At 72.7% G+C, this 57,671-nt stretch carries 35 protein-coding genes and 1 pseudogene (1 of these 36 running past the window's edge); 9 read left to right on the forward strand and 27 right to left on the reverse strand.

Translation table 11 applies throughout. The features are described from left to right. Both RBH18_RS16250 and recO read right to left on the reverse strand, forming a co-directional pair. On the reverse strand, positions 1-781 hold a 781-nt coding region (locus RBH18_RS16250; RefSeq protein ID WP_306208527.1), incomplete at its 3' end, for an isoprenyl transferase. Positions 782-1,111: 330 nt separating this feature from the next. Then, a pseudogene (gene recO / locus RBH18_RS16255) lies at positions 1,112-1,876 on the reverse strand (DNA repair protein RecO); the annotation flags it as partial. 142 nt (positions 1,877-2,018) lie between these two features. Here recO and RBH18_RS16260 point away from each other — a divergent pair. Beyond that, positions 2,019-2,822, forward strand: a complete 804-nt coding sequence (locus RBH18_RS16260; RefSeq protein WP_306208529.1) for a DUF4097 family beta strand repeat-containing protein — start codon at positions 2,019-2,021, stop codon at positions 2,820-2,822. 120 nt (positions 2,823-2,942) lie between these two features. Here RBH18_RS16260 and RBH18_RS16265 read toward each other — a convergent pair whose 3' ends face one another. From RBH18_RS16265 to RBH18_RS16290, 6 genes are all read right to left on the reverse strand, one after another. Next, the gene (locus tag RBH18_RS16265) at positions 2,943-4,016 is read right to left on the reverse strand and encodes an acyltransferase family protein (RefSeq protein WP_306208531.1); all 1,074 of its coding nucleotides are present in this window, start codon (positions 4,014-4,016) and stop codon (positions 2,943-2,945) included. 77 nt (positions 4,017-4,093) lie between these two features. Beyond that, on the reverse strand, positions 4,094-5,014 hold the full coding sequence (era, locus tag RBH18_RS16270) for a GTPase Era (protein ID WP_306208594.1): 921 nt from the start codon (positions 5,012-5,014) through the stop codon (positions 4,094-4,096). A gap of 398 nt (positions 5,015-5,412) precedes the next feature. Continuing rightward, positions 5,413-5,781: a cytidine deaminase gene (locus RBH18_RS16275; protein ID WP_306208533.1), complete on the reverse strand. Its 369-nt coding sequence runs from the start codon at positions 5,779-5,781 to the stop codon at positions 5,413-5,415. Then, entirely contained in the window at positions 5,774-7,159 is a 1,386-nt protein-coding gene (locus tag RBH18_RS16280; RefSeq protein WP_306208535.1) for a hemolysin family protein, read from the reverse strand. The genes RBH18_RS16275 and RBH18_RS16280 overlap by 8 nt, the downstream gene beginning before the upstream one ends. A 4-nt stretch (positions 7,160-7,163) precedes the next feature. Then, a complete protein-coding gene (gene ybeY / locus RBH18_RS16285) occupies positions 7,164-7,634 on the reverse strand; it encodes an rRNA maturation RNase YbeY (RefSeq protein WP_306208537.1) in 471 nt (156 codons plus the stop codon). Positions 7,635-7,895: 261 nt separating this feature from the next. After that, positions 7,896-8,957 carry a PhoH family protein gene (locus RBH18_RS16290; protein WP_306208539.1) on the reverse strand — a complete coding sequence of 354 codons (1,062 nt, stop codon included), beginning with the start codon at positions 8,955-8,957 and terminating at the stop codon, positions 7,896-7,898. A 166-nt stretch (positions 8,958-9,123) separates the two neighbouring features. On the opposite strand from RBH18_RS16290, the gene RBH18_RS16295 reads away from it, so the two are divergent. Further along, positions 9,124-10,212: a hypothetical protein gene (locus RBH18_RS16295; protein WP_306208541.1), complete on the forward strand. Its 1,089-nt coding sequence runs from the start codon at positions 9,124-9,126 to the stop codon at positions 10,210-10,212. 10 nt (positions 10,213-10,222) lie between these two features. Here the strand turns inward: RBH18_RS16295 and RBH18_RS16300 are convergent, their stop codons facing one another. After that, on the reverse strand, positions 10,223-11,614 hold the full coding sequence (locus tag RBH18_RS16300; RefSeq protein WP_306208543.1) for a serine hydrolase domain-containing protein: 1,392 nt from the start codon (positions 11,612-11,614) through the stop codon (positions 10,223-10,225). A 23-nt stretch (positions 11,615-11,637) separates the two neighbouring features. On the opposite strand from RBH18_RS16300, the gene RBH18_RS16305 reads away from it, so the two are divergent. Beyond that, positions 11,638-14,019 carry a glycoside hydrolase family 3 protein gene (locus RBH18_RS16305; protein WP_306208545.1) on the forward strand — a complete coding sequence of 794 codons (2,382 nt, stop codon included), beginning with the start codon at positions 11,638-11,640 and terminating at the stop codon, positions 14,017-14,019. Here the strand turns inward: RBH18_RS16305 and RBH18_RS16310 are convergent, their stop codons facing one another. Both RBH18_RS16310 and RBH18_RS16315 read right to left on the reverse strand, forming a co-directional pair. After that, positions 14,020-14,391 (reverse strand): hypothetical protein, encoded by a 372-nt coding sequence (locus RBH18_RS16310; RefSeq protein ID WP_306208546.1) that lies wholly within the window; start codon positions 14,389-14,391, stop codon positions 14,020-14,022. 370 nt (positions 14,392-14,761) lie between these two features. Beyond that, the gene (locus tag RBH18_RS16315) at positions 14,762-16,057 is read right to left on the reverse strand and encodes a lysine N(6)-hydroxylase/L-ornithine N(5)-oxygenase family protein (protein WP_306208548.1); all 1,296 of its coding nucleotides are present in this window, start codon (positions 16,055-16,057) and stop codon (positions 14,762-14,764) included. A gap of 91 nt (positions 16,058-16,148) precedes the next feature. Here RBH18_RS16315 and RBH18_RS16320 point away from each other — a divergent pair, with 91 nt between their 5' ends. Beyond that, complete coding sequence (locus RBH18_RS16320; protein ID WP_306208550.1) at positions 16,149-17,105, forward strand: methionyl-tRNA formyltransferase; 957 nt, start codon at positions 16,149-16,151, stop codon at positions 17,103-17,105. Positions 17,106-17,642: 537 nt separating this feature from the next. Here the strand turns inward: RBH18_RS16320 and RBH18_RS16325 are convergent. The 5 genes from RBH18_RS16325 to panD all read right to left on the reverse strand — a co-directional run bounded on the left by RBH18_RS16325 (position 17,643) and on the right by panD (position 21,275). Further along, positions 17,643-18,605, reverse strand: coding sequence for an aldo/keto reductase (locus RBH18_RS16325; RefSeq protein WP_306208552.1), 963 nt, complete (start codon positions 18,603-18,605; stop codon positions 17,643-17,645). Positions 18,606-18,735: 130 nt separating this feature from the next. Then, positions 18,736-19,668: a helix-turn-helix domain-containing protein gene (locus RBH18_RS16330; RefSeq protein ID WP_306208554.1), complete on the reverse strand. Its 933-nt coding sequence runs from the start codon at positions 19,666-19,668 to the stop codon at positions 18,736-18,738. After that, positions 19,628-20,443, reverse strand: a complete 816-nt coding sequence (locus RBH18_RS16335; protein WP_306208596.1) for an SAM-dependent methyltransferase — start codon at positions 20,441-20,443, stop codon at positions 19,628-19,630. Before RBH18_RS16335 ends, RBH18_RS16330 begins: the two co-directional genes overlap by 41 nt. An 80-nt stretch (positions 20,444-20,523) precedes the next feature. After that, a complete protein-coding gene (locus RBH18_RS16340) occupies positions 20,524-20,727 on the reverse strand; it encodes a hypothetical protein (protein ID WP_306208555.1) in 204 nt (67 codons plus the stop codon). A gap of 128 nt (positions 20,728-20,855) precedes the next feature. Beyond that, on the reverse strand, positions 20,856-21,275 hold the full coding sequence (gene panD, locus RBH18_RS16345; protein WP_306208557.1) for an aspartate 1-decarboxylase: 420 nt from the start codon (positions 21,273-21,275) through the stop codon (positions 20,856-20,858). 106 nt (positions 21,276-21,381) lie between these two features. Here panD and RBH18_RS16350 point away from each other — a divergent pair, with 106 nt between their 5' ends. Then, positions 21,382-22,389: an ABC transporter substrate-binding protein gene (locus RBH18_RS16350; protein WP_306208559.1), complete on the forward strand. Its 1,008-nt coding sequence runs from the start codon at positions 21,382-21,384 to the stop codon at positions 22,387-22,389. A 55-nt stretch (positions 22,390-22,444) separates the two neighbouring features. Here RBH18_RS16350 and RBH18_RS16355 read toward each other — a convergent pair whose 3' ends face one another. Further along, positions 22,445-23,404 carry a hypothetical protein gene (locus RBH18_RS16355; protein ID WP_306208561.1) on the reverse strand — a complete coding sequence of 320 codons (960 nt, stop codon included), beginning with the start codon at positions 23,402-23,404 and terminating at the stop codon, positions 22,445-22,447. Between the two features lie 117 nt (positions 23,405-23,521). Here RBH18_RS16355 and RBH18_RS16360 point away from each other — a divergent pair, with 117 nt between their 5' ends. Then, complete coding sequence (locus RBH18_RS16360; RefSeq protein ID WP_306208563.1) at positions 23,522-24,157, forward strand: DUF4386 domain-containing protein; 636 nt, start codon at positions 23,522-23,524, stop codon at positions 24,155-24,157. Between the two features lie 192 nt (positions 24,158-24,349). Continuing rightward, the gene (locus RBH18_RS16365; RefSeq protein WP_306208565.1) at positions 24,350-25,093 is read left to right on the forward strand and encodes a DUF6082 family protein; all 744 of its coding nucleotides are present in this window, start codon (positions 24,350-24,352) and stop codon (positions 25,091-25,093) included. On the opposite strand, the gene RBH18_RS16370 is transcribed toward RBH18_RS16365, so the two are convergent. From RBH18_RS16370 to RBH18_RS16415, 10 genes are all read right to left on the reverse strand, one after another. After that, positions 25,086-25,322: a hypothetical protein gene (locus RBH18_RS16370; RefSeq protein WP_306208567.1), complete on the reverse strand. Its 237-nt coding sequence runs from the start codon at positions 25,320-25,322 to the stop codon at positions 25,086-25,088. The genes RBH18_RS16365 and RBH18_RS16370 overlap by 8 nt on opposite strands. 535 nt (positions 25,323-25,857) lie before the next feature. Further along, positions 25,858-46,848 (reverse strand): non-ribosomal peptide synthetase, encoded by a 20,991-nt coding sequence (locus tag RBH18_RS16375; RefSeq protein WP_306208569.1) that lies wholly within the window; start codon positions 46,846-46,848, stop codon positions 25,858-25,860. 62 nt (positions 46,849-46,910) lie between these two features. Further along, on the reverse strand, positions 46,911-48,683 hold the full coding sequence (locus tag RBH18_RS16380; RefSeq protein ID WP_306208571.1) for an ABC transporter ATP-binding protein: 1,773 nt from the start codon (positions 48,681-48,683) through the stop codon (positions 46,911-46,913). Further along, positions 48,680-50,341 carry an ABC transporter transmembrane domain-containing protein gene (locus RBH18_RS16385; RefSeq protein ID WP_306208573.1) on the reverse strand — a complete coding sequence of 554 codons (1,662 nt, stop codon included), beginning with the start codon at positions 50,339-50,341 and terminating at the stop codon, positions 48,680-48,682. Before RBH18_RS16385 ends, RBH18_RS16380 begins: the two co-directional genes overlap by 4 nt. After that, on the reverse strand, positions 50,338-50,550 hold the full coding sequence (locus RBH18_RS16390; protein ID WP_306208575.1) for an MbtH family protein: 213 nt from the start codon (positions 50,548-50,550) through the stop codon (positions 50,338-50,340). The genes RBH18_RS16385 and RBH18_RS16390 overlap by 4 nt, the downstream gene beginning before the upstream one ends. Positions 50,551-50,590: 40 nt before the next feature. Then, on the reverse strand, positions 50,591-51,373 hold the full coding sequence (locus RBH18_RS16395; protein ID WP_306208577.1) for an ABC transporter ATP-binding protein: 783 nt from the start codon (positions 51,371-51,373) through the stop codon (positions 50,591-50,593). Between the two features lie 9 nt (positions 51,374-51,382). After that, positions 51,383-52,375: a FecCD family ABC transporter permease gene (locus RBH18_RS16400; protein WP_306208579.1), complete on the reverse strand. Its 993-nt coding sequence runs from the start codon at positions 52,373-52,375 to the stop codon at positions 51,383-51,385. Positions 52,376-52,413: 38 nt separating this feature from the next. Next, positions 52,414-53,460 carry a FecCD family ABC transporter permease gene (locus tag RBH18_RS16405; protein ID WP_306208581.1) on the reverse strand — a complete coding sequence of 349 codons (1,047 nt, stop codon included), beginning with the start codon at positions 53,458-53,460 and terminating at the stop codon, positions 52,414-52,416. A 32-nt stretch (positions 53,461-53,492) separates the two neighbouring features. Beyond that, the gene (locus tag RBH18_RS16410; protein WP_306208583.1) at positions 53,493-54,227 is read right to left on the reverse strand and encodes a 16S rRNA (uracil(1498)-N(3))-methyltransferase; all 735 of its coding nucleotides are present in this window, start codon (positions 54,225-54,227) and stop codon (positions 53,493-53,495) included. Between the two features lie 48 nt (positions 54,228-54,275). Beyond that, positions 54,276-54,836 (reverse strand): Uma2 family endonuclease, encoded by a 561-nt coding sequence (locus tag RBH18_RS16415; RefSeq protein ID WP_306208588.1) that lies wholly within the window; start codon positions 54,834-54,836, stop codon positions 54,276-54,278. Positions 54,837-55,014: 178 nt separating this feature from the next. On the opposite strand from RBH18_RS16415, the gene RBH18_RS16420 reads away from it, so the two are divergent. Together RBH18_RS16420 and RBH18_RS16425 are read left to right on the forward strand one after the other, a co-directional pair. Next, positions 55,015-57,615, forward strand: coding sequence for an EAL domain-containing protein (locus RBH18_RS16420; protein WP_306208590.1), 2,601 nt, complete (start codon positions 55,015-55,017; stop codon positions 57,613-57,615). Between the two features lie 10 nt (positions 57,616-57,625). Further along, positions 57,626-57,671: part of a tannase/feruloyl esterase family alpha/beta hydrolase coding region (locus RBH18_RS16425; protein ID WP_306208592.1), annotated on the forward strand (this coding region is incomplete at its 3' end). Its footprint extends 1,112 nt past the window's final position; the window shows 46 of its 1,158 annotated nt.

Raw genomic sequence — 57,671 nt, forward strand, 5'->3', positions numbered from 1 at the left:
CGGGGGCGGGGGCGACCGGGTTGGGCAGGGCTCCGCCGAAGCGGCGGTCGCGCTGGGCGTAGAGCTCGCAGGCGTACCAGAGGTGGCGGCGGTCGAAGTCGGGCCAGAGGGTGTCGAGGTAGACCATTTCGGCGTAGGCGGACTGCCACAGCAGGAAGTTGGACGTGCGCTGCTCGCCGGAGGGCCGCAGGAACATGTCCACTTCGGGGACCTCGGGGTGGTAGAGGTAGCGCTGGATCGTCTTCTCGTTGACCTTGTCGGCCTTGAGCCTGCCGGCCGCCACGTCGCGGGCGATCGCGGCGGCGGCGTCGGCGATCTCGGCCTGGCCGCCGTAGTTGACGCAGAACTGCAGGGTCAGCTTCGAGTTGCCGCGGGAGAGCTCCTCGGCGGTCTGGAGCTCACTGATCACGCTTTTCCAGAGGCGGCCCGCGCGGCCCGACCAGACGATGCGGACGCCCAGGTCGTTGAGCTCGTCCCGGCGACGGCGGATGACGTCGCGGTTGAAGCCCATCAGGAAGCGGACCTCCTCCGGCGAGCGCTTCCAGTTCTCGGTGGAGAAGGCATAGGCCGACAGGTACGGGATGCCGAGCTCGAGCGCGCCCTCGATCGTGTCGAACAGCGAGTATTCGCCCTGCTCGTGCCCCTTGGTGCGGGACAGGCCGCGCTCCTTGGCCCAGCGCCCGTTGCCGTCCATGACGATCGCGACATGCTTGGGGATCGCCTCCTTGGGCAGCGCGGGCGGCTTGGCGCCGGAGATGTGCGGAGTGGGCGGACGTGTCACTGGGAGGGCTCCCGTCACAGGATCAGAGGGGCAGGAAGGTCACGGCTGAGGACCGCGGAGGAAGTCAGGAACCGGCGGAGAATCGCCGCGGGGCCGCAAGACGGACGGCAGATCACCGAACCCGGCCGACGACCGATCAGCGGGGACGGACGGCAGATCGCCGGACCCAGCCGACGACCGATCAGCGAGGACGGACGGCAGATCAGCACGGGCGGACGGCAGATCACCGAACCCAGCCGACGACCGATCAGCGCGGGGCCGCAGGACCGGCGGCAGGTCACCGGACGCAGCCGACGAGGCATCAGCGCGGCGCAACGATCCGGACTCCCGTCGGTCGACCAGGGGCAGGGCTCGGAGGTTACGTTCCATGTGCCACTGCAGGTGGGCCGCGACCAGGCCGCTGCACTCGCGGCGCACCGAGGGGTCGGCGATGTCGGCAACCGTCCAGTCGCCGCCGAGCAGGGCGGCCATCAGGCCCAGGGTTGCGGGTGCCGGGTGAGCGGCGCCGGGTGGGCGGCAGTCGGGGCAGACCGAGCCGCCGGCCGGCACCGAGAAGGCGCCGTGGGGGCCCGCCTCGCCGCAGACCGCGCACTCGGCGATTGCCGGGGCCCAGCCGGCGAAGGCCATGCCGCGCAGCAGGTAGGCGTCGAGCACCAGGCTTGTCGCGTGCTCGCCCACGGCCAGCGCCTTGAGGGCCCCGAGGGTCAGCTGGAAGAGGCGGAGCGACGGCTCGCGCTCCACGGGCGTCAGCCGCTCGGCCGTCTCGGCGATCGCGCTCGCCGCCGTGTAGCGCGGATAGTCCTCGAGGAACTTCTTGCCGAAGAGGTTGACGCCCTCGACCTGGCTGATCGAGTGCAGGCTGCTGCCGACGCCCTCGGGCGAGCCGGCGAGCTGCAGGTCGATGTGGCCGAAGGGCTCCAGCCGGGCGCCGAAGCGGGAGTTGACCCGCCGGACGCCCCGGGCCACCGCGCGCAGCCGGCCGTGGCGGCGGGTCAGCAGCGTGATGATCCGGTCGCTCTCCCCCAGCTTCTGCACACGCAGCACCACCGCGTCGTCGCGGTAGAGCTGGCGTCGATATCCGGATCCGCTGGGCACCCCGACATTCTGCCCCCTGGGTACGACAACCTTCCCACGGCACCGGAAAGAGCGGGCCCGCCCGACCCTGAGGCGGATCTCAGGGTCGGCTCCGGGGTGAGTCCGGTGGTGTCACCCCGGGCGGGCTCATAGCGTTCTGGGCATGACCGCGAGACTGATCCGCCGGGCCGGGGCGCTCACCCTGGCCGCCGCTGCCACGGCCACCGTCCTCACCGGCTGTGGGGCGGGGGTCGGCGCGAAGCTCACCTACGACGACACGGAGAAGGCCAAGATCACCGCCATCGTGATCGACGGCAGCAGCGGGGACGTCGCGGTCTCGACCGGCGCGGCCGCCGAGACGCGGATCAAGCGGATCGTCCGCACGGACGGGCGCGACCCCGAGATCTCCTACCGGGTCGCGGGCAGCACGCTCAACGTCAACACCTCGTGCGGGGATCACTGCTCCGTCTCGTACGAGATCACCGCCCCGGCCGGGGTGAAGGTCAGCGGGCGCCTGAGCTCGGGCGACCTCACGCTGAGCCAGGTGGCGTCCGCCGACGTGCAGGTCAGCTCGGGCGACCTGCTGCTCAATCGCATCGCGGGGGACGTGACCGCCCGCGCCGAGTCCGGCTCGATCACTGCGAACGATCTCGGCGGCGCCCTCAACCTGTCCGTCTCGTCCGGTGACCTGCTGGCGCACGAGCTCGGCGGCGGCAAGCCGATCAAGGCGAACTCGTCGTCCGGCGACATCACGCTCGGGCTCACCAAGGCGGCCTCGGTGACCGCCCGGGCCAGCAGCGGCGACATCAACCTGATCGTGCCGATGGGCGACTACAAGATCGTCGGGCCGCCCCGGAGCGACGACGGCGACGGGCTGAACACGGACCTCGTCAGCAACCCGTCCGCCCCGAACGTGCTCGACCTGAAGGCCAGCAGCGGCGACGCCAACGTGGTCAGCACCCCCTGAGAGACGGCGGAGCAAACGGCCCGCGCCACGGGAAGCCGGAGGCGCCCGGCAGCGGGGCCGGAGGCAAAGGCGAGGGCCGCGAGAAAGTGAAGGGCGGCGATCGGCCGGACTCGGTACGACCTAGGGCGCCGGGGACGGACCGGCCGGCCCGGAGACCACCGCGACGGGGGCGGGAGGCAGCGCCGGCGCCGGGGACACCGGGGCGACGCGGGGCCGGCCGCCCGGGACGAGGCGCGGCGGCCGCCCGGCGGCGAAGTCCTCCACCCAGCCGAAGAGCAGCACCGCCACGGCGACGAGCCCGATGACCACGGGGATGCGCCAGCTGAAGCCGTCCCAGCCGCGTACCGGCAGGGCGTGCCTCTCCGCGAACCACATCACGCCCACGATGATCGGGACGTGCCACAGGTAGATCGTGAGCGCTCGGGCGTTGAGGATCGTGATGAGCCGGTTCGAGCGGGCCCGGGTGGCGAGCGGGGCGAAGCCCAGGGCGATCAGGATGAACGCCGCCGACCAGAGGGCGTTGCCGAGCGGGATGTCATTGAGGTCGTACCCGCGGGGTCCGGGGTGGGTCAGGAACCAGGCCGCGCCGCCCGCCGCGAGCAACCCGGCACCGCCGACGAGGATCTTGCGGTTGACCTTGCGCAGGAGGCCGTCGTGGTGCGCGAAGCCGATCAGCCACGCGCCGCCGTAGAGCGCCATGTCGTGCAGGATCGGGTGCACGGTGAAGTCGCCGAGCTCCAGGACCGCCAGTGCGACGTAGGGCACGGCGACCGCGATGCGCGGGAAGCGGCGGAAGACCGGCAGCAGCAGCGGGGAGAGAAGGACGAACCAGAGGAAGTCCCGCAGGTACCACGAGGCGTTGAGGACCATCGCTCCCCAGCCGTTGACGGGCGCGTCCTGCACCGGCATGGCCCAGAGGAAGATCCGCCAGTCCCAGTCGAGGCCGGTCAGCAGCATGATCGGGACGGCGATGCCGGCGATCGCCCACAGCGACGGCAGCAGGCGGCGCATCCGGCGCTCGACGGCCAGCGGCCCCGACTTGTCGATCGAGGCCGCCATCAGCGATCCGGCCATCGCGAACATCACCGACATCGCCGGCACCGCGATCGTCAGCACCGCCCAGCCCGTCGAGTGGTACACGACGACCCGGGCGATGGCGACCGCGCGCAGCACGTCGAGATACCGGTTCCGCATGAGTTACATGGCTATCTAAAAGCGCTTACCTGTGCAAATCGTGTGAAACGTCCCACAGATCGTGCCAAAAAACCCGATCAGAACCCCAGCCGCCGGAGCTGCTTCGGGTCCCGCTGCCACTCCTTGGCGACACGAACGTGCAGGTCAAGGTAGACCTTACGGCCCAGAAGAGCCTCGATCTCCGCCCGGGCCTTCGTACCCACTTCCTTGAGCCGGGAACCCCGCGTGCCGATGACGATGGATTTCTGGCTGTCCCGTTCGACGTACACGTTCGCGTAGATTTTGAGGAGATTTCCCTCGGGGATCATCTCCTCCACCAGCACCGCGATCGAGTGCGGCAGCTCGTCCCGGACGCCCTCCAGCGCCGCCTCGCGCACCAGCTCGCCGATGAGCACCTGCTCGGGCTCCTCGGTCAGCACGTCGTCGGGATAGAGCGGCGGCGACTCCGGCAGGTGCTTGACGATCACGTCGACCAGCGTCTCCACCTGGTGCCCGGAGACCGCGCTGACCGGGACGATCTCCGCGAATTCGTACAGCTTGCTGACCGCCAGCAGCCGCTCGGCGAGCGTGGCCGGATCGACCAGGTCGACCTTGGTCACCACGGCGATGACCGTGGCCTTGAGCTCGGCGATCTCGGTCGAGATGAAGCGGTCCCCGGCGCCGACCGGCTCGTCCGCCGGGAAGCACACGCCGATCACGTCGACCTCGCTCCACGTCTCGCGGACGAGATCGTTGAGCCGCTCGCCCAGCAGCGTGCGCGGCCGGTGCAGACCGGGGGTGTCGACCAGCACGAGCTGGGCGTTCTCCTGGTGCAGCACGCCACGGATGACGTGCCGGGTGGTCTGCGGCTTGTTCGACGTGATCGCGATCTTCTGCCCGACGATGGCGTTGGTCAGGGTCGACTTGCCGGCGTTCGGCCGCCCGACGAAGCAGGCAAAACCGGCGCGATAGACGTCGTCCCGAGCTTCCTGCCGCGAGGCCGCCTTGTGCCGGTGCACCTTTTGCTCGGTACGCCGGGAGGCCGGCCTGTCCGCGCCCGCCCCCGCCGCGTCGGCCTGCGTGGCGCGCTCGGCCGTCTCCGCCCGGCGCGCCGCGGTGTGCCGGGGCTTCCGCTCACCCGACTTTCCCGATTTATTCGACTTGCCGACCTCGGCCGCGCCCGGCGTCCGCTCGGTCTCGCCCGCAACGACGCGCCGACCGCCCGCCTCGCCGCGCCGACCGCCGGCCTCTGCTTTGCGACCGCCCGACTCGCCCGAAGGGCGCCGGGGCTGACGGGTCTCGCCCGCCGCCTGCCGCCGCTTCTCCGCCTGCCGCTCACGCCGGCGCAGCTCGTTCCGCTCGCCGGGGGTGAGACGCCGCTCGTCGGCCTCCGGTCGCCGCCGCTCGCCCGAGTCGCTCACTCCGTCACCGTGCCCCGCAGCTCGCCGTCCACGCCGACCACATGGATCGGCGCCGCCGCGCCCAGGTCACGCACCGCCGCGTGCCCGGCCCCGTCGAGCGTCTCCGCCGCCGTGGCCACCGCAGCCGCCTCAAGGCTCTGCGCCCCCGCCGCCACGGCCGACGCCACGGCCAGCTGCAGGGCGGTCACCTGCAGGCTGGGCAGGGCCACGGTCGCCGCGGCGTACGTGCGGCCGTCCTGGTCGCGTACCGATGCTCCCTCGGCCGCGCCCACCCGGGCGCGCGCGCCGCGGGCCAGCGTGACCAGCTTCGCGTCCTCGGCGCCCAGCTCGGTGGCACCGGCGTTCGGAATGGTCTTCTCAGGCATCGGCGTGCTGTCTTTCCTCGGTCTCGGGAGTGTTCTCGGTGCCGGCGGACTCCGCCGGCGCGTTCTCGGCCCGGCGCACCAGCACCGAGTCGATCCTGTTGCGGCGGCCGGTCGTGCCCTCCGCCACCAGGTGCAGGCCGCCCACGTCGACCGTGGCGCCCGGGATCGGCACCCGGCCCAGCGTCTGCGCGAGCAGGCCGCCGACCGTCTCCACCTCGTCGGCGGGCAGCTCGACCCCGAAGATCTCGCCCAGGTCCTCGATCGGCAGCCGCGCGGTCACCCGCACCGCGCCGTCGTCGAGGTGCTCGATCGGGGGGCGCTCGACGTCGTACTCATCGGTGATCTCGCCGACGATCTCCTCGAGGATGTCCTCGATGGTGACCAGGCCGGCCGTCCCACCGTACTCGTCGACGACGATCACCAGGTGCGTGCGGGCCGCCTGCATCTCCGACAGCAGGTCGTCGACCGGCTTCGACTCGGGCACGAACGTCGCCGGCCGCATCACCTCGGCCACCGGCATCGCCGACGCGGCCGGGTCGCCGTTCTGCGTGCGCCGGATCACGTCCTTGAGATAGAGCACGCCCAGCACGTCGTCGACGCTGTCCCCGATCACCGGGATGCGCGAGAAACCCGAGCGCAGGAAGAGGAAGAGCGCCTGTTCGAGGCTCTTGGGCGCCTCGATCCACACCATCTCGGTCCGCGGCACCATCACCTCCCGGGCGATCGTGTCCCCGAGCGCGAAGACCGAGTGGATCATCTCGCGCTCGCCGTGCTCCACGACGCCGCGCTGCTCGGCGAGGTCCACCAGCTCCCGCAGCTCCACCTGGCTGCCGAACGGGCCCTCCGGGAACCCCTTGCCCGGCGTCACCGCGTTACCGATGAGGATCAGCAGCGACGCGAGCGGGTTGAGCACCCGGCCGATCCAGCGCACCAGCGGGGCGGTCGCGCGGCCGACGGCGTACGCGTGCTGGCGCCCCACCGTGCGCGGCGCCACGCCGACCACGACGAAGCTCACCACGGTCATCGCCCCGGCCGTGACCAGCGCCGACCGCCAGCCCACCCCCCAGCTGTCCACCGCCACCAGCGCCACCAGCGTGGTCGCGGTCAGCTCGCACAGCAGGCGCAGGAGCAGCAGCAGGTTCAGGTGACGGACGACGTCGGCGGCCACCGCGGTCAGCGCGGCGGCTCCCCGCTGCCCCTCCCGCTCCATCTCGGCGGCCCGGGCGGGCGACACCGTGGCCAGGGCGGCGTCGGTCATCGACGCGAGCCCGGCGAGGAACACCAGGACGACAGCCGCCCCGATCAGTTGCAGATCCGGCAGCCCGGCAGGCGCGGCCGCGCTCGCCCCGTCGGCGAGCACGGCCCATGATCGCTCCATCGGGTCAGCCGGCCCGCCGCCCGGCGCGCCAGCTCTGCAGGAGCCGCGCCTGGAGCCCGAACATCTCGCGCTCCTCCTCGGGCTCGGCGTGGTCGTAGCCGAGCAGGTGCAGCACGCCGTGCACGGTCAGCAGGTGCAGCTCGTCCGCGGCGGTGTGCCCGGCCGTGACGGCCTGCTTGGCGGCCACCTCGGGCGCGAGCACGATGTCGCCCAGCAGGGCGGGCTCCCCGGTGCCGGCCTCGCCGGGCCCGTGGTCGACGCTGCCCTCGTCCATCGGGAAGGCCAGGACGTCCGTGGGGCCGTCGCTGCCCATCCACCGATGGTTGAGCTCGGTCATGTAGTCGATGTCGATGAGCAGGATCGACAGCTCGGCGAGCGGGTTGACCCCCATCTCGTCGAGCGCGTGCCGGGCCACCGCGAGAATCGCGTCGGTGTCGACCTCGACTCCCGACTCGTTGCCGATCTCGATGGACATGTGGTGCTCTACCCCAGCTTCCGGTCGGGTCCGCGCCGGTCCCCCCGGCGGCGGCGCACGTGGGCGGCCCGCGTCCGCAGGTCGCTCTCCGTGCAATTCTGACGAACGCGCCCGGACCGGGCGAGCCCCGGTCCGGGTTTTGTGACGCACGGGTCGGCAGCGAAGGCCCGGACGTGCCCGATCCCGCGCCCGGCGACACCGGCGCGGGATCGGGCTCGTCCCGCCCGGGGCCCGCCGGCCCGGGATGCTCGATCGACGGGGTCAGCGCCGCCGGTTGGGCCGGCCACCGCCCGCTCCCCGCCCGGGCACGGCATGCACGCCCTGCTGCCCGGCCTCCTCCTGATCGGCGTCGAACCGCGCATAAGCGTCGACGATCTCCGCCACCAGCCGGTGCCGCACCACGTCGGTCGACGACAGCTCGGCGAAGTGCACGTCGTCGACGTTGCGCAGGATCTCCCGCACGAGCCGCAGCCCGCTGGTCGTCCCGCCGGGCAGGTCGACCTGCGTGATGTCGCCCGTCACGACGATCTTCGCCCCGAACCCGAGCCGGGTCAGGAACATCTTCATCTGCTCGGGCGTGGTGTTCTGCGCCTCGTCCAGAATGATGAATGCATCATTCAACGTGCGGCCACGCATGTAGGCCAGGGGCGCGACCTCGATCGTGCCGGCCTGCATGAGGCGCGGGATCGTCTCCGGGTCGAGCATGTCGTGCAGCGCGTCGTAGAGCGGGCGCAGGTAGGGGTCGATCTTCTCGTTGAGCGTGCCCGGGAGGAAGCCGAGCCGCTCGCCCGCCTCGACCGCGGGGCGGGTGAGAATGATCCGGTTGACCTGCTTGGCCTGCAGCGCCTGCACGGCCTTGGCCATCGCCAGATAGGTCTTGCCCGTGCCGGCGGGGCCGATGCCGAAGACGATCGTGTTCTCGTCGATGGCGTCGACGTAGCGCTTCTGCCCCAGCGTCTTGGGGCGGATGGTGCGCCCGCGACGGGACAGGATGTTGAGGGTGAGCACCTCGGCCGGGCGCTCCGCGGTGTTCTGCTCGAGCATGGCGACGGTGCGCCGCACGGCGTCCACGCTCAGGGTCTCGCCCTTCTCGATCAGCTCGATGAGCTCCGAGAAGAGCCGCTCCGCGGTGGCGTTGTCCGCGGGCGCGCCGGTGATGGTGATCTCATTGCCGCGTACGTGCACGTCGCTGGCCAGGGTCCGCTCGACGAGCCGCAGGATCTCGTCCTTGGGGCCGAGCAGGTTCACCATGATCTTCGGGTCGGCGACCGAGATCCTGGTCTGCACCCGAGCGCCAGCGCTGCTGTGGTCGGTGCCGGTCATAGGGGCGGCCGTGAGGCCTACGCCACCTGCTCTCTGTCTTAGTCCCCGCCGCTGGTCGGCGGCGTGCCTGAGGTCGTGCCATCGTATCCGCTCCAAGGCACCCCCGCCGAGGCCATTACCGCCCGTTTCGGCGGACGTCTCCCCCGGGTGTGGCAGCGTGCGAATCATGCTCGCCGAAGTTCTGCTCGACACCGGCATCCACGTGCACTACCGCTTCCTCGACCTGGCCCCGGCCGACGACGAAGCCGGTGGCCGGGACGACGCCACCCGAGGTCAGGCCAACGGGCTGTGCGGCGCCGCGGTCCCCGGCCGGCTGACCATGGTCACCGGCCTGCACACCGGCGATGTGCACGTCCGCCTGGAGTTGCACGACACCGCGCCCGAGCTCGGTGACGAGTGGGCGGACGCGGTGGAGGTGATCTACGCGACCACGAGCGACGACCTGTGGCTCAGCGCATTCGACTCCAGCGAGGGCCCGGTCGACCTGCCGCCCGGCATCTACCGCGCCCGCTACTGCGCCCGCGGCTTCGCCGCTGCCCACGACCTGGACACGAACATGGGCGACGAGCCGGTGGACCACTACCTGCTTCAGTTCTGGCCGCTCACGGGCGCCGACCGGATCCTGCGTACGGGCGGGCCGTCCGCCGAGTACTGGCACGCCAAGGGGCACGAGCCGGCCTGGACGGCCGAGGAGCTGCGAGAGCGGGTCCAGGAGCTGCGGACGAGGCGGGCCGAGCGGCAGGAGCGGGAAGAGCTCGAGAGCTGGCACGAGCAGGACGACGAGCTCGACGAGCTGGACGGTGATCTGGCGGCCGCCCTGGCCGGGGCGTCGCCCGCCCTCCACCGGTCCGTGACGGCGTGGGCGGTGGAGCGCGTTCTGGAGAACTGCGGGCTGGCCGGCGAGTCGTGGGTGCCGGGAGCGCTGACCGCCCTGCGCCAGGGCACCTTTCTCCCACCGCGTGCGCTGGTGGAGCGGTCGCTGCCCCCGATGCCGCAGCCCGACCGGAACGATGCCTGGTCCCTGGTGGGGGGCGACACCATTCTCGTGGCCGCCGGCGATCTCGGGGATGAGGGTGCGGAGGCGCTTCAGCAGGCCCTCGACCGGCGCAACGCGGTTGAGACCCTGTATCGGGCCGGCGACCCGGACACTCTGACGGCCGCCCGCCTGAGCCTGGCGGCGGCCGCCCTCGACGCCGACGACTCGGACGAGTTCTTCGCCCGGGCGCGCGAGCGCTTCCCGGAGTTGTGGCGTTAAGGGTCTGCCCCTACGCGCCCTCGGAGACCCAGACGCCGTCGAAGGCTTCCTGGCGGCGGGTGAAGCGGTAGGTCGCCCAGTGCATGCGGACCACGTCGCCCGTCTCGTCGCGGGTGAGGCGGAGGAGTTCGCCGGTCTCGCGGCCGGAGACCGTACGCAGGCAGTCGGGGTTTTCCGGCAGCGGGCGGAAGACGGCCGGGGGCGCGTCGGCGGGGGCCTCGGCGCTGCGGGCCTGCAGCGTGCCGTCGTGCCAGCTGAAGATGTGCGGGAAGCCCTCGCCCCACCAGGGTCCGAGGATCGACCGGTACGCGGCGGGGGCGGGCCGCCCGGGACGCCACGGCACGATGTCGGCCGGGTCGTGCTCGACGGCCTGGTGCAGCAGCTCGTGGACGAGGGTGTTGATCTCGCCGGCGGTGCCGGAGGAGCCGAGGACCGCCGCGCCGAGGGCTCCGGGGTTGCCTTCGCCGCCGCGGCGCCCGTAGACGCCGGCGAGGAAGCCGGGCATGGCGCCGTCGTGGCCGACGTGCACGACGCGGCGGCCCTGCGGGACGAGGATGAGGCCGAGGCCGAAGCCGGTCGACCAGACGGTCTCGTCGCGGGTGGTGAGGGGCCAGCGCATCTCGTCGAGGGTGGCGGCGGCGAGGACCCTGCCGTGGGGGTCGACGATCTCCGGGGAGGCCAGGAACGCGGCCCAGCGGGCCATGTCTCGGGCGGTGCTCCAGAGCTGGGCGGCGGGCCCGGCCCCGCGCATGTCGAAGGGGGGCTCGGGGCGGGCCGCGTCGGAGTACGCGTCGACGAGCCAGCCCGTGACGGCCAGATCCGTGGGGTCGACGGTGGTCTCCGTAAGGCCCAACGGGTCGAGGATGCGCTCCTGCAGGACCGCGGCCCAGGTGCCGCCGCGGAGCTTGGCGACGAGCTGGCCGAGGACGGCGAGCCCGAGGTTGGAGTAGTGGAAGCGGCGGTTGTCCGGCAGGACCCGCTCGGCGCGGCTGAGCTCGGCGAGCAGCTGCTGGTCGTCCGGGGTGACGAGGGTGTCCCAGATGTCGCCGTGGGGTTCGCGCTGGAGGCCGGCGGTGTGCGAGAGCAGCCGGCGGACGGTCGCGCTGCCGTGGGCGGGGACGTCGAGGTGCGCGGCGACCGGGTCGTCGAGGTCGAGCAGGCCCTCGTCGCGGGCCTGCAGGACGAGGACGGCGGTGAACGTCTTGGTGACCGAGCCGATGCGGAAGCGGCTGCCGGCGTCCAGGGGGCGGCCGGTGCCGGAGTCGCCGACGGTGAAGGCCCAGGGGTCGCGGTCGGCGCGGTGCACGGCGACCGACAGCGCGGGGATGCGGCCGTCGGCCTGAGCCTGCCGGGTGGCCCGTTCGAGGCGCTGCCCGGCGGCGGTCGAGCGTTCAGAAGTCACCTGCAAGATCCTAAGCTCAGGGGATGACTGACCCTGGGGACCTCGTCGGGCTGTTGTCGCTGGAAGAGAAGGTGTCGCTGCTCACCGGGCAGGACTTCTGGTCGCTGCCGGCGATACCGCGGATCGGGCTGCGGTCGCTCGTGATGTCGGACGGTCCGGTGGGGGTGCGCGGCACGGGCTGGGCTCCCGGGGACCCGTCGGTGGCGCTGCCGAGCCCGACGGCGCTGGCGGCGACCTGGGACGTCGAGCTGGCCCGGGAGGCGGGCCGGCTGCTCGGGTACGAGTCGCGGCGCAAGGGCGTGCACGTGCTGCTCGGGCCGACGGTCAACCTGCAGCGCACGCCGCTGGGCGGGCGGCATTTCGAGTGTTACTCGGAGGATCCGCTGCTGTCGGGCGAGCTGGCCGCCGGGTTCGTCACCGGCGTGCAGGAGCAGGGCGTGGGCACGACGGTCAAGCACCTGGTGGGCAACGACTTCGAGACCGAGCGGATGAGCGTCGACGTACGGATCGGCGAGCGGGCGCTGCGCGAGGTCTATCTGGCGCCGTTCGAGCGGGTGGTGGCGGCGGGCGGCTGGGGCGTGATGAGCGCGTACAACGGGGTCAACGGCCTGCCGATGGCCGCGAACGGGCCGCTGCAGCAGGACGTGCTGAAGGACGAGTGGGGCTTCGACGGGGTGGTCGTGTCCGACTGGCGGGCGGCGCGGGACACGGTCGGTGCGGCGCTCGGGGGCCTGGACATCGCGATGCCGGCCTTGGAGAACCCCTGGGGGCCGAGGCTGGTCACCGCGGTCCGGTCCGGCGAGGTGCCGGAGGAGCTGATCGACGACAAGGTACGCCGGGTGCTGCGCCTGGCGGCCCGGACCGGCGCGCTGGGCGAGCCGCGCACGGCGTCCCCGCTCGGTGGGGACGTGCCTCGCAAGGTCGCCGTCCGCTCCTTCGTCCTCGCCCGCAACGAGCGCTACACGCTTCCCCTGGAGCCCGCCGCCCTGACCCGCGTGGCGGTGATCGGTGCGCTGGCCACCGATGCGCGCGTGCTCGGCGGCGGCAGCGCGCAGGTGACTCCCCCGCACGTCGTGTCCCCGTGGGAGGGGATCGTGCGGGCGCTGCCCGGCGTGGATCTCGTGCACGCGGTCGGCGCTGACCCGCGGCCGTTCCTGCCCGCGCTCGCCACGCCCACCACGGTCACGCTGCTCGGGGCGGACCACTCGTTCGAGGTGCCGGCGGCCGCGGTGCGGTGGATCGGCGACCTGCCGGGCGGCACCGATCCGGCGGCGGTGACGGGGATCGAGCTGGTGACCACGTTCACCCCGCTGGAGGACGGGGAGCACACGTTCGCGGTGTCCGGGTTCGGGACGTTCGAGCTGCGGGTCGGTGACGACCATCTCCCGATCGGCGCGCTGCACCCCGCCGGCACGGGACGGGCGGACCTGCTGCTGTCGCCGCGGGAGCACCGGGTGGTCGTCGGGCTGACGGGAGGCGTACCCGTGGAAGTCAGGCTGCGGCAGACGCTGCGGCCGGGGATGGGGCACACGGTCGCCACGACGCTGGGCCACCAGCCACCCGGGGTGTCGGCCGAGGGCCGGTTGGCCGAGGCGGTGGCGGCGGCGCGCGAGGCGGACGTCGCGATCGTCGTCGTGGGCACGACCGAGCAGGTGGAGTCGGAGGGCTTCGACCGCACGTCGCTCTCGCTGCCGGGCCGGCAGGACGAGCTGGTCGTACGGGTGGCGGCCGCGAACCCCCGCACGGTGGTCGTGGTCAACTCGGGGTCGCCGGTGCTGCTGCCCTGGGCGCAGGAGGTCGCGGCGATCCTGCTCACGTGGTTCCCGGGGCAGGAGGCGGGGCTGGCGCTGGCCGACGTGCTGTTCGGGGCGGAGGAGCCGGGCGGCCGGTTGCCGACCACGTGGCCCCGGCGCGAACAGGACTGCCCGATCCTCGAGGTGCGGCCGCGCGACGGCGTGCTGAGCTACGACGAGGGCGTGTTCCTGGGCTACCGGGCGTGGGACAGGGCCGGCACCACGCCGCTCTTCGCGTTCGGGCACGGGCTGGGCTACACGAGCTGGCACTACGAGTCGCTGGTGGCGACCGGGACCGAGGCGGTGGTCACGCTGCGGAACACGGGTGCCCGCTTCGGGCGCGAGGTCGTGCAGGTGTACGTGGCCCCGGCCGGCGAGGCGCCGGTCGGCGTGGGCCCGCACGGGGTGCTGCCGGAGCGGCCGCAGCGGTGGCTGGCCGGCTTCGCGGCGGTGTCGGCCCACCCGGACGAGACGGTGACGGTGCGGGTGCCCCTGCCGGCGCGGACGTGGCAGATCTGGGACGGCGGGTGGCACACCGTGCCGGGGGCGTACACGGTGTCTGCCGCGCACGCCCTCGACGATGTCCGCCTGACAGCAGAGCTGTCGTTGTGACTACTCGGTGCGGACGACGGTCAGGTCGATGCCGTCGGCCTCGTTGTTCTTCCAGGTGACCTTGTAGCCGGGCCAGCTGCCCTGCAGGTCACCGTCGGCGCCGACCGTCTTGTGGATCCGGGAGCTGAGCGCCCCGGGCACCTGGAGCGTGTCCAGGATGCAGGTCAGCGCCTCCTCGGAGACACCGGCCGAGGACTTGCCCTCGACGGCGCCGCTGACGGTGAGCCGGCTGTTGCTGTCGGACAGCTTGGTGCCCTTGCGGTCGGGGTCGCACTTGTTGACGGCGTCGGCCATGGGGTCCGCTGTGGACTCCGCGACGGGCGCCGCCGAGACTTCCTGGTCGCCGCCGAGCAGGCGGGGTCCGAGGACCACGCCGGCTGCCACGACGAAAACGGCGAAAAGGATCCACGGCAGTGGACTTCGCTTCCGGGCATGCGCCTGGACTGGTTGCTGGGGGCTGGTCATGTCACGTCCTCAGCGTCGAGGGGGAGGGGATCAACGCGAGCACGAAGTTTCCTCCTCGTGACCAATTGTGACAACGATCATGCGCTGAGTTCGGACGAACGGATGAGCTGACAGTGGGCGAACGGCGTGGGTACACCCCCCAGAGTTGCGGGAAAGTGCAGGTAACGGTCCTTATTGATCATTAAGGGCCGGACCGCAGATCGTGCGCTTTCCCGGCCGCCGAACGACGAAAAGCGGCCCGGGCACCCGCCCGGGCCGCAAAAAGTCTCGTACCCGGTCAGGCCGGGATGAGGGTCGGAGCCGTCCTGCGCGAGACGACCGAATCGAGAATCTCGCCCACGCGGATGGCGGTGTTGGACAGCAGCGCCGACGTGATGCCGTGCGTGTGCTCGGTGCCGCCCTGCAGATAGACGCCCACCCGCAGGCCCGGGTCGGCGGCGATCCGGTAGTCGCGCTCGACCCGCGCCCGGCCCCGCTCGTCACGCCGGCACAGCTCGCCGACGTCGCCCAGGATCGCGAACGGGTCGGCCTGGTGATAGCCGGTCGCGCACACGACCACATCCGCCTCGAGCCTGGTCACCTCGCCGGTGACCAGCGAGTGCACGGTCGCCACCACCCCGTCCGGGCCGTCGGCCACCTGCGTCATCCGGGAGACGTTCAGCATGCGCAGCCGCTCCCGGCCCAGAACCTTCTCCTGGTACGCCCGGCGGTACAGCTCATTGATCAGATCGATGTCGACGACGGAGTAGTTGGTGTTGCCGTGATAGTCCATGAGCTGCTGCTTCACCGCCTCCGGGGCGGCATAGAACTCGTCGACGGCGGCCGGGTCGAAGATCCGGTTGGCGAAGCTGCTGTCGTCGGCAGGCGAGTACCCGTACCGGGAGAAGACCGCGCACACCTCGGCCTCGGGGAACTCGGTGTGCAGCGTGGCAACCGCCTCCGCGGCGCTCTGGCCGGCGCCCACGACGACGAAGCGGCGCGGCCGGGTCCCGCGGATCCCGGGCAGCCGGTGCAGCAGGTCGCTGGTGTGCCACACCCGGTCGGAGGCGGTGACCCCCTCGGGCAGCCGCGGCCGCAGGCCGGTGCCGACGACCAGGTTGCGGGCGCGCAGCGTGGTCAGCCGCTCCCCCTCGCGCGCCAGCACGTCGACCGCCGTGACGTCGCCCCCCTCGCCGCGCACCGGGGTCACCGAGAGCACCTCCGAGCCGTAGGTGACCTGGTCGGCGACCTGCTCGGCGGCCCACACGAAGTAGTCGTGGAACTCGGCCCGCAGCGGGAACAGGTTCTTGTGGTTGATGAAGTCGACCAGCCGGCCCCGGCTGTGCAGGTAGCGCAGGAAGCTGAACTCGCTGGTCGGGTTCCGGAGCGTGACCAGGTCCTTGAGGAACGAGACCTGCATGGTCGCGTCGTCCAGCAGCATGCCGCGATGCCAGCCGAAGGATGCCTGCCGCTCGAGGAACCGCGCGGAGACCGGGGAGGCGCCCGATGCGTTGTGCTCCGACACGGCGATCGCCATGGCCAGATTGGACGGGCCGAAGCCGATCCCCACGACGTCGAGTTCAGGTTCAGACATGTCCGTTCCCTCCAACGCGGGGCCGACCTGGCCCCGGATTTCGGTTAGCCTAACCTAAGGTCCTGCACCCACGGATGAGGGAGAAACATTCATGCGAGTCGTCATGTTCGGCTTTCAGACGTGGGGCCACCGGACCCTGCAGGCCCTCTTGGGGTCCGAACACGACGTCGTGACCGTGGTGACCCACCCCCGCGGCGAGGGTGCCTACGAGAAGGTGTGGGCCGACTCGGTCGAGGACCTCGCCCGCGACGCCGGCGTGCCGGTGCTCATCCGCGAGCGCGCCGACGACGACGAGCTCTACGACGCCCTCAAGCAGGCGGCCCCGGACGTGCTCGTGGCCACCAACTGGCGCACGTGGATCCCGCCCCGCATCTTCTCGCTGCCCCCGTTCGGGACGCTCAACGTGCACGATGCGCTGCTGCCCGCGTACGCCGGCTTCTCGCCCTTGATCTGGGCCCTGCTCAACGACGAACCCGAGGTCGGCGTCACCGCGCACCTCATGGACGACACCCTCGACGCGGGGCCGATCGTGCTCCAGCGCGCCGTCCCGGTGGGCCCGTCGGACACCGCGACCGACCTCTTCCACAAGACGCTGGAGCTCTTCGGCCCGATCACCGTCGACGGCCTCGCCGAGCTGGCTACGGGCCGCCGCGACTTCCCGGCGCAGGACCGCTCGAAGGCCAGCTTCTTCCACAAGCGCTCGGAGGAGGACATCCGCATCGACTGGACCTGGACCGCCGAGGAGCTGTCCCGCCTGGTCCGCGCGCAGTCCGACCCCTATCCGCAGGCCTTCTGCTTCCACAAGGGACAGCGGCTGGAGATCGTCCGCGCGGGCGTCTCGTCGGCGGTCTACGGCGGCACCCCCGGCCGCATCTTCTATCGCGAGGGCGACGGCGTGGCCGTGGTCGCCGGCGCGGAGGCGCGACGCGGGCGCAGCAGGGCGCTGCTCATCCGGACCGTACGCACGGAGGACGGCGTCGAGCGGGCCGCCCAGGACTATTTCCGCACCATGGGCGGGTATCTGACGAGCTATCCCCGGCCGGCCTGAGCCCGTTCGCCTGGGGATTCCGCCCGTCGCCGGGGTCTCCGCCTGTCAGGTTTCCGCCTGGCAGCTTTCCGCCCGCCGTCGATGCCGCGGGTCCCCCACGGCTCGCGGGCCTTCCCGTGGCTCGCGGGCTTTCCGCGCCTCGCGGGCTTTCCGTGGCCGTGGCGTGGCTCGCGCCGTGGCGTGGCGTGGCGTGGCTCCGTGGCGTGACACGCGGCGTGGCGTCACACGCGGCCTGACGTCACACGCGGCCTGACGTCACACGCGGCCTGACGTCACACTCAGCATGGCGTCACACGCGGCCCGACGTCACACGCGGCCTGGCGTGGCACGCGGCCTGGCGTGGCACGCGGGCACGGTCCGGCCGAGCCGCCCGCCCCGGCCCCGCCGCGCGTTCCGCAGATCGGCGCGGCGGTCGGCCTCGCGGCCGGGGCGGAGCGGGACCGGTCGTGGGCGTCACCCTCCCCGGCACGCCCAGCGACACCCACTGTGCCGCGATGATCGGGGATCGGCCAGTACGCAGCTGCGAACCGGTTTTGATCAGTAGCGGGCGCCCTCGGGTGCGGGGAGGTCGTCGAGCTCGGCGGAGTCGAGGGTCAGGTCGGCGGCACCCGCGTTGTCGGCCAGATACCTGGGCGTCTTGGTGCCGGGGATCGGGATCACCCGGGGCCCCTGCGCCAGCACCCAGGCCAGGGCGACGCGGGCGGGGGTGGTGCCCAGGCGCTCGGCCACCTCGCGGACCTTGCCGACGATGGCGAGGTTGGCGCGCAGCGCGTCCTGCTGGAAGCGGGGCAGGTCGCGGCGGAAGTCGTCGGCGGGCAGGTCGTCGAAGGAGGCGAAGCGGCCCGTCAGGAAGCCCCGCCCCAGCGGCGAGAACGGCAGGAAGGCGATGCCCTCGGCCGTGCAGTGGGGCAGCACGCCGGCCAGCGGGTCCCGGGTCCACAGGGACAGCTCGGACTGCACGGAGGCGACCGGGTGCACGGCCTGGGCCCGGCGGATCTCCTCCACCGTGACCTCGGACAGGCCGATGGCGCGCGCCTTGCCCGCGGCGACCGTCTCCGCCATCGCGCCCCACGTCTCCTCGAGCGGCACCGCCGGGTCGACGCGATGCAGCTGGTAGAGGTCCACGTGGTCGGTGCCGAGCCGCCGGAGACTGGCGTCGATCGAGGCGCGGATGTGCTCCGGGGTGCCGTTGCGGCCCAGCCCCGCCGGGCCTCCCCCGGTGCCGCCGCCCGTGACGAGCCCCACCTTGGTGGCCAGCACGGCACGCTCGCGCCACGGGCCCGCGAGGGCCCGGCCCACCAGCTCCTCGTTCGTGTACGGCCCGTAGACGTCGGCGGTGTCGATCAGCGTCATGCCGGCGTCGAGGGCCTGGTGGATCACCGAGACCGAGGTGGCGTCGTCGCGCGGGGCGGCCTGATCGTACGCGTGGGTCATCCCCATGCAGCCCAGCCCGACGACGCCGACCCGCGGCCCGTCCTTGCCCAGAGTCGTCGTCCTCACGACCCGAACCTACGCCGTCTCCGGCACCCGGAGGATGCCACGACCCGAACCTGCGCCGCCTCCAGCTCCGCAGGATGCCCCGACCCGAACCTGTGCGGTCTCCAGCTCCGGGTGATGTCGCGGCCCGAACCTACGCCGTCTTCAGCTCCCGGAGGATGTCCCGCAGGATCTCCTGCGTCCGGTCGGGCGGCTCGGCCTCGATGACCAGCCGGCCCATCGCCGCTGCGTAGTGGTCGACGTCGTCGCGCTTGTCCAGGTAGAGGCCGCTGGTCAGGTGCTCGATGTAGACCACGTCGGGCAGGTTGGCGTGCGCGAAGCGGAGGATGCTGAACGCCCCGCCGGCCGCCGCATGGCCGCCGGAGGCGAAGGGGATCACCTGCAGGCGTACGTTGCGGTGGGCCGACGCCTCGAGCAGGTACTCGATCTGCTCGCGGAGCACGTCCATCCCGCCGATCGGGCGGCGCAGCACGGCCTCGTCGATGACCGCCCACAGCCGGGGCGGGTTCTCCCGGCGCAGCAGTTGCTTGCGCGCCATCCGCAGGTCCGCGCGCCGGTCGATCTCCTCGGCGGAGGCGGTGCCGTGTCCGAGCATGATCACTGCCCGGGCGTACGCGTCGGTCTGCAGCAGCCCCGGGACGAACTGGATCTCGTACGTGCGGATCAGCTCGGCGGCCTGCTCGAGGTCCAGGTAGTTCTGGAACCAGGTGGTGAGCACGTCGCCGTACGAGTGCCACCAGCCGGGGGAATTCGCCTCGCGGGCCAGGGCGAGCAGCCGCTCGTGCTCGCCCTGGTCCGTGACGCCGTAGAGCCGGAGCAGGTCGGTGACGTCGCGCTCCTTGAACGCGACGCGGCCGAGCTCCATCCGGCTGATCTTCGACTCGGAGCCCCGGATCTCGTATCCGGCGCGGTCGCGGGTGATCCCCGCGGCCAGGCGCAGGCTGCGCAGGCGGGCACCCAATTGGAGCCGGCGGACCGTGGGACCGCCGTTCTGCTCCGGTGCGCTCACGGCCAGGGCCCGCTGGTTACGGCTTGCGGGCAACGACGGCGTACTGGGGGATCTCATCGGCTTTCTCCGCGCCCGGCTCGGGCTTCCAGTGGACCACCGACACGATGCCCGGCGCCACGATCTCCAGGCCCTCGAAGAGCCCCGCGAACTGCTCCGGCGTGCGCAGATGGTACTTCGGGTTGGCGGAGATGTTCCAGATGCGGACGGCTTCGGTGTTGTCGGGGCTGGTGTCGCTGCCGTCGTACATGGCGACATAGCTGCCCGAGGGCAGCTCGTCGATGAACGACCGGATGATCCGCCGGGCCTCGTCGTCGGACTCGATGTGGCCGAGAATGCCCATGAGGAACAGCGCCACCGGCCGGGTGAGGTCGAGCGTCTTGCCGGCCTCGGCGAGGATCTTCTTGCTGTCGCGGATGTCCGCGTCGATGTAGGCGGTGGCGCCCTCGTTGCTGGTCGTCAGCAGCGCGCGGGCGTGCGCCAGCACCAGCGGGTCGTTGTCGACATAGACGATGCGCGCCTCGGGCGCCACGGACTGGGCGACCTCGTGCGTGTTGTCCGCGGTGGGCAGGCCCGTGCCGATGTCCAGGAACTGCCGGATGCCCACCTCCCCGGCGAGGTGGCGCACGGCGCGGGCGAGGTAGGCCCGCGACAGCTTGGCGTTCTCCGCGAGCTGCGGGAGGTTCTCGATGATCTGGTCACCGACCTCCCGGTCCGCGGCGAAGTTGTCCTTGCCGCCGAGCAGGTAGTTCCAGATCCGCGCGGTCTGCGGAACAGTCGTGTCGAGCTTGGGATTGTCGCGCTCGCCGCCGCCGGCGGCCGGACCCTCTGCCACGTGCGCTTCCTTCGTGTCGTGTGTCACGTCTCGATCGTCGCGCGATGAGCATAGACCCGATCACAAAGGACGGTCGGCGCTCAGGCGTAGTCGGCCGGATCGAAAATCCTGTCCAGGAGGACGGCCGGCGGGGGCGCGACGCCGGGGCCGCCCGCGTCCAGCCAGGCGACCACGGCGCTGACCAGGCTCTCGTCGAGGATGTCCCCGAGGTGGACCACGCGGGTCCCGCGCCGGCGGACTTCGGGGGCGGGGTGCACGACGACGACGTTGGATCGCTCACACACTTTGAGACAGTCGCTCACGCGTACGCGATGCGGGGTCTGCCGGAACGCGGCGAGCTGAGCGTCGTGGTCGGTGCCGGGATGCTTCTCGGCGTCGCCGCAGCAGCAGTCCCGGCAGACCGTGAGTGTGCTCAGTGGACCAGCACCTTGCTGGAGATCTGGTCCTCCGCCCCGGGCACCGGCGCGCTCGGGTCGGTGCCGATCTCGACGAGCTCGTTGCGCTCGTTGACGTGCGCGACGCGAGGGGCGTACGAGGCCCGCTCGGCCTCCTCGACCTGCTTGAACGACATGATGATGACCAGGTCGCCCACCGAGATGAGCCGGGCGGCCGCGCCGTTGATGCCGATCACGCCGGAGCCGGGCGCACCCTCGATGACGTAGGTCACCAGGCGCGCCCCGTTGTCGATGTCGACGACCTGGACCTGCTCGCCCTCGATGAGGTCGGCGGCGTCCATGAGGGTCTTGTCGATCGTGATCGACCCGACGTAGTGCAGGTCGGCCTGGGTGACGGTGGCGCGGTGGATCTTGCCGCCGAGCAGGGTGCGCTGCATGGTCCTCATCTCTCTGGTCTTTCCGCCGCCCTCCGGGGGCGCGTCGGATCGGAAGCAAAGGTAGCCTAACCTAACCTCGCCTTCCGTCATACTCTCTGGAGTCGATATGTCCTCCCTGTCCCGCCGCCGCCTGCTCACCGCGGCCGCCGCCGGCGTGCTGGCCGTCGCGACCTCGGCCTGCGCTTCCGATGAAGACTCTGCCGCCCCCGCGGCATCCGGCTCGTCGTCCGCGGCCTTCCCGGTGACCATCGAGCACAAGTTCGGCTCCACCACGATCGAGCAGCAGCCCACCCGGGTCGTCACGGTCGGCTGGAACGACCAGGACCCGACGCTGGCTCTCGGCGTCGTGCCGGTCGCCACGCGCGAATGGTTCACCGAGTACCCGACCTACCCCTGGGTCAAGGACTCGCTCGGCGGCAAGCAGCTGCCCACCTTCTCGGCCGAGATCAACTACGAGGCCATCATCAAGCAGCAGCCGGACCTCATCCTGGCCATCTACGAGACGATCAACAAGGAGACGTACGACAAGCTCTCCCAGATCGCCCCGACGGTGATCCAGACCGCGGACTACAAGGACGAGGAGACGCCCTGGGACGTCCAGACGCTGACGATCGGCAAGGCGCTGGGCCGGAGCACCGAGGCGCAGGCGCTGGTGGACCGGGTGAAGGCCAAGTTCGAGGAGGCGAAGACCGCCAACCCGCAGTTCGCCGGCAAGACCCTCGTCGCGGACTTCGGCCCCGAGAAGGGCGAGCACTGGCTGCTGGCGGAGAACGACCCGCGCCGCACGGTCTTCACCCTGCTGGGCTTCGGCACCCAGGCCGAGCGCGACGGCATCAGCGAGGAGCGCCTCGACGTCCTGGACAAGGACGTCCTCATGGTCACGGGCGCGACCAAGAAGGACATGCTGGCCTCCCCGGCCTTCAGCCGCCTCAAGGTGGTCACCGAGGACCGCACGATCTACACGTCGTTCGAGACCCCGCTGAGCGGCGCCCTGTCGTACGGCGGGCCCAACGCCCTGCTGTACGCGCTGGACGTCCTGCTCCCGGCCCTGAAGAACGCCACCGACGGCGACCCCGCCACGCCGGTGGCGGATCTGTCGAACCAGTCCTCGTGAGAGGAGGACGGCCGGCCGCCCTCGGGGAAAGGCGACCGGCCGTCCGGCTTCCGCGTCAGCCGATCTTGACCGACGCGATCCTGTTGTCGAAGTCGATGTCCCGCAGATCGGCGATGCCCCCGACGAACTCGGCGTTCACCGCGCCCAGCTCCTGCGACTCGCCGGTGCAGTCCGGCCCGTCCCACACCTTGACCAGCCCGTCGAAGGCGATGCTGGAGGCGGTCTTCGCGTCGATGGCGTTGACACAGCCGCCGTCCGGGGCGCTGCCGGCCTCGATGACCTGCGAGCTGGCGGCGTCGTCGAAGACGTTGAAGTTCCGGCCGCCGAAGAGGACGACGCGCTTCGCGCTGCCGGCCGGGGTCTGCGCGCTCTGCTCCGCCGGGTCTTCCTCCGCCGGGGCCTCCGCCTCCCCCGCCTTGCCCCCATCGGGAGTGATGCCGAACCACGTGCCCTTGACGCCCTGCCCCTTGGTGTCCCCGGCCTCGGTGTCCTTGGCGAAGCGATAGACCGGCCAGCCCCCGACGGTCACCTGCAGCCGGCCGTCGTCCCGCCGCACCACGCCGACCTTCTCCTCGGCCACCCCGGCGATGAAGATCTTCCCGTCCGCCTCCACGGTCACCGGCGGCCACGTCGTCGCACACTCCCCGTTGCACGTGGCCGTCGGCGGGTCGGCGCTGTCCTCATCAAAGCGATAGAGCGTCAGGCCGGCCCCGTTCACGAGTACGGGATCCAGCGCCCCGGCCCGCGCGGCGGTCAGCTGCACCCAGTTGTCGGCCTTCTCCACGTCGACCGCACGCAGATTCCCGCCGTTCGGGGCCGCCCAATCGCCGGTGCCGGGCTGCGCCTTGGACGTCTTCGCCGTCCCGATGGTCGTGTTCAGCGCCCCGGCACCGCCACCGGTCCCCCCTTGAGCCGGCGCCTCGGCCGCGCGCTGCTGCGGCGCGGGATCCCCACCGCACCCCGCGAGCAGCAGCGTGCCGGCCATGGCAATTGCGGAGATGGTCAGCGTTCGCATGGGTGCGCCTCTTTCATGAGCTATGTGAGCGGTACGCCCTCCACACGAACCCCCGCCCCGAACGGTTCACCCGTTCAGCCCTGTCCCCACCGCACCCGCCTCGACCACGATGGCTCCATGAAGGACAGTCAGCGGCAGAGAGCCCTGATCGCGGGCGTCTTCTATCTCCTCACCTTCGTCTCGGTGCCGACCCTCCCCCTCTACAACGCCCTCCACGACGGCGCCGCCGCCGGCACCGGAGTGGTCTTCGGCGCAGTCCTCGAAACCGTCGTCGCCCTGGCCTGCATCGGCACCGCCGTCGCGCTCCACCCGACCCTCCGGCAGAGGGCCGAGGGCCGCGCCCTGGGCTTCGTCACCGCCCGGGTCGTCGAAGCCACCCTGGTCCTCGCCGGGGTGGCCACCCTCCTGACCCTCGCCGAACTGCACCGATCCGGCCATGATCCGGACAGTCGCCCCTGGGTCGCCCTCTACGACTCCCTCTTCGTCATCGGCCAAGGCCTCATCCCCGCCGTCAACGCCATCCTCCTGGGCAGCGTGCTGTACCAGTTCCGCCTCGTCCCGCGATGGCTCCCCGCCCTGGGCCTGACCGGAGCACCCCTGCTGGTGGCCGCCGACCTCGGCATCCTCTTCGGCGCGTGGGACCGCTTCTCCCCCGTCGTGGCGCTCGCTTCCCTCCCGATCGCCCTCTGGGAACTCTCCCTCGGCATCTATTTGATCGCCAAAGGCCCCCGCCGGGGTCCTGCACACCTTTGATGATCGCCCAGACGTGCGATATGTGTACGGCTGCGAGAACGCAATCTGCCACCTGGCCATTTGCCATCAAGCCATTCATTTCTCGCTCACGGCCAGGTACTGGCGGAGCACGAAAAGGCCACGCATTATTAGTACCCGACGAGAGAGCGATACGCGCAACAGTCTGTGCTGATGCCTGGAGGTAGCGGCGCCATGACCGAGGAGCCAGCACAACGACCGTCCCACAAGGCTTTGGCAGCGCTCCGCCTCACAGCCTGGACGGCGGCCATTACAGGCGTTGTCATTGTCACCTTGCTAGCCGGCGTCGGCCTTGCCGCCGTCCTGGCGCAGCGAGGAGCGTCGGAGGAGTGGCAGATCTGGAGCGACGTCGGCCAGACGTTCGGCGTCCTCAGTTCCATCATCAGCAGCCTGGCACTTGTGGCGGTCATCATCACCGCTAGGCAGAACAGTAGAGAGCTCGGGCATCAGCGCCGATTACTCGCACGCACCTCACACGCCAACTTGGGCATGCTTCACCAGCAACTCCTGAAAATGGGCGTCGATGACCAAGACTTAGCCGACGTTTGGCCCGCGATGCACCCGGCACGGACAGCAGGCGATGTCCGGCGCCTGCTGTACGCCAACATGATTTGGTCCTTTCACCTACGCGCTCACGAGTCCGAGGATCTTCCCGCAGCGTCCCAGGTCGGTAATCTGCGGTATCTGTTCTCATCCCCGGTCATGCGCGAATACTGGCAGGCCGCAGCGGAGGCGAGGAAGCACCTTGATCCCAACAGCACGGAGTTCGCCCTGGCTCAACACGTCACCAGGATCTGCGCTGAGTACGACGAAGCGGCGGCCCGCCACCCGCAGTCAGATCCCGGCATCCCGGCTCGACGTAACACGCCCCAGCGTCGAAACCTGAGGTTTCGACCAAGGCGTCGCACGCCTAGTTGACGGAGATGTCCGACCTTGCTGCCACGAGTGTTTCCCGGGTAATCACGACGATGCGCTCGTAGTCCGCCAAACCTGCATCGGACGGCAATCCGGCGCTGAGTTCAGCCGTCCGATCGGTGCCGATCACCGCGAACGAGCCGTCGATGAGCTCGAAGATGTCGGGGCAGGTGGCATTGTTCAGACTCCCTCGCTCGCTGGGACTTTTTCCGATACGACGCACAAACTCCATGGACCGACCCTTCTTACGCAGGGAACCGATACGGCGTTTACACCACGAAACGCGATACACCGCACCTCGCCCCGTGAGCGAAGGCGCGAAGCCTCCATAGCTTGACGCCGGGGATTTGACACAGGACGAGGGCCGGTCGGCCCAAGACTCAGCCGCACATGTGATTGTAAGTGGCTGAGGTCTGCATTAAGCCTCAGGGATGTCCCGCTTCGCGGCCACCAGCGTCTCCCGCGTGATAACGACAATTCGTTCGTCCGGGGCACGGCCTGCGTCCACCGGGAGAGCAGCCTCCAGCTCCCTGGTCATGTCCGTTCCGATGACGGCGAAACGGCCGTCGTCGAGCTCGAGGATGTCGGGACATGTCCCGTTGCTCAGGCTCCGGCGCTGCGCGGGAGTGGTTCCCAGCCGGCGTGTGAAGCGCACTGACTTGCCACCTTTCGACGGGCGCTGACCACTGGGCGTGATCGGATTGGCACGCCCGGCGCCCTGAGGCGGACTTTAAGGGGCTTCGCGTAATCGGGACAGACGGGAGCGCTCAATGGGCATGGCCCCCGAGCGCCGCGGCGAGAAGAGGACCCAGTTTGTCCAGGGTGGCGGGGTCGAGCAGCTCGGAATGCCGAACTGACAGATCATGGACATGCTGGTCGGCGATCAGGGGCGCCCAGGCCGGGGCGGCTGGCCCGGAGAAGCCCTGCTCCGGCACCGTCGCCTCCACGAAGAGGACCGGGCCGGCGTAGGACGGGTACTCGGCCGTGGCCATGAGGCGGTCGCTGGCCAGGTAGTTCTCCAGGATGAGGGCGATCTGGGCGTCGGTCAGGGCGGCCACCGTGCCACCGGCCGCGCGGACGAAGGCGACTGCCTGGTCCATGGTGAGGTCCGGCGACGGGACTTCGTAGCCCATTTCGGTGAGCAGACCGGCCACGGTGGACGGCGAGGAGGAGGCGTCGCGGCGGGCGTCGAGCATGCCCACGAAGGCGACGTCCCGGCCTCGGGCGCGGAGGGCGGCGGCGACGCAGAGGGCGAGGGCGCCGCCGAAGGACCAGCCGAGGAGGCGGATCGGGCCGGACGGCTGCGCAGCCTCCACCGCAGCAGCGTGTGCGGCGGCCAGGTCGGTCATCGTGTCCGGGAGATCACCGCCGGAGAGCAGGGGCGACTGGAGGCCGATCAGCGGGACGTCGAGGTGGCGGGCCAGGCCGGCGAACTGCCAGGTCAGGCCGCTGGCGGGGGCGAGGCAGAACAACGGCTCCCCGGTACGGCCGCCAGTCAGCGGCAGCACGGGTGCCAGGGCGTCGGGGCCGTCGAAGTCGCCGGTCAGGAGGCGGGCAACGCCGGCGACCGTCGGGGCGGTGAAGAGTCTCGCCACGGGGATGTCGGCGCCGAACTGGGTGCGGAGGGCCGTGGCCAGGCGGACCAGGAGCAGGGAGTGAGCTCCGAGGGTGAAGAAGTCGTCGTCCACCCCGACCGTGGGGACGTCGAGCAGCGATGCCACGAGGGACGCCACCGACGACTCCAGCCGGGAGCGCGGGGTGGAGACGGGCGCCGGGGAAAGGACCGTGGGGAGGGCGTTGCGGTCCACTTTGCCGTTCGGGGTGAGCGGCAGGGCGTCCAGGGTGTGGATGACCGACGGGACCATGTACGGCGGCAGGGCGGCGGCGAAGGCCTCGCGCAGGCCCTCCGGGGTCCCTGTCACGTAGGCCACCAGCTGATCGCCGCGGGCCACGACGACGGCTCGGGTGACGCCGGGGTGGGACAGGGCGACGGACTCGATCTCCTCCGGCTCGATGCGGAAGCCGCGGACCTTGACCTGGTGGTCGGTGCGGCCCAGGTACTCCAGCGAGCCGGCGGCCCAGCGGGCCAGGTCACCGGTGCGGTAGAGGCGCTGACCCGCGGGTCCGGCGACGAAGCGGGAAGCGGTCAGCGCCGGGCGGCCGTGGTAGCCGCGGGTGACCTGGGGGCCGCCGAGGTAAAGCTCTCCCGGCACGCCCGGCGGGACGGCGTTGAGGTGGTCGTCGAGCACGAGGGCCGTGACCCCGGGCAGCGGGCTGCCGATGGAGCCGCGCCAGCCGCCGGCTACCGGGGCCGCGGTGGCCCAGACGGTGACTTCCGTGGGGCCGTACAGGTTGCGGACGGCGGATGTGCGCGAAACCAGGGCTGCGGCGAGGGACTGCGGCAGCGCTTCGCCGCCGACGAGGGCACGGACGCCGGAGAGGTCCACGTCGGACGCTTCGAGGAGCGCCGCCCAGAGCGACGGCGTCGCCTGCATCGCGGTGATGGCGTGCGTGGTGATCAGCTCGGCGAGCAGGCGCGGGTCCCGCACCTGCGACGAAGTGGCCAGCACGACCGTGCCGCCGGCCCGGAGCGTGCCGAGGATCTCCAGGACCGAGATGTCGAAGGACAGCGTGGTGACGGCCAGCAGGCGTTCGCCCGGTGTGAGGGGGAGCGCCTCCAGGAACGAGGACAGGTTGCCGCGCGTGACGACCACGCCCTTGGGGCGGCCGGTCGAGCCGGACGTGTAGAGCACGTAGGCGGCCGAGGACGGCGACGGGTCGGGCGCGGCGAAGGCCGCCGGGGTCACGGCGGCCAGGAACTCCGGATCGATGATCACCGCGGGCCGGGCGTCGGCGACCATGTGGTCGCGGCGGGCCTGCGGGAAGGCGGGATCCAGCGGGAGGTACGCGGCCCCGGCGCGCAGCACGCCGAGCACGGCCACGACCAGGTCCGCCGAGCGCGGCAGGTGGATGCCCACGATGTCGTCCGGGCCCACCCCACGGGCGGCCAGGGCGGCTGCCACGGAGTCCGCGGCTGCGGCGAGTTCGGGCGCGGACAGCACCGTGGAACCGCAGATCAATGATCCGCCGGCCGAGGACGGCGAGGAGGCGGGCGGCACGGACTGCCAGGCGGTCAGGTCGGCCGTGTCGGCGGCGGAGAGGATCGGCAGGGCGGAGAGCGGCGTGGCCGGCGCGGCGACGATTCCCCGCAGCAGCACGCCGAGCCGGTCCAGGAGAGCGGCGGCCGTGCCGGAGGCGAACCGCGACCGGTCGTACTCGAGGAGGACCTCGACCCCCGACGGGCCGCCGTCCACGAAGGTGATGTTGAGGTCCACCTTGGGGTCGGCCGCGACCGGCGGGGCGTCCAGCACCGGCAGCCCGAGCAGCGTGCCGTCCTGCGACGGGCGCGGGAAGTAGCCGATCATCACCTGGAATAGCGGGTTGCGCCCGGCGGCGCGCTGCGGGTTGACCAGCTCGACCACCTGCTGGAACGGGACGTCGGCGTGGTCGAAGGCGGCGAGGTCGGCATCCCGTACGCGGGAGAGCAGTTGATCGAAGGCGGGGTCGCCGGACAGGTCGGCGCGCAGGACGACGGTGTTGACGAAGAAGCCCACGAGGTCGTCGAGGGCGGCGTCGCCGCGGCCGGACGTCGGGGTGCCGATCGGGATGTCGGTGCCGGCGCCGTGGCGGTGCAGCAGCGTGGCGACCGCGGCGTGCAGCGTGATGAACAAGCTGGCCGAGGCGGCGCCGCCGAGGTCGCGGAGCCGGGAGACGAGGTCGCCGGGGAGGGTGGCGGACGCGAGACCGGCCGGGCCGCGTTCGGTCCCGCGCGAGGAGGAAGCGGGGAGGGGGATCTCCGCGGGCAGCTCCCGCAGGGTGGACGCCCACCAGTCGGGGCTTCGGGAGGGCAGGGACAGGACGTAGTCGGCGTACTGCACGGGCAGCGGGTCCCACGACGGCGCCGAGCCGGCGAGCCGGGCCGTGTAGGCGGTGCTCAGGTCGCGCAGCAGCGGCCCGTCGGACCACTCGTCCATGGCGATGTGGTGCAGCATCAGCGTCAGGGTGGTCGCGGGCCCGTCGGCCTCGAGGGAGGCCCGGATCGGCAGGTCCCGGGTGAGGTCGAACGGCTCCCACAACGAGGACGACAGGGGAATGACCGCGGGAGCGGGCAGGACGCGCTGCGCCGACTCCGAGACGACTGTCCGCAACACCTCGTGCCGGGCCACCACGTCGGCCAGGGCGACGGAGAGGACGTCCGGGTCGAGGCGGCCGGCGAGGCGGATGACCAGCGGGTAGTGGTAGGCGGTCGAGCCGGGGTCGAGCCGGTCGAGCAGCCACAGCCGTTGCTGCGCCGGCGACAACGGGATGGTCTCGGGACGAGCGACGGGAGCCAGGGCGACTCGCGCCGATTGTCCGGAGACGGCGGCGAGCCGGGCCGGCGTCCGTGCGTCGAAGAGCGCCCGCAACGACAGGTCGACGCCGAGCGCGGCCCGCACCCGGCCGATCAACCGCAGGGCGATCAGCGAATGGCCGCCCGCCGCGAAGAAGTCGTCCTCCACGCCGAAGGACGGCAACCCCAGCGCCTCGGCGAAGAGCGCCGAGAACAAGGCTTCGCGGTCGGACGCGGGGGGCCGCGAGGTGGAGGCGATCGGGGCCGGGGCGGGCAGGGCCGCGGTGTCCAGCTTGCCGTTGACGGTCAGCGGCAGGGACGGCACGACGGCATACAGCGACGGGACCATGTAGGACGGCAGCCGCTCGGCGACGAAGGCACGGACGTCCGCGGGGGTCGCGGTGCCGACGAGGTAGGCGACCAGCGCGCCGTCGCGGGCGAGCACGGCGGCCTGGCGTACGCCGGGAACGGCCGCGACCGCCGACTCGACCTCGCCCAGCTCGATCCGGTAGCCGCGGATCTTGACCTGGTCGTCGGTGCGGCCGAGGAAGTCGAGGTTGCCGTCGGGGCGCAGCCGCACGAGGTCGCCGGTGCGATAGAGGCGGCCGCCCTCGGCGAAGGGGCTGGCCACGAAGCGGGACGCCGTGAGCCCGGGCCGGTCGAGATAGCCCCGGGCCAGGCCGGCGCCCGCGATGTAGAGCTCGCCGGCGACGCCCGCGGGGACGGGACGCAGCCAGCCGTCGAGGATGTGGGCGACGGTGTTGAAGATCGGGGTGCCGACCGTGGCGGTGGGGCTGTCGGCCGTACCTCCGCCCAGGGTGTTGATCGTGTATTCGGTCGGGCCGTAGAGGTTGTAGCCGGCCACGCCGCCGGTGTCGCGCAGGGTGGCCCAGAGCTTGTCGGAGACCGCCTCGCCGCCGAGCAGCACCAGGCACGGCCGGTGGGCGCCGCCGAGCAGGCCCTCGTCGAGCAGGGCCTGCGCGTACGTGGGCGTGAGGTTGACCACGTCGACCCGGTGCTCGCCGCAGTAGGCGACCAGCGCCCGCCCGTCGCGCCGCAGCTCCTCGTCGGCGATGTGCACGTGGTGGCCCTCGACCAGCCAGAGCAGCTCCTCCCACGACATGTCGAAGGAGAAGCTCACCGTGTGCGCGATGGTCAGCACGCGCCCGCCGGCCGCCTCGATCGTCGGGCCGAAGATCGCCGCGCGGTGGTTGAGCTGCATGTTGGTCAGGCCCCGGTACGGCGTGACGACGCCCTTGGGCCGGCCGGTCGAGCCGGAGGTGTAGATCACGTACGCGGGGCGGTCGAGCCGGCCGGGCGCGCCGGGCGCGAAGTCGTCGAGCCACGGCTCCCCCACCTCGCGGTAGAGGCCGGCGAGCGAGTCGAGCACCACGACGGGGCGGGCGTCGTCGATCATGGCCCGGCGCCGGTCCGCGGGCAGATCAAGATCCAGCGGCAGGTACGCGGCCCCGGCGCGCAGCACGGCGAACAGCGCGACGACCATGTCGATCCCGCGCGGCAGCGCGAGCCCGACGATCTGCTCGGGCCCGGCGCCGAGGGCCCGCAGTCCCCGGGCGACGGCGCTGACCCGGCCGTCCAGTTCGGCGTAGCTGATCGTGGTGCCGTCATGGGTGAGCGCCGCGGCGGTCGGGGTCTTTGCCGCCTGCATGGCCAGCATCTCCGCGATGGTGACGTCCGGGATGTCCGCCCCGGCGCCGGTGAGCGGCGGCGGGGCCGGAAGCGCCACGGCGCCCGCCTGGTTCGCGGCGTCGAAGGTGGTCAGCACCGCACGCAGCCGGTCCAGGAGCGACTGTGCCGACGCGGCGGGGACGACGTCCGGGCGGTACTCGAGGCGGATGCGCAGGGCGCGGCCGGGCGTCGCGACCCAGGTCAGCGGGTAGTGCGTCGCGTCCAGCGCCGTCACGCCGACGATGCCGTGCTCGGCCTCGAGGTCGTCGAACGTGTCGTCGCCGAGGAAGTTCTGGAGCACGTACAGGCTGTCGAACAGCTGCTCGTGGCCGGCCGCGCGCTGGATGTCGCCCAGGCCCGCGTACTCGTGGGGCATGAGCTCGATGCGCTCGGCCTGGACCCGCCGCAGCACCTCGGCCAGCGGCTCGGCCGCGGCGAAGGTGACGCGCTGCGGCACGGTGTTGAGGAACACGCCGACGACGTCCTCGATGCCGTCCAGCTCGGTGGGCCGCCCGGCCACGGTGGTGCCGAAGACCGCCTCGGCGCGCCCGGACGCGTGGGCCAGCACCAGCCCGAGCGCCGTGCTGAGCAGCGCGTTGAGGGTGACGCCGGCGGCCCGGGCCTGCTCGGTGAGGTGCGCGGTCTGCTCCTCGGTGAGCTGCAGGGCGAGGCTCTCGGCGAGCACCGGCCGGGTGCCCGCCGCGGCCGGGTAGAGGATCGTCGGCTCGGCTCCGGCCAGGTGGTCCGCCCAGGCGCGCAGCGACGCGTCCCGGTCCTGCCGGGCGATCCACTCCAGATAGTCGGTGAAGCTCGCGGTGCGCGCGGGGACGGGCTTCCCGGCGTACGCCCCGAAGAGGTCCCGCAGCACCAGCTCCCGCGACCACCCGTCCCAGAGCAGCAGGTGATAGGTGAACAGCAGCCGGTCGCGCCCGTCGGGGCGCCGGAGCACGGTGAGCCGGGCGAGCGGCGGGTCCGCCAGGTCGAACGGGCGGGTCCGGTCCTCGTGGAGCGCGTCCTCGTGGTCCTCGGCGACGGTCACGGTCGCCGGCACCTCGCGGCGCAGGACGGCGCCCTCGTCCGTGAAGCCGAGCCGGGCCGCCGGATGCGCCGCCAGCACCTTGGCGAAGGCGGCTTCCAGGGCGGCGGCGTCGATGCGGTGGTCGACGTCGAACACGTTCTGGGCGATGTAGACGTCGGCGTCGCCCGCGAGCTTCGCCTGGAAGTAGAGGCCCTCCTGCAGCGGCGACATCGGCAGCACGCGCTCGGCGGCCGGGGCCAGCTCGGCGGCCCACGCGTCGGCGATCGCCCGCGTGGCGTCGAGACCCAGGCCCTCGTCCGCGTAGGTGAGCACGGCGTGCAGCTCCCCGCCCCGGAGGGCGACGTTCACTTCGAGCAGGTACGGGGTGCCGAGGTCGGCGTCCGGGCGGACGCGGAGGTCCGCGGGGTCGCTCGTCCAGTCGCCGTCCTCGTCGGCGAACCGGCCCAGATAGTTGAACAGCACCTGCGGCGTGCCGAGGCGGGCGAGGGCGGCGGCGCTGCGCGGGTTGACGTAGCGCAGCAGGCCGTAGCCCAGCCCGTCGCCGTCGGGCAGGGCGGGCAGCCGGACCGGGGCGATCGAGGTGAACCAGCCGACCGTGCGGGACAGGTCCGCGCCGGCGACGGGCTCGCGGCCGTGGCGTTCGAGGTCGACGGTGAGGTCGCCGTCCGTACCCCGCCAGGTGTTGACCGCCTTGTGCAACGCCGTCAGCAGGGTGGCCTGGACGTCGCCGGTGAGCTCCACGGGGATCCGGAGCTCGTGGTCGCGGGTGCCGCCGACGGTCAGGCCGAAGGTGACGGCCGCGGGGTCGAGCTCGCCGCCGGGGGCGAGGGCCCGCTGCCACTGCGGGAACTCGGCCAGCCGTGCGGCGCTGCCGGCTTCCTCGGTGAGATCCCTGGCAAAGGTACGCAGGCTCGTGGCGACCGGGTCGAGGACGCCGTGCTCGTACGCGGTGCGCAGGTCCTCGATCAGGATGTGCCACGAGACGCCGTCGACGACCAGGTGGTGGGCGACCAGGAGCAGCCTGTGCTCGGTGCGGAACCAGACCGCCTCCAGGACGTGCCCGGCCTCGGGATCCAGCCGGCTCACCGCGGCCTCGGCCTCGCGCCGGAAGTCGCCGCCGTCCACAATGGTGAGCCGGGCGCTCCCGGTGGTGGTCACCTCCTGGGACCAGAGCATGGGCGCCGGGCGGCTGAGCCTCAGACGCAGCGCGTCGTGGTGGGCGACCAGCGCGTCGAGCGCGGCCCGCAGCCTCTCCGGGGTCGCGTCCGCGGGGGTACGGATCAGGTCGGCCTGGTGCAGCCGGTTGATGCCGCCGCCCAGTTCGGCGAGGCGGTGCACGATCGGGAGCAGGGCGATCTCCCCGACGCCGTCGCCGGTCCGCTGCGGCGCCGCGGCCGGTTCCGTGCCGGCGAGCGCCTGGGGCGTGCGCTTGAGGAAGACGTCGCGCGGGGAGATCCGGAGGCCGGTGCGCTTGGCCCGGTTGACCAGCTGGATCGCGACGATGCTGTCGCCGCCGAGGGTGAAGAAGTCGCCGTCGGCCGGGACCGCGTCGAGGCCCAGGACGTCGGCGAAGAGGGCCTGGAGCGCCGCGGTCGCCGGGTTGGTGGCGATCTCCGCTGGTTCCGTCCGCCGTGCGGGAGCCGGGAGGGCGGCGCGGTCGAGCTTGCCGTTGACGGTCAGCGGCAGCGCGTCGAGGGTGACGAACGCGGCCGGGACCATGTAGCCGGGCAGCACCGTGGCGAGGTGCGCGCGGACCGCGTCGACGTCGGGGCGGCTGCCCTGCCGGGCGACGAGGTAGGCGACGAGCTTGCCGTCGCGGACGAGCACGGCGGTGTTGGCGACCCCGGGCAGCGCGAGCAGGGCGGACTCGATCTCGCCGAGCTCGATCCGGTAGCCGCGGATCTTCACCTGGTCGTCGCCGCGCCCGAGGTAGACCAGCTCGCCGTCCTCCCAGCGGGCCAGGTCGCCGGAGCGGTAGAGCCGGCCGGGGCCGAACGGGTTCGCGACGAACCGGCTCGCCGTCAGGCCCGGGCGGTCGAGGTAGCCGCGGGCCAGCTGGTCGCCGGCGACGTACATCTCGCCGGTCACGCCCTCGGGGACCGGCTGCAGGTACGCGTCGAGCACGTGGACGGTCAGGCCGGGCAGGGCGGCGCCGATGACGCTCGGCTTGTGCACGTCGGTCGCGTGCAGCTCGCGGAAGGAGACGTGGACGGTGGTCTCCGTGATGCCGTACATGTTGATCAGCCGGGCGGTGGCGGCACCCTCGAACCAGCCGGTCAGGCGGCCCGGGTCGAGGGCTTCGCCGCCGAAGACGACGTAGCGGAGCTGCTCGTTGCGCGCCACGCCGGCTTCCAGGAGCGGGAAGAAGGCCGACGGGGTCTGGTTGAGCACGGTGACGCCCTCGTGGTCCAGGAGGTCGCGGAAGCGCTCCGGGTCACGGACGACATCGTTCGGGACGAGCACGAGGCGGCCGCCGTGCAGCAGCGGGCCCCAGAGCTCCCAGACCGAGAAGTCGAACGCGTACGAGTGGAACATCGTCCACACGTCGTCCGCGCCGACGTCGAACAGCCCGGCCGCGGCCGCGAACAGCTCGCGGACGTTGCGGTGGGTGACGACGACGCCCTTGGGCTTGCCGGTGGACCCGGAGGTGTAGATGACGTACGCCGCGTTGTCGGCGGTCGTCCGCGTCGCGGGCCGGGTCGTCGGCCGGCCCGGGGCGTCGACGCCGATGCCGCCGTCGCCGATCAGGACGACCGGCTGGGCGTCCTGGAGAATGTGGTCCTGGCGCTTGGCCGGGGCGGCGCTGTCGACGGGGACGTAGCAGCCGCCGGCCTTGACGACGGCGAGGAGGGCCACGACGAGGTCGGTGGTGCGCGGGAGGCGGACGGCGACCCGGCTCTCGGGGCGCACGCCGCGGGCGATGAGCTCGTGGGCGAGCTGGTTGGCGCGGGCCTCGAGCTGGGCGTAGGTGAGGTCGCCGACGGCGATCGCGTCGGGGCTGTCGAGCGAGATGTCCAGGGTGCCGGCGTCGTTGTGCTCGTCGGCGGCGGCGGGTGCTGCGGGTGCTGCGCCGACGTGCTTGGCGCCGACGGCGGGGGCGGCGGGTGCTGCGCCGACGTGCTTGGCGCCGGCGGCGGGTGCTGCTTCGGCGCGACCCCCGCGAGCCCGCCCTCCCAGGGGGAGCCCCCGCTGGTCATTGTCGTGGAGAGCAGGGGCGGCGTGCGCAGCGGCCTGTGGGTAACCCGCTTCTGTGGAAAACGCCGCGCCCAGCGAGAGGGCGGCCACCGGCCGGCCCGGGTCGTCGATCAGCTGCTCGACGACCCGGGCCACCTGGGCGACGAGGCGGGCGGCCGCCGCGGCGCCGACCGCTTCGTCGTACTTGATCTCCAGGGTCAGGCGGTCGCCGGGGAAGGCGACCAGCGAGACCGGGTAGTGCGGGGAGTCCGTGCCGGTGAAGCCGGTCACGCCCAGGCCGTCGGCGCTGTCGGCGGAGACCGGGGGGAAGTTCTCGACGACGACCATGGAGTCGAAGAGCTCGCGCGCCCCGGCCAGGCGGGTCAGCTCGGCGAGGCCTGCCTGCTGGACGTCGAGGACGTCGGTCTGCTGGTCCTGGAGGCGGCGCAGGACGTCGGCGACGGGTTCGCCGGGGTGCCAGGACATCGGCACGGGGACGGTGTTGATGAGCAGGCCGACGATGGTCTCCACGCCGGGCAGGTCGCCGCCGCGGCCGGAGACCGTGGAGCCGAAGACGACGCTGTCGCGGCCGAGCAGGCGGCCGAGGACCAGGCCCCACGCGCCGTGGACGAGGGTGCTCACGGTGATGCCGTGCGCCCGGGCTGCCGCGGTCAGGTCGGCGGTGCGGTCCACGTACGCGAAGGCGCTCTCGTGATGCGACACGGTGGTGATCTCGGGGTAGAGCGCGGTCGGCTCGATGCCCGCGAGCGCCTCCGCCCAGCGGGAGAGCGTGGACGGGCGGGTGACGACGGATTCGACGTGGTCGTGGAAGGTGGCGACCGGCGGCGGCAGGGAGCGGCCGTGGTAGGCGGCGACGATGTCGGAGAAGACCAGCGGGTACGACCAGCCGTCGGCGAGGATGTGGTGCATCGTCTCGACGAGGCGGTGTTCCGTGGGGCTCAGCGACACCAGCGCGTAGCGCAGCAGCGGCGGTGCGGCCAGGTCGAACGGCCGCGCGAGTTCGTCGGCGGCAACGGCGGCGAGGTCGGCACCGGCACAGGTTCGCCACGGCACCTCGACGTCGCGCGCGATGACCTGGACGATGCGGCCGTCCTGCGTTTCGCGGAAGGAGGCCCGCAGGGCCTCGTGCCGGCGCACCACGGTTTCCACGGCTGCCCGCAGCCGGTCGGGGTCGACCGGCCCGGAGAGGGCGGCGATCTGCTGCACCGCGTACGTGTCCACATCGGACGTCACGGCGTGGAAGTACATGCCCTCCTGCAGCGGCAGCAGCGGCAGCACGTCCGCCGCGTCCCCGAAGGCGTCGACGTCGGCCTGGGTGAGCGGCACCAGCGGGAAGTCGGCCGGCGTGTGCCCGCTGACGTCGGTGCCGGCGAGTTCGCGCAGGACGGCGGTCCAGTGCTCGGCGAGCGCGACGACCCGGTCCTCGGCCAGCAGGTGCGCGGGCCACGACAGGGTGGCTTCGAAGGTACCGCCCGTCACGTGGGCGTTGATCTCCAGCGGCATGGCCGGGTTGGCGGGGTCGACGCCCTCGCGGAGCGGGGCCGCCGGGGACCAGTCGCCGCCGTCGTCCGCGCCGAAGCGGCCGAGATAGTTGAAGAGGATCTCGGGCGCCGGGCCGAAGTCGTGCCCGTGCAGCCAGCGCAGCGAGCCGTAGCCGAGCCCGTCGGTGGGCACGGCCCGGAGCTGCTCCTTGACCGCGCGCACGGCCGCGACGAGGTCGGTGGTGCTGCCGGGATCGAGCCGGACCGGGTGGATGGCGGTGAACCAGCCGACCGTCCGGGAGAGGTCGTGCTCGCCCGTGCGCCCGTGCCCCTCGAGGCTGACCAGCACCGGCGCGTCCGAGCCCCGCCACCGGTTGACCGCGACGGCGAGACCGGTGAGCAGCACGTCGTTCGCGCCGCCGTAGAAGGTGGCGGGCAGCGTGTCGAGTAGCGGCGAGGCGGGCAGCGACACGGTGATCGACCGGACGGTCGCCGCGGTGTCCACCGCCGGATCCGCCGGCCGGTCGCCCAGCAGCAGCCGGGGGCCCGAGAGAACGTGCTGCCAGAACGCGACCTGGGACGCGTACGACGGCTGGGCGGCGGCGAACGTCCGGAACGACGTCCCCACCTCGTCGAGCGGCAGACCGGCACCGGCCCGGCGCAGGTCGTCGGTGAGGACGCGCCACGAGACGCCGTCGATGACCAGGTGGTGGATGACGAGCAGCAACCGCCGCCCGTCCCACCCGGCGCGCACCATGACGCCCGCGGCCGGATCCAGCTGAGCCACCAGCGCGGGCTCGTCGATCGGGCCCTCCACCAGGACGTCCCGCTCGGCGGGCGGGGGAACGTGCAGCGTGCCGTCGAACGTGGCCCGCAGCAGGTCGTGCCGGTCGAGCAGCGCCTGCAGGATGCGCACCAGGGAGGAGCGGGTCAACGACGCCGGCGTGTGCCAGGCCATCGACTGGTAGAAGTGCCCCAGCGGGGTCGCCGACTGCACGGTCTCGGCGATCATCGGGGTGAGGGCCACGTCGCCGAGGCCGTCGTCCTTCGCGACAGGGGCCACGGTCGCGGGCAGGGCGGCGGCGAGGGCCTGCACGCTGCGGCGGCGGAAGACGTCCCGCGGGGTCACCTGCAGGCCCGCCTTGCGCGCGCGGCCGGCCACGGCGATGGACGAGATGCTGTCGCCGCCGATGGCGAAGAAGTCGTCGTCGATGCCGACCTCGTCGAGGCCCAGCACGGCGGCGTAGATGCCGGCGAGCACCTGTTCCCGTTCGTCGCGCGGGGCCCGCACCACGCCGAGGATCGGGGTCGCCTCGGGCAGCGCCTTGACGTCCAGCTTGCCGTTCACCGTGAGCGGCAGGGCGGGAACAAGGGCATAGAGCGAGGGCACCATGTACGACGGCAGCCGCGATGACAGCGCGGCGCGCAGCTCCGCCAAATCCAGGGATCCGACCACATAGGCGTGCAGCTTCCCGTCGCGGGCGAGCACGGCGGCCTGCCGCACACCGGGCACGGCGGCGACGGCGGATTCCACCTCGCCCAGCTCGATGCGGTAGCCGCGGATCTTCACCTGGTCGTCGCTGCGGCCGAGGAAGTCGAGGTTCCCGTCGGGGCGCTCCCGCACCAGGTCGCCGGTGCGATAGAGGCGCTCGCCCGACGAGGAGGCCACGAAGCGGGAGGCGGTGAGCCCGGGCCGGCCGAGGTAGCCCCGGGCCAGGCCGGCGCCGGCGATGTAGAGCTCGCCGACGACGCCGGGCGGGACGGGACGCAGCCACTCGTCGAGCACGTGGCCCACGGTGTTGAAGATGGGCTTGCCGACGGTGGGGGTGGGGCTGTCGGCCGTACCGGCGCCCAGGGTGTTGATCGTGTATTCGGTCGGGCCGTAGAGGTTGTAGCCGGCCGGGCCGTCCGGGTCGCTCAGCCGCGACCACACCGCGTCGGTCACCGCCTCGCCGCCGAGGAGGACGAGCCACATCCGATGCCCGCCGCCGACCGTGCGAGCCGTATCTGCCGCATCGGCCACGCGGCCGCCGAGCGTGCGAGCCGCACCGGCCACGCCGCCGGAGGAACCGTCGAGCAGGCCCTCGTCGAAGAGCGATCCGGCGTACGTGGGCGTCACATTGATCACGTCGATGCCGTGCTCGCGGCAGTAGGCGACCAGCGCCGTCGCGTCGCGTCGCAGCTCCTCGTCGCAGACGTGCACCTCGTGGCCCTCGACGAGCCACAGCAGTTCCTCCCACGACATGTCGAAGGAGAAGCTCACCGTGTGCGCGATCCGCAGCCGCTCGACGCCGGCCGCCCGGGCCCGCGCGACGGTCGGGTCGAAGATCTCCGCCCGGTGGTTGAGCTGCATGTTCGTCAGCCCCCGGTACGGCGTGACGACGCCCTTGGGCGTGCCGGTCGACCCGGAGGTGTAGATCACGTAGGCGGGCCGGTCGAGCGCCACCGGCACCCGCACCGGGGAGGTGTCGTCGCTCGCGATCCCGTCCAGCGACGACAGCACCAGCAGGGGGCGGGCGTCGTCGATCATCAGCTGACGGCGTTCCGGCGGCAGATCAAGATCCAGCGGGAGGTACGCGGCCCCGGCGCGCAGCACGGCGAACAGCGCCACGACCATGTCGATGCCGCGCGGCAGCGCGAGTGCCACGATCTGCTCGGGCCCGGCGCCGCGGGCGATCAGTCCCCGGGCGACGGCGTTGATCCGCGCGTCCAGCTCGGCATAGGTGAGCCGCTGGGCGCCGAACACCAGGCTGGTCAGCGAGGGCGTACGGGCGGCCTGCTCCGCGAGCATGCCGGCGATGGACGTCTCCGGGATGCCGGTCTCGTGCCCGGCGAGCACGTGCGAGTCGCCGAGCGGGACGGCGCCCGCCTGCACGTCGAGGCCGTCGGCGAGGAACCGGACGACCGCGAGGAACTCGTCGACCAGGGTCCGCGCGGCGGCGGCGGTGATCACGTCCGGGCGGTACTCGAGCTTGACGCGCAGGTTGGCGCCGGGCGTCAGGACCCAGGTCAGCGGATAGTGCGTCGTGTCCGTGTACTGCACGTCCACGATGCCCTGCGCCGCCTCGAGCTCGGCGAACGTGTCGTCGGCGAGGAAGTTCTGCAGCACGTACAGGGTGTCGAAGAGCTGCTCGTGGCCCGTGGCGCGCTGGATGTCGCCCAGGCCCAGATATTCGTGCGGCGCCAGGTCGATGCGGTCCTGCTGGGCGCGGCGGGCCAGGTCGGCGACCGTCGCGGCGGGCGTGGCGGCGACCCGGGCGGGCACGGTGTTGAGGAACAGGCCGATGACGTTCTCGATGCCGGGCAGCCCGGTGGGGCGCCCGGCGACGGTGGTGCCGAAGGTGACGTCGCCCCGGCCGGTGCGGTGGCCCAGGACCAGCCCGAGGGCGACGGTCAGCACGGAGTTGAGCGTGACGCCGGCGCGCCGGGCCTGCTCGGTGAGCCGGGTCGTGACCGTGGTCGGGAGGGCGGCGAGGATCCGCTCGGACAGCATCGGCTCCCGGCCGGCCGCCTCGGGCACCACGATCGTCGGCTCGTCCAGGGCGGCGCGCCAGGCGGCGGCGGAGGCGTCCCTGTCCTGGGCGGCGATCCACGCCAGGTAGTCGGGGAAGCCGGGGCCGTCGAGCGGGAGGGCGCCGGTCTCGCCCCGGGTGTCGTACAGGGCGAAGAGCTCGCGCAGGACCAGCTCGCGCGACCAGCCGTCCCACAGCAGGAAGTGACAGGTCAGGAGCATCCGGTCGGTGCCGTCGGCGTTGCGGATGACGGTGAGCCGGATCAGCGGCGGGTCGGCGAGGTCGAACGGCTGCACCAGATCGGCCGCGGTGCGGGCGTCGGCGTCCCCCTCGGCGACCGTGACGACCGCCGGCACGTGCGCGGCGATGCGTTGCTGCGGCCGGGGTTCGCCCACGAAGGCCGCGCGCAGGGTCGGGTGCCGGTCGAGCAGCGCGGCGAAGGCCAGCTCCAGCGCCGGCACGTCGAGGCGCCGGTCGAAGTCGAACACGTTCTGCGCGATGTAGGTGCTGGCGCCGTCGGCGTACGTGGCCTGGTAGTAGACGCCCTGCTGCAGCGGGGAGAGGTCCCAGACCTCGTCGTCGCCGGTCGGCGCCGGCGCGAGGACGGGCCCGTCGGCGGTCGCGGCGACGGCGGCTGCCGTACGGGTGCGGAAGATGTCCTGGGTGGACAGGGTGAGGCCGTCCTTCGTGAGCAGGTTGACGAGGCGGATCGCGGAGATGCTGTCGCCGCCGCGGGCGAAGAAGTCGTCGTGGATGCCGACGGTCCCGCCGCCCAGCACCTCGGCGAAGCGGGCGACCACCTGCGCCTCGCGCGGCGTGCGCGGGGGCTCGGCGACGGCGGCGACCGGGTCGGGCAGGGCGCGGCGGTCGCGCTTGCCGTTCGGCAGCAGCGGCAGCGCGTCGAGCACGGTCACGGTCGCCGGCACCAGGTAGGCGGGCAGTTCCTCGCGCAGCGTGGCGAGCAGCGCGGGCGGGTCGAGGGTCTCCCCGGGCTCGGCGACGACGTACCCGTGAAGGCTGCGGCCGTTGCGCGCCACGGCGACGGCTTCGCGCACCCCGAGCCGGCGCAGCAGGGCGGCCTCGACCTCGGCCAGCTCGACGCGGTGCCCGTTGACCTTGACCTGGTCGTCGTTGCGGCCGAGGAACTCGACGCGGTCACCGATCCAGCGGCCGAGGTCGCCCGTACGGTAGAGCCGCTCGCCGTTCTCGGAAGCGACGAACCGCGCCGCCGTGGCACCACCCTGGCCGCGATAGCCCCGGGCCAGCTGGACGCCGCCGACGTAGATCTCGCCGACCGCCCCGGGAGCGACGGGCTGCAACGCGGCGTCGAGCAGCAGGATCCGCACCCCCGGCACGGCCCGGCCCAAGGTGACGACGTCACCCGGCACGACCGGCCCGGCCAGCACGTCGCCGGTGTTCTCCGACGCCCCGTACGAGTTGACGATCTCCGCCCCGGGCGAAGCGGCGGCCAGCGCGGCAACCGTGTCGCCGTCGAGCGCCTCCCCACTGGTGATCCACCGCCGCACATGCCCCAACTTCCCCGGTACCGTTTCGGCAAGGGCGCTCGCCAGACTGGGCACAGCAAGCAGTTGCGTGGCCCCGGTTTCCGAGACCAGCGCGGCCAGGGCGGCGCCGTCCGCGGCGGCCGTCTCGTCGGCGATGACCACCGTGGCCCCGGCGACCAGCCCGCCGAGCAGCTCGGTCGTGCCGTCGATGAAGCTCATCGAGCTCTTCGCGACCCGGATCTCCCCGTCCCAGGCCTCACGGGCCCAGGCGAGCCGGTTGGCCAGGGCGCCGTGGGTGCCGACGACCGCCTTGGGCCGCCCGGTCGAGCCGGACGTGTAGATCACCGACGCGGCATCCAGCGGTCCGATCCCCGCCTGCGGCGCCGCGCCCCGGGCGGTGCGCAGCCGGATCACCGGGAGGTCGTGCGGCGGCAGGGCCCGGTTGCTCGCATCGTCGGCGAGGACGGCGACGGGCCGCGCGTCGTCGAGCATGAACTCGATGCGGGCGGCCGGGTAGCCGGGGTCGACGGGCAGGTAGGCGGCTCCCGCGCGCAGCACGCCGAGCAGGGCGACGGGCAGGTCGGCGGTCCTGCGCGTGGCGACCGCGACGACGTCCCCGCGGCTCACCCCCGCCGCCCGGAGCGTGGCCGCGACGGCGCCCGATCGCTCCGCGAGCTCGGCGTAGGTCAGCGTGGTGGCGCCGGCCCGGACGGCGACGGCGGCGGGGTCGTTGTCCGCGAGGAGATCCAGGATGGTGCCGGAGCTGTCCGGAGCGTCGCCCATCCCCCGGGCCAGGACGTCCTCGACGTCGTCGACCAGGCGGAGAGCGTTGACGGCCGTCGTGTCGGCGGCCTCCACAACGCGCTTGTACTGATCAAGCAGACGAGCGGCGACATCGGGCGCGAGCCGGTGGGTCAGGGTGACGGAGACGGTGTCGCCGGGCTTGACCATCAGGGTCGCCGGATAGTGCGGCGCCTCGATCACGTCCATGCCGCTGATCCGCAGGTCCCCGCCCGCGGGTGCCGCGGCGGCCGGATAGTTCTCGACCACGACCAGGGTGTCGAACAGCTCCGGCAGCCCGATCCGCCGCTGGATCTCGGCGAGAGACGTGTGCTCGTGCTCGACCACCTCGCGCTGGTCCGCGGCGAACCGGCGCAGCACGTCGGCCAGGGTCTCCGCCCCGGACCAGCGGACCCGGGCCGGGACGGTGTTGATCGCGAGGCCGACGACGGCGTCGATGCCGGGCAGGTCGCCGCCGCGCCCCGAGACCGTCGAGCCGAAGACGACGTCGCTGCGCCCGGTGACCCGGCCGACGAGCACGCCCCAGGCGGCGGCGAGCACGTTGCTGACCGTGACGCCGTGCCGCCGGGCGACCTCCCGGACCAGCGCACCGTCCACGGTGGTGGTCAGAGATCCGGCTTCCTGCGCCGGGAGGCCCAGCAGGGTGGGTTCGGTCACGCCGTCGAGCAGGCGTGCGTACGCCTCCGGGTCACCGTCGCCCCGCTGCTCGAGGAAGTCCCGGTACGCCGGTGCGGGCTGCAGGGGCAGGCCGGCGTACAGGGAAAGGAGGTCGTTGAGGACGAGCGGCACGGACCAGCCGTCGGCGACGATGTGGTGCACGGTCTGCACCAGGACGTGCCGCTGCTCGCCGGTCCGGACCAGGGCGAAGCGCATGCCCGGCGCCCGCGACAGGTCGAAGGTGCGCTCGCCGCCGGCCACGGTGCCGACGTCCCCGCCCACGACGTAGCGCCACGGCACCCGCACGCCGTCCCGCACGACCGCGAGGACCTGGCCGTCGCCGACCGGCTCGTAGGAGGCGGCCAGGTTGGGGTAGCGGTCGAGGAGGGCGTCCGCGGCGCGGTGCAGCCGCTCGGCGTCCAGGGGGCCGTCGAGATGGATGAGCTGCTGGACCACGTACGGGTCGGCGCCCGGCGTGAACGTCGCGTGGAAGTAGAGCCCGGCCTGCAGCGGGGTGAGCGGCAGCACGTCGCGCACCCCGGCGCCGAGCGCGTCGACGTCGGCCTGGGCGAGCGTGACCAGCGGGAAGTCGGAGGGGGTGTGCCCGGCGACGGCGGGGTCGGCGGCGAGGGCGGTGAGCAGCCGGGTCCAGCGGTCGGCGAGCTGCCGCACCCGGTCGCGGGTCAGGAGGCGCCCGGGCCAGCTGAAGACGGCTTCGAGCCTGCCGTCGATGGTGACGGCGTTGACTTCCAGGGCCCGGGGCAGGGGCATGCGCGGGTCGCGGCGTTCGACGACGGCGGTGTCGATGCGGCCGAGGTAGTTGAAGAGCACCTGCGGCTGCACGGCCAGTTCGCGGTGGCCGTGGGGATAGCGCAGGACGCCGTACGAGATGCCGTTGCGCGGCACCGCCCGCAGCTGCTCCTTGACGGCCTTGACCGCGGCGGCCGGGGCGAGGCCGGTGACGTCGAGCGGCACCGGGAAGAGGGTGGTGAACCAGCCGAAGGTGCGGGACAGGTCGAGGTCGGCGACGTCCTCCTCGCGGCCGTGGCCCTCCAGCTCGAGCAGGAACGGCTCGTCCGGGGAGACGGCCAGCGCGAGCGCCGCCACCAGCGCGTCGTTCACGCCGCCGTGGATCGCCGCCGGGACCGCGCCCAGCAGCCGCTCGGTGACCTCGGCGCTCAGCTCGACGGTCAGGGTCTCCTCGGTGGCCACGGTGTCGATCGCCGGGTCGAGCGGGCGGTCGCCCAGCGGCCGGACCGGCACCGCGGCAGCCGCCCGCCAGAACGGCAGATCGTCGCTGAGGTCGGCGGCTCGCAACGCCGTGGCCCAGTGCCGGAACGAAGTGGGTGCGGGCGAGACTCCGTTGCGCACGTCCTCGGCGAGCACCCGCAGCGAGACGCCGTCGACGACCGTGTGGTGCACTGCCACGATCAAATCGCCGTCCCGGTACGAGAACGCGACGAGCTGGTCGAGGGAGAGCCGGGCGGCCGTCGCCTCCAGATCCTCGCCGTAGCGGAGCACGTCCAGGGCGCCGACCGGCCGGATCGTCAGGACGTCGCCGCGCAGCGAGGCCCGGAGCACGTCGTGCGCCGCCAGCAGCCCGTCGACGAGCGCGGGCACGTCGGCGTCCGCGGGCAGCGGCACGGTGATCGCCTGGAAGAAGCCGTCGTGCGCGTTGCCGACCTCGTCCAGCCAGGTGAGGATCGGGGTGGGCGGCACCTCCCCGATCGCCGCGACGGCGGCTTCCTCGCCGGGAGCGGAGGCGCCCACGACCAGGGCGAGCGCGGCGGGCGTCGGGTGGGCGAAGAGGTCGCGGGCGCGCAAAGTGAAGCCGGCGCGGCGGGCGGCGCGGACGGCACCGATCGCGACGATGCTGTCGCCGCCGAGCGCGAAGAAGTCGTCCTCCGCCCCGACCGCGTCGAGGCCGAGCACCGACGCGAAGACCTCGCAGAGCCGCGCCTCGGTCTCGGTCTCGGGGGCGCGTGAGCGGGCGGGGCCGAGCACCGGCACGGGCAGCGCCCGCCGGTCCACCTTGCCGTTGGCGGTGAGCGGGAAGGCGTCGAGGACCACGAACACCGACGGGACCATGTACTCGGGGAGGCGGTCGGCGCACCAGGCCCGGAGTTCGTCCGGCGTGGCGGGGGCGCCGAGGACGGCATAGCCGATCAGGTGCCGGTCGTGGACGGTGACGACGGCCTGGCGTACGGCGGGGTGGGTGGCCGCGGCGGACTCGACCTCCTCGAGCTCCAGACGCATGCCGCGGATCTTCACCTGGTTGTCGGCGCGCCCGACGAACTCGAGGCTGCCGTCGCCGGTCCACCTGGCCAGGTCGCCGGTGCGGTAGAGCCGGCTGCCCGGTTCACCGAACGGGTTCGCGACGAACCTGTTCGCGGTGAGGCCCGGGGCGTTGACGTAGCCGCGGCCGAGGAGGAAGCCGGCCGCGTACAGCTCGCCCGTGACGCCGGGGCCGACCGGGTTCAGCTCGTCGTCGAGGACGTACAGCTGGGTGTGCGGGTTGGGGCGGCCGATCGACGTGGCGATGCGCTCGGCGGAGTCGCGGTAGATCACGTGGGAGACGCCGATGGTGGCCTCGGCCGGGCCGTACCCGTGGTAGAGGGTCGTGGTCAGCTGGGCCCGGAAGCGCTCGAACAGCTCGGGCGTCAGCACCTCACCGCCGCACCAGACGTGGCGCAGCCCGTCGAGCAGGTGGGTGCCGTGGGCGAGCTGGAGCAGCACGTCCAGCATGGAGCTGACCAGGTAGACGAAGGTCACGCCCTCGGTGGCGATCAGGTCGAGCAGGTACTGCGGGTCGCGTTCGCCGCCGGGCTCGGCCACGACGACGTAGCCGCCGGAGACCAGGGGCAGCAGGATCTCGTTGACGCTGATGTCGAAGGAGAGCGGCGCCTTGAAGAGCGTCGCGTCGCCGGGGCCGAAGTGCAGGATCTCGTCGCGCTGCCAGCGGAGGCGCTCGTGGATCGCCTCGTGGCGGATCATCGCGCCCTTGGGCTTGCCCGTCGACCCCGAGGTGAAGATCACGTAGGCGAGGCGGGCCGGATCGATCGCGGGCTGATCCGACATTTCCCCCGTGGCCGGGATGTCCGTCCCGGTGAGGGTGATCGTCGCGCCCGCCTCGTTGAGGACCTGCGCGCGCCGCTGGCCGGGCCAGGCGGGATCGACCGGGACGAACGCCGCCCCGGCGACCATGATGCCGAGGACGGCGATCACCATCTCGGCCGAGCGGGGCATCCCGACGCCGACGACGTCCTCGGGGCCGATCCCCCGCTCCCGCAGCCGCGCGGCCAGGGCGTGGACCCGGCCGCTCAGCTCCGCGTACGTCAGCCGGGTCTCCCCCGCGACCAGCGCCAGCGCCTCCGGCGTGCGCGCCGCCTGCGCCAGGAAAGCCGCCACGACGGTCGAGGTCTCCGCCGGTCGCGTGTGGTTGTTCCACCGCTCGAGCAGGTCGTCGATCCCCTGGAGCCCAGCCGTCATCAGTTCCGCCCTCCGATGTGGACCGCGCTTGGTGCGCGCCATCGATGCGGACTCAGGTTAGCCTACCCTAACTGGAGATCCCTAGGGGCGGTGTCGACTCCCACTTCGACGCCGCCCCGCACCGACCAGGCGCTCCACAGCTCCGCGTACCGGCCGCCGGCGGCGATCAGGGCAGCGTGCGGGCCGTCCTCGACCACGACGCCGTGCTCCAGGACGACGACCCGGTCGGCCGACGCGGCCTGGGTGAGCCGGTGCGCGACCACGAGGGCGGTCCGGCCGTCGAGTGCCGCGGCGGCGGCCTGTTCGAGGTCCCGGGCTCCCGCGCTGCCCGCCTCGGCCGTGGCCTCGTCCAGTACGGCCACGGCCGGGTCGAGCAGAACGAGCCGCGCCAGGGCCAGCTGCTGCGCCTGGGCGGCCGTCAACTCGTGCCCGCCCTCGCCCACGAGCGTGGCGAGCCCCTCGGGCAGATCCGCCGCCCAGCGCAGCGCGCCGACCCGCTCCAGGGCCGCCTCGACCTCCGCCTCGCTCGCATCCGGGCGGCCCAGCCTCAGGTCCTCGATCAGCGGCCCGGCGAAGACGTGCGTCTCCTGGCTGATGATCGCCACGGTGTCGGCCGGCAGCTCGGTCACCGGCACGCCGCCCACCGTCGCCGTGCCGCTCTCCGGGTGCAGGATGCCCGCGGCGATCAGGGCCGCCGTCGTCTTGCCGGCCCCGGTCGAGCCGACCAGGGCGACCTTCTCGCCCGGAGCCACGTGCAGCGTCACGGTGCGCAACACCGGTTCGTCGCCGTAGCGGAAGGTGACATCGTCGAGCGACAGCGCGTGATCGGCCGGGGCCCGCCCGCCGGTCCGCTGCTCGACCGGCATGCGGACCACGCCGACCAGGCGGCCGAGGCTCGCGCCGGCGGCCTGGATCTCGTCGAAGGTGAAGAGCATCATCGACACGGGATTGAACAGCCGATGGAAGAGCAGCGCCGCGGCCGAGGTCTGGCCGACGGTCACCTGCCCCTGCCGGACGAGCAGGAAGCCGACCACGAGGATCACCGACAGCCCGATGAACTCCGCCCGGTTGACCCGGCCCACGAGCCGGGTGAAGAGCGTGAAGACGTTGATCGAGATGTCCCGGGCCCGGACCGAGGCGCCCTCGATGTCGCGCAGGTGGCGGTCCTCCAGCCGGTAGGCGTGGACGGTCCGCAGCCCCTGCATGCTCTCGACCAGCAGTTGCGAGCGCTCGGCGACGGCGACGCGCTCCTGGGCATAGCGGGGGGCCGCCCGCGGCAGGTACCACCGCAGGCCGAGCACGTAGAACGGCACGGCCACCGCGCCGGCGAGCCCGAGCCGCCAGTCGATGCCCGTCAGCGCCGCGAGGCTGAGCACCCCGAGCAGCAGGGCCGAGAAGACCTGCGGCAGCACGTCGGTGACCGCCTTGGCGATGGCCGCGATGTCCGCGCTGACCCGGGACAGCAGGTCGCCACGGCCGGTCCGGTCGAGCACCAGCGCGGGCAGCCGCAGCGCGGTCGCCACGGTGCTCTCGCGCAGGTCGGCGAGCATCCGGGCGCCGAGCCGCCCGATCAGGTAGGTCGACAGGCCCGTCGCGAGCCCGCCCAGCACCGCCGCGATCACGATCACGACCGCGATCGGGACGACGGCGTCCGCCCCGGCGCCCTCGCGGACGCGGTCGACGAGCGTGCCGAGGGCGTACACGGGGACGATCGTGGCGGCGGCGGCCAGGAGGCCGGCGATCAGCGTGCCCGCCACCTCGCCGCGGCGGGTTCTCAACTCGGCGGCGAGCCAGGCGCGGCTCTCCCGCGCGGAGGCGATCGGGAGGATGTTCATCTCAGGACCGTCCGGCGGTAGGTGTCGTCGGCGGCACCCAGATCGGCGTGCGCGCCCTCGGCGGTGACCACGCCCTCGCCCACGACGACGACGCGGTCCGTGGCGGCGAGCAGCGCGGGGCTGCTGGTGATCACGACGGTCGCGAAGCCGGACCGCGGGGCGTGCCGCAGCGCGCGGATGCCCTGGGCGATCGCGTGCTCGGTGACGGCGTCCACGGCGGTCGTCGGGTCGTGCAGCACCAGCACCGGCGGGCGGGCCAGCAGCGCGCGGGCCAGGGCGAGGCGTTGCCGCTGGCCGCCGGAGAGGCTGGCGCCGCGCTCGGCGACCGCCGTGTCGAGCGGCCCCACCTCGTCGGCCGCAGCGGCCGCCAGGACGGATGTCTCGGGCTCGCCGTGCAGCGCCACATTGGAGCGGATCGTTCCGGTGAAGAGATCCGCGTGGTGGGGTTGCACGAGCAGCAGCCGGCGGGCGTGGTCACGCTGGACCAGCTCGAGGGGCTCGCCCCCGAGCAGCACCGTGCCCTCGTAGGAGTCGGGCACCGCCAGCAACCGGACCAGCGCCTCCGCATCCGCCGGGCGGCCGGCGACCACGCCCACGAACTCGCCGGGGCGCACGTGCAGGTCGAGACCGGCGAGCGAGCCGTGCCGCACTCCGGAGAGCCGCAGCTCGCAGCCTTCCGGGCTGGGCGACGCCACGCCGTCGGGCAGGGTCAGGCCCGCGTCGACGACCTTGGCCACCCGGTCGGCGGAGGCGCGGGCCTCGGCGACCCAGCTCGGGATCACGGCGAGCAGGCCGAACGGCTCGAGCAGGAACTGCGCGGACCCGATCACGGTGATGAGCTCGCCGACGGAGATGCGGCCGGTCAGCGCGAACCAGCCGGCCAGCACGGCGACGGCGCAGGCGAGCAGGGTGCTCAGCGTCGTGGAGGCGGCCTCGTAGGCGCCCTGGGTGCGGGCCGCGCGCAGCGTCGCGGCGAGGGAGCGCCGGCTCACCACGCGGTAGCGGCCGGCGGCGGCTTCCTGGGCGCCGAGGCCGCGTACCGGCCGCAGGCCCGTCACCAGGTCGGTGGCCAGCGAGGTCGCGCGCCCGGCCTGCTCCTGCTGGTCCGCGACGCGCTTGGTGATCAGTGGCGCGCTCACCTGCAGCAGCGCCAGCACGATCGGGGTGACGACCAACACCGCCAGCCCCAGGGGTACGGAGATCACGAGCAGCGTGACGGCGCTGATGACTGTGGCGACGACCGCGCCGGCGATCCGTGGCACGTAGTCGATGAGGTACGACGTGTTGTCGGCATCCGTGGTCGACACCGTCAGCAGGTCACCGGTCCGGTAGTCGGTCGTGATCCCGCGCGGGTGCAGGATCTTCGCCGACACCTCGAGCCGGAGCTGGTGCGCCTCCTCGGCGATGCCCTTCATGAGCTGCCGCGCGCCGAAGCGGTAGGCGACCGTGAGCACCGCGAAGAGGCCGGCCAGCACCGCGATCCAGGTGATCAGCGACGGGGTGTCCGCCGGGCCGACCGCCTGGTCCACGATGACGCCGATGAGCACCGGGACCAGCGCCTCACAGGCCTGGTGCAGGCCGATCAGCGCGGTCCCGGACCACAGGTTCTTGCCGTTGCGGGTGACGACCCGCTTGAGGACCCTGGTGCCGCCGCTCACTGCGCCATGCTGTCGCGGAGGCTCTTCGGGCGCAGGTCGGTCCACTCGCGGTCCACGTAGTCGACGGCCTCCTGGCGGGTGGCCGGGCCGAAGACGCTGCGCCAGCCGCTCGGGATCTCCTTGAAGGACGGCCAGAGCGAGTGCTGCTCCTCGTCGTTGACCAGGACGTGGAAGGTGCCGTTCTCGTCGTCGAACGGGTTGCTGGACACGCGGGGTCTCCTTCTGCCGGACTCGTCTAGCGTGGTTAGGCTAACCTAAGCCGGAGCGCGGAATCACCAGCGGGGTGTGACTTTCCGGGTCCTCGATGATCCGGCAGCCGAGCCCGAAGACCCGCTCGACGAGATCGGCGGTCATCACTGCGGCGGGGTCGCCCTGGGCCACGATCGCGCCGTCCCTCATGACGACGAGGTGGTCGGCGTACCGGGCGGCCTGGTTGAGGTCGTGCAGCACCGCGACCATCGTCACGCCCTGCTCCCGGTTGAGCCGCACGCAGAGCTCCAGCAGCTCGATCTGGTGCGCGATGTCCAGGAAGGTCGTCGGCTCGTCGAGCAGCACGATCGGCGTCTGCTGGGCCAGCACCATCGCCACCCACACCCGCTGGCGCTGCCCGCCGGAGAGGGTGTCGACCAGCTCGCCGGAGAGCTCGGTCACGCCGGTCGCGGCCATCGCGGCGGTCACCGCGGCCTCGTCCTCGGCAGACCACTGGCGGATCAGCTTCTGGTGCGGGAAGCGGCCGCGCGCGACCAGCTCGGCGACCGAGATGCCCTCGGGCGCGATCGACGACTGCGGCAGCAGCCCCAGCCGGCGGGCGACCTCCTTGGCCGGGCGCGCGTGGATGTCGCGGCCGTCCAGCAGCACCTCGCCGGCGGACGGCTTGAGCAGCCGGGACAGGGCGCGCAGCAGGGTCGACTTGCCGCAGGCGTTGGGGCCGATGATGGCGGTGAAGCGGCGCTCCGGGATGTCCAGGGAGAGGCCGGCGCTGATCGTCTTGCGGTCGTACCCGACGGTGATGTCGCGTGCGGCGAGGCTCATCTCGATCCCTTACCTCCGGGCTTGTCTCATCAGGAGCCAGACGAAGTAGATGCCGCCGACCGACACCGTGACGACGCCCACGGGCAGCTGCGTCGGGGCGAAGAGGCGCTGCGCCAGCCAGTCGCTGAGCATCAGGAGGAAGGCGCCCATCGCGGCGGACGGCACCAGCGCGATGCCGGACGTCCGGGTGAGCCGCCGGGCGAGCTGCGGGGCGGCGAGCGCCACGAAGGAGATCGGGCCGGCCGCCGCCGTCGCGACCGCGATGAGGGCGACACCGATCACGAGGTACGCGAGCCGGACGCGCTCCACGTCGACCCCGAGGGCGGCCGCGGCGTCCTCTCCCATCTCCAGGAGCGACAGGCGTTGCCCGTACGCGAGGAGCAGCGCGACCAGCACGCCCACGCCGGCCGCCACCGGGGTGACCTGCGCCCAGCCGAGCCCGTTGAGCGTGCCCTGCTGCCAGATCGACGCGGCGTACGCGGCCTGCAGGTCCATTTTGATCACGAACCACTGGTTCGCGGACGCGAGCATGGCGCTGACCGCGATCCCGACGATGATCAGGCGGAAGCCCTGCACGCCGCGCTTGAACGCCAGCAGGTAGACCACGATCGCGGTCACCAGCCCGCCCACCAGGGCCCCGGCGGCGGTCAGGTAGTTGCTGTTGCCGAGAGTCACACTGACGAGCAGCACGCCCGTGTACGCGCCGGTGTTGAAGCCGATCACGTCGGGACTGCCCAGCGGGTTGCGGGTCAGCGCCTGGAAGATCGCGCCGGAGAGCCCGAGGGCGACGCCGAGCAGGAGGGCGAGCAGCACCCGCGGGAGGCGCCACTCGACGACGACCAGCCGGGCCGCGCGGGTGCCCTCGCCGGCCAGCGCCTCGAGGACCTGCTGGGGGGTGAGCGTGAACTCGCCCGTGCCGAGCGCGAGGACGCCGACCGCGCCGGCGCTCAGCAGGAGGACGCCGGTGACCACCGCCGGGCGCACCGGGATGCGCGCGCTCACGGCACCGGTGCGGAGAACGAGGGTTTTTCTCCCGAAGTTCACAGGCCGCTCACCCGGGCCCGGCGCACGAGATAGATCAGCACGGGAGCGCCGACGAACGCGGTGACGATGCCCACCCGCAGCTCGCCGGGGCGCACGACGACCCGGCCCACCACGTCCGCGGCCAGCAGCAGGACCGGGCCCAGGACCATGGTGTACGCGAAGATCCAGCGCTGGTCGGGCCCGGTGAACCAGCGCACGGCGTGCGGGATCATGAGCCCCACGAAGCCGATCGGCCCGACCGCCGCCGTGGCCGCCCCGGTGAGCAGCATCACCGCGACCGTCGCCAGGACCCGGGTGCGGCCCACGTGCGCGCCGAGCGTGCGGGCCAGGTCGTCGCCGAGGGCCACGGCGTTGAGCGAGCGCGCCACGACCAGCGCCAGCACCACCCCGGCCGCGACGAACGGCAGGATCGTGCCGGCCACGTCGGCGGGACGGCCGGCCAGCGAGCCGACGTCCCAGAAGCGCAGATAGTCGAAGGCTCGGGGGCGTACGAGCTGGACGCCCGACGAGATGCCGTCCATGACCGCGCCCAGCGCCACCCCGGCCAGCGTGAGCCGGATCGGCGTGGCGCCCGCCCGGCCCGCCGAGCCGAGCAGATAGACCAGGGTGAGGGCGAAGGCGACGCCCGCGAAGCCGAACCACATGTACTCGTGCAGGCTGGTGAGGCCGAGCACGCCGACCGCGACGACGACGAAGAGCGCGGCGCCCGAGTTGATGCCGAGCACCTGCGTGTCGGCGAGCGGGTTGCGCGTCACGGCCTGGATGACCGCACCGGACAGTCCGAAGGCGATGCCGGCCAGGATGCCGAGCAGCGTCCGGGGCACCCGCAGGTCCCGCACGACGGCCTGGTCGTCGGTGTCGGTGTAGTGGAAGAACGCGTCCCAGACCGTGTGCGGGGAGACGTTGCGGGCGCCGAACGCGATGCTCAGCAGGCAGACCCCGGCCAGCAGCAGGAGGCACAGCGCGAGTCCCGCGCCGCGGCGTGCTCTCCCCTCGGTGGGCTGCGGCGGACGCGCCGGCGCGGGCGTACGCGTCAGGACCATGCCGCCGAGCTTAGGCTAGCCTTCCTTAACAGTCACCAGCGGCCGAGCCGGGTGCTGAGCACCGACAGCGCGGCCACCCCGGCGGTCGAGGTGCGCAGGACATTGTCGCCGAGCTTGACCGGATGCGCGCCGGCGGTCACGAAGGTGCCGAGCTCCTGGTCGCTGATGCCGCCCTCGGGCCCGACCACCAGCACGATCTCCCCCGCGGTGGGCAGCTTGGCCGTGGTCAGCCGGTCGCTCGCCTCCTCGTGCAGCACGAACGCGGCGGCCACCGCGCCGAGGCGGGCGGCGACGTGCTTGGTGGACACGTCCGGGTCGCCGGACACCTCGGGCAGCCACGACCGGCGCGCCTGCTTGGCCGCCTCCCGCGCCGTGGACACCCACTTCTCCCGGGCCTTGGCGCCCCGGTCGCCCCGCCACTGCGCCACCGACCGCGACGCGGCCCACGGCACGATCTCGTCGACGCCGATCTCCGTCATCGCCTGCACGGCCAGCTCACCCCGGTCACCCTTGGCGATGCCCTGCACCACCACGAGCCGCGGATCGGCCGCCGCGGCGAACGACCGCTCCCCCACCCGCACATCGATGCTGCCCCGGCCGACCGCGGTGACCTCGGCCCGGGCGACCCCGCCCCGCCCGTCGGCCAGCAGCAACTCCTCGCCGGCCCGCAACCGCTGCACATCGGCGGCGTGATGCCCCTCCCTGCCCCCGAGCGTGAACCGGGAACCGGTGGGCAGATCGTCAACAAGAAACAAGGGCGCGGACACGACAAGAACGCTACCCAATCCCGTATGCCCGCACGGCCGGCGGCCGCCTCACATGCCGGTCAAGTGGTCACCCGGTGAGGTCTGGAGCAGCCACGCCAGCGGCATCTGAGCGGTGGATCCGTAAGTCCCATCCGATCCGAGCCGATGCAGCGTGACGGTCAGGGCCGCGTCGCGCGCAACAGTCCAGTACTGCGGGATGCCGGCAGCGGCATACTCCTTCACCTTGGTCACCTGATCGATCGCCTCCGAGCCACGCGAGACGATCTCGATGACCAGCACCAGCTCCGTCACCGCCAGCCATACGGCGCGCTCCTGCGGCTTGGACCACACGGTCAGGTCCGGAATGCGACCTCCCACGCCCTCGGAGGCAGCGATCCGGATGCCCGCAACCTGCATGATCTGTTCCAGCGGTACACCAGCCGTGATCAACCAGGCCATGAGCCGGGTGGCGATGACGGCATGCTCACTGTCGGGAGGTGGCGCGACGGAGAGAACTCCGTCAGGAGAGACCTCGTATCGGCGGCCGTGAACGTCGGCCGAGATCATGGCGGCAAGGTCGTCGAGCGAAATGACTTCGGGCATGCACCGCCCCACTGCCTCCGCGCTCATGCCGGCACCTTACCGCTGACCCCGGCGCCAGGCCTGCACCTGAGCATGGACTTCGGCCGCTCCGCGGACGGCTCCCGTACGGCCGCGGCCGTAACCCGTACGGTGGTTGCGTCGTTGAGCGATGCGGCACAGACTTTGCAGCGCTCCCCCCACCCCTCGCAGGTTCTGGACGACATCGATGGCTTATCTTCCGGCGGCCGCGGCGGCCGGCTTCGTGACGGCGTGCTCGGCGGCCGGCGCCGTCGTCATGCTGCGCGCCGCCGTGCGCGGTGACAGTGCCGGGCCGCGGTTGCGGGTGCTGGCGCTCGCCGGCGGGCTCGGGCTCACCGCGGCGTCCGGCGCGGCGAGCGGCATCGCCGTGCTCGTGGCGCCCGGCGCCCTGGTCGGCGGGGTGCCGGTGCCCGCGGAGATTCCGCTGGTGACGCTGTTCCTGGCGGCGGCCTGCTATCTGCCCGCGGTGCTGCGGCCGGCCCAGCACCGGGACAGGCTCGCCCAGGTGCGGATCGCGCTCGACACGCTCGGGGTCACCGCCTGCCTGCTGTTCCCCGTGTGGATGCTGCTCTTCGGCGGCGGGGGCGAGCGGCGCGGCGCGGCGATCACCGCGCTGATCTTCGGCGGCGGCGCGGCCGCCACCCTCGCGGTCACCGGGCTGCACGCCCTGCGGCACCGGGCCGCCCTGCAGTGGTGCGGGCCGGCCGCGGCGCTGTCGCTGATCGGGTCCACGGCCCTGGTCATCGGCATGGACTTCCCGGGTGTGCCCAACGCGGCCATCGCGGCCCTCGCCGGCGGGCTCGCGATCAACGTGGCCGGCGCCCTGCTCTGGTACGGGTCGGTCCGCGTCCCGCCCGACGAGGCCGAGCTGCCCCCGCCGGGCAGCGAGCCGTCGGCGAGCTTCCCGCTGCTCACCGTGCTCGTGGTCGGCTCGGCGCTGACCACCGTTTACCACCTGGTCAACGGCGGCCGCCTGGACGCGCTGTCGGTCCTGCTGGCCACCACCGCGCTCACGGCCGTGGCCGCCCGGGAGTGGGTGTCCGCGGCGGCCCAGCGCCGCCACGCCGGCCACCTCATCGACCAGGGCAACAGGCTGCGCACGCTCATGTTCGGGTCGGCGGACGTGGCGATGATCCTCGACGCGAACCTCGCCGTGCGGTGGCAGTCGCCGGCCGCGGCCCGGCAGTTCGGGCTCTCCGACCAGGAGGTGCTCGGGCGCACGGTGTCGGCGCTGGTCGATCCGGAGCAGGTCGAGGCGGTGCAGGCGTACCTGATGCGGCGCATGGCCGAGGGGGCACTGCCCGGCGGCGGACCGGGCCTTCCGGTCCGGCTGCGCGACGGCTTCGGGCGGTGGCGCGAGACCGAGTGGACCACCAACGGCGCCGACCCGGCCGAGCCCGGGCACACGGTCGTCGTGCACATCCGGGACGTGACCCACGAGCGGGACCTGGAGCTGGCGCTGCGGCAGAGCGTCCACCAGGACCGGCAGACCGGTTTGGCCAACCACGAGGGCCTGCTCCGGGTGGCGGAGCTGACCCCGGACGCCGGCGCGATGATCGTGGTGGAGCTGGGCGGGCTGACCGCGATCGCCGACGTGCACGGGCGCGACCTCGCGGAGCTGGTGCTGGTCGAGGCCGCCCGGCGACTGCGGGCGGGGATGGCCGGCGCGGACGTCGCGGCCCGGCTCGGCGAGACCCGGCTGGCGGTGCTCACCCACGCCGGTGCCGTCCGCGCCCAGCTGCTCGCGGGGCAGCTGGTCAACGCGCTGTCGGCGCCCTACCCGGCGGGCGGCACGACGGCCCACCTGTCGGCGTGGGCCGGGCTGGCCGACGTCACCGGCACCGACGGCACCGACGAGGTGATCCGGCGCGCGGCGCTGGCCCTGCGATCCGTACGGTCGGGGCCGCCGGGCGCGGTCGAGTGGTACGACGCGGAGCTGGAGACCCGCCTGCTGCGTCGCTCGACACTGGAGCAGGACCTGCCCGGGGCCGTCGAGCGCGGGGAGATCGACCTCAGCTTCCAGCCGATCGTCGAGCTGTCCGGGCGCCGGGTCGCCGGCGTCGAGGCGCTCCCGTCGTGGCGGCACCCCACGCTCGGTCCCGTGCCCGCGGACGAGCTGCTGCCGCTGGCCGAGGACCTGGGGCTGCTGGCCCGCCTCGAGCACTCGGTGCTGCACCGGTCCTGCCGCCTGCTGGCCGGCTGGCGGCGGGTGCACGAGTCGCTGTGGCTGGCCGTGGACGTGCGGCCGCGTACGCTGGTCGATCCCGCCTTCCAGGCGAGCCTGCAGACCGCGCTGGACGACCACGACCTGCCCAGCTCGGCGCTGGTCGTCGAGATCGCCGAGCACCACCTGCAGAACGGCCCGCACCAGCCGGCGACCGACGACATGGCCGCCCAGCTCGGCCGGCTGCGGGCGCAGGGCGTGCGGACGGCGGTCGACCACTTCGGCACCGGGCCCACCTCGCTGAGCCGGCTGCGCATCCTCCCGATCGACCTGCTCAAGATCGATCAGGAGGTCTTCGGCCCGGCCGGGGCGGCCCGGCCCACCGGCTCGGTCATGGACGTGGCGGTGACGCTCGGGCGGCGGCTCGGCATGCAGGTGATCGCGCACGGGCTGCGCACGGCGACCGACCTGGACATCGCCGAGACGGCCGGCTGCAAGCTCGGGCAGGGCGACCTGCTGGGCCGGCCGATGCCCGCCGAGCACCTGGAAGCGCTGCTCTCGGTCCCGAGGACGAGCGCGGATCCGTTCTCCGGACCGATCCGCCGGGGCGGTGCCGGCGCATAGCTTCTCCGCTATGCAGAGACTTCTGGCACTGCTGCTGACTTTCGGCGGGATGGGCG

It is taken from the genome of Actinoplanes oryzae (assembly GCF_030757795.1).
Lineage (GTDB): Bacteria > Actinomycetota > Actinomycetes > Mycobacteriales > Micromonosporaceae > Actinoplanes.

Excerpts from the sequence above, each read along its gene's own strand:
- RBH18_RS16260 (WP_306208529.1), top strand. The coding sequence starts at position 2,019 with ATGACCGCGAGACTGATCCGCCGGGCCGGGGCGCTCACCCTGGCCGCC.
- RBH18_RS16265 (WP_306208531.1), bottom strand. The coding sequence starts at position 4,016 with ATGCGGAACCGGTATCTCGACGTGCTGCGCGCGGTCGCCATCGCCCGG.
- RBH18_RS16275 (WP_306208533.1), bottom strand. The coding sequence starts at position 5,781 with ATGCCTGAGAAGACCATTCCGAACGCCGGTGCCACCGAGCTGGGCGCC.
- RBH18_RS16280 (WP_306208535.1), bottom strand. The coding sequence starts at position 7,159 with ATGGAGCGATCATGGGCCGTGCTCGCCGACGGGGCGAGCGCGGCCGCG.
- ybeY (WP_306208537.1), bottom strand. The coding sequence starts at position 7,634 with ATGTCCATCGAGATCGGCAACGAGTCGGGAGTCGAGGTCGACACCGAC.
- RBH18_RS16290 (WP_306208539.1), bottom strand. The coding sequence starts at position 8,957 with ATGACCGGCACCGACCACAGCAGCGCTGGCGCTCGGGTGCAGACCAGG.
- RBH18_RS16295 (WP_306208541.1), top strand. The coding sequence starts at position 9,124 with ATGCTCGCCGAAGTTCTGCTCGACACCGGCATCCACGTGCACTACCGC.
- RBH18_RS16305 (WP_306208545.1), top strand. The coding sequence starts at position 11,638 with ATGACTGACCCTGGGGACCTCGTCGGGCTGTTGTCGCTGGAAGAGAAG.
- RBH18_RS16315 (WP_306208548.1), bottom strand. The coding sequence starts at position 16,057 with ATGTCTGAACCTGAACTCGACGTCGTGGGGATCGGCTTCGGCCCGTCC.
- RBH18_RS16320 (WP_306208550.1), top strand. The coding sequence starts at position 16,149 with ATGCGAGTCGTCATGTTCGGCTTTCAGACGTGGGGCCACCGGACCCTG.
- RBH18_RS16330 (WP_306208554.1), bottom strand. The coding sequence starts at position 19,668 with ATGAGATCCCCCAGTACGCCGTCGTTGCCCGCAAGCCGTAACCAGCGG.
- panD (WP_306208557.1), bottom strand. The coding sequence starts at position 21,275 with ATGCAGCGCACCCTGCTCGGCGGCAAGATCCACCGCGCCACCGTCACC.
- RBH18_RS16350 (WP_306208559.1), top strand. The coding sequence starts at position 21,382 with ATGTCCTCCCTGTCCCGCCGCCGCCTGCTCACCGCGGCCGCCGCCGGC.
- RBH18_RS16355 (WP_306208561.1), bottom strand. The coding sequence starts at position 23,404 with ATGCGAACGCTGACCATCTCCGCAATTGCCATGGCCGGCACGCTGCTG.
- RBH18_RS16360 (WP_306208563.1), top strand. The coding sequence starts at position 23,522 with ATGAAGGACAGTCAGCGGCAGAGAGCCCTGATCGCGGGCGTCTTCTAT.
- RBH18_RS16365 (WP_306208565.1), top strand. The coding sequence starts at position 24,350 with ATGACCGAGGAGCCAGCACAACGACCGTCCCACAAGGCTTTGGCAGCG.
- RBH18_RS16370 (WP_306208567.1), bottom strand. The coding sequence starts at position 25,322 with ATGGAGTTTGTGCGTCGTATCGGAAAAAGTCCCAGCGAGCGAGGGAGT.
- RBH18_RS16375 (WP_306208569.1), bottom strand. The coding sequence starts at position 46,848 with ATGACGGCTGGGCTCCAGGGGATCGACGACCTGCTCGAGCGGTGGAAC.
- RBH18_RS16380 (WP_306208571.1), bottom strand. The coding sequence starts at position 48,683 with ATGAACATCCTCCCGATCGCCTCCGCGCGGGAGAGCCGCGCCTGGCTC.
- RBH18_RS16395 (WP_306208577.1), bottom strand. The coding sequence starts at position 51,373 with ATGAGCCTCGCCGCACGCGACATCACCGTCGGGTACGACCGCAAGACG.
- RBH18_RS16405 (WP_306208581.1), bottom strand. The coding sequence starts at position 53,460 with ATGGTCCTGACGCGTACGCCCGCGCCGGCGCGTCCGCCGCAGCCCACC.
- RBH18_RS16415 (WP_306208588.1), bottom strand. The coding sequence starts at position 54,836 with ATGAGCGCGGAGGCAGTGGGGCGGTGCATGCCCGAAGTCATTTCGCTC.
- RBH18_RS16420 (WP_306208590.1), top strand. The coding sequence starts at position 55,015 with ATGGCTTATCTTCCGGCGGCCGCGGCGGCCGGCTTCGTGACGGCGTGC.